This is a genomic window from Erythrobacter sp. WG (assembly GCF_026586795.1).
In the GTDB taxonomy this organism is placed as follows: Bacteria; Pseudomonadota; Alphaproteobacteria; order Sphingomonadales; family Sphingomonadaceae; genus Erythrobacter.
The window spans coordinates 109,990-157,516 of sequence record NZ_JAPFGY010000004.1; the positions used below are offsets into that span (position 1 = coordinate 109,990).

Below are 47,527 nucleotides of genomic sequence, written 5' to 3' on the forward strand. Positions count from 1 at the left end.
AGACGCGCAACCTGGGGCAGAAGCGCGTCTATCGCCTCGCGCAGCCGGCGCTGGCCGAATGGCTGATCGGCGGCATCGATTTCATCGCCCACCGCCTCAGCCGCGCGACCCCGGCCGACATCGCCCAGGCCAAGCGCCTGTGGGAGGCCGAAGGGGTCGATCCGCCCGCCGAAGCGGCCTGATCCGCAAACCTCTCGCCCCCGGGCGGGCCGTGTTCGCCGGCTGCGAGGCGGTTTGCTCCTCTTATCCGCCGCGTGCTCCTCATCCCGAGGGTGACAGGCCGCGTAATGTGTGGTGTCAGGGGCGCCGCACTCATCGCGGATGAACGGGGACGAGGACCTATGAATTTCGAGCTCGATCACGAACACGCCATGCTCAAGGAGCTGGTCGGCAAGTTCGTGCGCGACCAGTTGATGCCCTATGAAAGCGCCGTGATCGCCCGTGAGAATATCGGGCAGGGCACCTACCTCACGCCGGAAGAAACCGCGAAGGTCGATGCCGCCAGCCGCGAGCTCGGTCTGTGGGGCCTCGACGCGCCCGAGGAGGTGGGCGGCATGAACCTGCCGATGGTGGCGATGGTCGGCGTCTCCGAGGAGCTCGGCAAGACAGTGGTGCCCTATTACCTCCCGCCCGACAGCCCGAACCTCAGGATGCTGATGGTTGCCGCCGACGAGCGGCAGCGCGAAGCCTACCTCGAACCCTATGTGCGCGGCGAGACCATCTCCGCGATCGGCATCTCGGAACCCGGCGCGGGCGCGGACCCGCAGGGAATGCGCACCACTGCCGTGCAAGACGGCGACGACTGGATCATCAACGGCCGCAAGATCTGGATTACCAAGGGCGCCGAGGCCGACTTCACCATCCTTATGGCGGTGACCGACAAGAACCCCGGCGGGCGCAACGGGATGTCGGCTTTCCTTGTCGACAAGGGCACGCCCGGCTTCAACGTCACCCGCAAGATCCCGATGATCGACGGCACGGCCACCTACGAGATCGCTCTGGAGGATTGCCGGGTGCCGGGCTGGAAGCTTCTCGGCAAGCGCGGGCAGGGCTTTGCGCCGATGCAGGTGCGGCTCGGCACGCGGCGGATCGAGATGGCGTCGTGGTCGATCGGCATGGCGCAGCGCGCGATGGAGATGATGATCGACTACGCGCCCCAGCGCAGCACCTTCGGCAAGCCCCTGTCGGCGCGCCAGACGGTGCAGAACTGGATTTCCGACGCCGCCACCAAGATCCACGCCATGCGGCTGATGACCTACGACTGCGCGTGGAAGATCGACCAAGGCCGCGACACCCGCAGCGAAATCTCGATGATCAAGAGCTTCTGCACCGAAAGCGCCTACGAGATCGTCGACCACGCGATGCAGCTTTACGGCGGCATGGGCATGACCCGCGAGCTGCCGCTTTACCTGATGAGCAACAAGCTGCGCACCATGCGCATCTACGACGGCCCGAGCGAGATCCACAACTGGGTGGTCGCGCGCGGGCTCTTGGGGACCAGCGAGTAGGGCGACGCGCGCCCGCTCGGTCGAACGGGGGAGGGCACGAAAGCGAAGGCCCGGCCGCGCGCGTCGCGCGGCCGGGCCTTGCTCTTCCTGCCTCCCGGAAGGATCAGTACCTTGCGGTCACCCCGAGGAAGAACGCGCGCCCCATGCCCGAGACCGGATAGGCCGAGCTCGAGATGTAGGGGATCTCGTTCGTCAGGTTGTTGATCCCGCCGTAGAGCGAGAATTCGTCCGTCACGTCGAGGTTGAACGCGACGTTGTGGATCCAGTAATCGGGCGCGAAGCCCGCGGGGCCGAATTCGGTGTCGATGCGCTCGATCTCGATGGCCCCGGCGACGGCGGTGGATTCGATGTACTGCACGCCGTAGTTGAGGCTGAAGTCGCCGCGGTTCCAGGTCACATTGGCAAAGCCCGACCACTCCGGCGCGCCGAGTTCGCGCAGGCCCGGGTTGACGAAGTCGGTGCGCACCGGATCGAAGAAGCGGTCGAGCCGCTCGGTCCAGTTGCCGACCAGCGCGAGGTTGAAGTTGTTCTTGCCGAGGCTGAACGCATAGTTCGCCTGGAAGTCGATCCCGCGCGTTTCGAGCTTGGCGAAGTTGATTTGCGTCTGGGTCAGGAAGTTGAAGCCCCGGTTCCCCGGGTTGCGGGTGAACAGCGTGCAGAAGTTGTTGGGGAAGGTCGGCAGGTCATAGCAGGTGTTGACGATCGTCTGCGCATCGACCGCCTGGATCGCGTCGGTGATCTCGATCGCGTAGTAATCTGCCGAGACCGAGAAGCCGGGGATAAAGCGCGGCTGGATGACGCCGCCCACGCTCCAGGTGGTGGCGGTTTCCTCCCTGAGGTTGGGGTTGCCCCCCGAGGTGCCCGAGAAGCGCGCGGTGAGCGGGTCCTCGTAGCCGACCGGGATGTTGTCCGCCCGGCAATTGCGCAGGCGGGTCTGCGCGTTGGGCCGGTTCTCGCGGATCAGCTGGTCGATCAGCGACTGGTTGCACGGGTCGTTGGGACGGAAGGTCGCGCCCTGCTGCGGGTTGAACAGTTCCGCGATGTTCGGCGCGCGCACCGCGCGGGCATAGCTGCCGCGCAGGCGGATGTCGCGGATCGGCGCCCACACCCCGTTGGCGTTCCAGGTGAAGTTGCCGCCGACAGTCGAGTAGTCGGCATAGCGGCCCGCCGCGCCAAAGCTCAGTTCGTGGAAGAACGGCATATCGGCGAGCAGCGGCACGCGGATTTCGCCGAAGACCTCCTTCACGTCGAACGAGCCGCCGGCGTTGAACTGGCGGGTGGTGGGATCGAACACCAGCCGCTGGTTGCGCGACACGTTGCCGATGAAGGTGCCGGCCGGGCCGGCGGGCGAGCCGGCGGGCAGGAGGCCGAGGATCAGGTCGTCGAAGCGCGAACGCGAGGACTCGTCGCGATATTCGCCGCCGACGAGGAACGAGATCGGACCGCCCGGCAGGTTGAGGAACGCGCCGGTGTCGCCGTTCAGCATCCCGGTGATGACCGTCTGCTCGAGGCGGAAGCGGTTGGTGGTCGGCGTGGTGATCCAGTTGGCCGCTTCCGGGGTGACCGAATTCACGCCGCGGAACAGGTTGACCGGCACGCAGCCCGAATTGGCGCCGGGCGTGAAGGTGAAGAAGCCGGGCGCGATGACCGGGAAGAACTCCGAGCCCGGGTGCGGGGCGGCGGTGGGGTTGAGGGTCGAGCGGCAGGTCGGGCCGTTGGGCCCCTGGACGACATCGATCGCGGCGAACAGACGGTCGTAGCGCACCGAGTTGCTGGAGGTGTTGACGTTGTCCGTGCGGCCGTAGTTGCCGACCAGCTGGTACTTGAGGTGCGGGGTGATGTCGCCGTCGATCCCGCCAACGATCCGGTAGGTGTCGCGCTCGGCGGTCGAGATGCCCGGCCCGAGGTCGAGGAAGTCGCGGCTGATGCGCAGGCCGCGCGCGGCGGTGGCATCGGCGCGCAGCGCCTGCGGGATGAAAGGGTTTTCCGGGAAGATCAGCAGCGTGTCGTAGAAGCTGTTGTAGTTGTTGCGGCTGACCGTGTTGTTGCGGGTGTACTTGGCATCGATCCAGATCCGCGCCGCATCGGAAAACTCGTAGCTGGCGCGCAGGTTGGCATAGATGCGTTCCGAGCCCGGGATCAGCGAGGTCTGGTTGGTGCGCTCGACCGAGCCGTCGCCGCCGAACTGGTTGGTGCCGGTCGAGATCACCCCGTCGCGCACGATCCGCACGTTGCCCTGGGTATCGGTCACGTAGCACCCGCCGCCGCCGCCGGCGAGGCGGCCGGTGAAGGTTTCATTGCAGTCGCCCACCCCGTTGCCATTGATGTCGGCGGAAAAGAAGCCGAAGTCGCGGCGGTAGATCAGGCCGGCGTTGGACGAGATGGCGAAGCGCGGGTCGCCGCCGATGACGAACGTCGGGGCCGACGCCGCGCGCGCGATCAGCGCCTGTTCGGCCGCGGTCAGAGCGACGCCCGGGAACTGCGTTGCAGCCTGGGCGGCAGTCGGGATCACCGCGCCGTAGGGAAAGCGGGTCGCCGATGCGCCGGGGCCGCCGATGCGGTAGAAGTTCGCGAAGTTCGGCGTTGCCGCGGCGGTGATTTCGCCGACCTGGAAGCGCCGCAGCGGGTTGGCGTAGGTCGTCGAGTTGTTGCCGCGCCCGTTGTCGCGGGTGAAGGCCCGCGCGCCCATCAGGATCTCGTTGTCCTTGGTGTAGCCGGCCGCGAGGGTCACGTTGCCGCGCCCGCCGCCGAAGTTCTTGCCGACCAGACCCTCGATCCGCGCGGTGCGCCCGTCGCCGGCGGAGGAGATGCCCATCTGCGCATCGATCTGGACGCCCTCGAAATCGCGCTTGAGGATGTAGTTGACGACGCCCGTCACCGCGTCCGCGCCGTAGATCGCGGACGCGCCGCCGGTGAGCACGTCGACGCGTTCGATGAGGCCGCGCGGAATGGTCGAGACGTCGACCGACTGGGTGCCGGCCACGCCCGAGACGTGCCGCCAGCCGTCGACCAGCACGAGGGTGCGGTTCGCGCCGAGCTGGCGCAGGTTGATCGAGGCCTGGCCGACCGTGTTGGCGCCGCCCGGCACGGCGGGCCCGCGCTCGAGCGAGTCGGCGACGGTGCTCGAGGAGATCAGCGCCGGGATCAGCCGCAGCGCGGCGGTCGGATCGCTGGCGCCGAAGTTCCTGAGCGAGGTCGCATCGACGGTCGTCACGGGCACCGGCTCGGTGGAATTGGGATCGCGCTTGAGGCGCGAGCCGGTGACGACGATCGGCGTGGAATCTTCCGCCGTCGCGGTGTCCTCCTGCGCCGCGCTGTCTTGCGCGTGCAGCGGTGCGGCCGCGATCAGCGCCGCGGCGATCGCCGGCAGCGAGGCCATGGAGAAAGTCGAGTTCGTGAAACGCATGATGTCTACCTCGCGAGATACAAGCCGTAGGACCGGCCGAAACCGCGGCTGGCGCGGCGTCGATCCTGTCGTCGCCAGGCGCGCTGTGGCGGGGAGCCCGTCGCTCTCCCCTACCGCGTCCTGCCGGTCCTTCCTGCGCGAGATCGGATGGCCGGGCTTTACGCCCTGTGCCTGCCCGCCCCCTGAAGCGGCGCGCCCCGCGTGGGGTGGCGCCGGGGATGACTATCGCAAATGACGCGATCCGCCGTAAGCGCAAACATATGTTAGTCTTCCGATATAGCGGTTTTGGCAGGCAGGTGTGGCCGCCAGGACACATTGTCCTGAGCGAAGGATCGGCGCTGCGTGGATGCGAAGTCCGGGCGCGGCGCGCCTGCTGCACTCGATCGGCTACAGCACCCGGCGATAGGGCTCGCCCGGCAGCACCGCGCGATGGGGATCGCCGATCACGGCTTCCTTGATGTCGACATGGCGCGGCCGGTCGCCGCGCAGGGCCAGCTGGCGGTTGACGCGGCGCACCAGATCGAAGGGCTCGAAGGGCTTTGAGAGGAAGTCCTGCGCCCCGGCGAAGATCGCCTGCGCGCGGTCCTCGTCGCCGCGCATCGCGGTGAACATCATCACCGGCAGATCGTAGAGCTCGGCCGAGAGGCGCAGGCGCCTGAGGAACGTGAGGCCGGATTCGCCCGGCATCCCCTGGTCGAGCAGCAGCAGGTCGGGCCGCTTGCGCTGCACGCAGCGCCACGCATCCGCCGCGCTCGTCACCCAGCCGCAGGCGTGCCCTGCGTCGATCAGCACCTCGCTGGCGAGTTCGGCGATCAGCTCGTCGTCGTCGGCAATCAGGATGCGGGCCATGTGCGGGTCTGCCATGCTCGAAGGGGATGGGAAACGCAGGGTTAACCACGCACGCCTTGGGACGGGCCTGCCGCGCCCCCTCGCACAAGTGCCTAGGGGATTTGCCGGAGGCCTGCTTGCCCCTGCGGGACCCGGCTGTAAGGGTCCGCCCCCATGACCAGCGATTCTCCCGCGGCCGCCCGGATCGGCCCCTTCTATGTCACACAGGGCATTCACAACCTTCGCGACTATGGCGGCTATCGGGCCGGCGGCGGAGGTCGGGTGAAGACCGGGCTGCTGTTCCGGTCGGGCCAGCACTTCGAGGCGAGCGAGGCGGACCTCGCGCTTGTCCATGCGCTCGGTATCCGCACCGTGATCGACCTGCGCGGCACCAGCGAGCGCACCGGCTTTCCCTGCCGCCGCCACCCGGACTTCGGCGCCGAGGTGATCGCCTACGACGGGGAGACCACCAACTCGCCGCCGCACGAGGGCGGAGGCGGCCGGGTGGAGATGACCGCGCAGAAGGCGCGCGAGCGGATGCTGGCGGTCTATACGCGGATGCCCGTCAATCCGGCAATGATCTGGGTGTTCCGCGAATATTTCCGCGCGCTGGACGCGAATGAGGGCGGCAGCCTCGTCCACTGCTTTGCCGGCAAGGACCGCACCGGCATGGCGGCGAGCCTGCTGCTCCACGTGCTCGGCGTCCACCGCGACGATTACACGGCCGAGTTTTTGCTCACCAACGAGGCGCCGACCCGCGCAATCCTCGAGCGCCAGTCGCTCCCCCGGATGCAGGCGCATTTCGGCACCATCGATCCCGAGGCGCTGCACAACCTGATGGGGGTGCTGCCCGAATACATCGACACCTACATCGCCAAGGTCGAAGCGGATCACGGATCGCTCGACACCTATCTCGAGGCAATCCTGGGTGTGGACGGGGCAAGAAAAGAGCGCCTGAGGGCCAAGCTCGTGGCGTGACTTTTCGCACCGGCCGCCCCATATCGCTCGCTCGAGATTCCCACCGCAAGGCGCACCCATCATGGCCACCCACACCACCAAGCTGCTCATCATCGGCTCCGGCCCGGCCGGCTACTCCGCCGCGATCTACGCCGCGCGCGCGATGCTGGAACCGATCGTCGTTCAGGGCCTCCAGCCCGGCGGGCAGCTCACCATCACCACCGATGTCGAGAACTACCCCGGCTTCCGCGATGTGGTGCAGGGCCCGTGGCTGATGGAGGAAATGCGCGCCCAGGCCGAACACGTCGGCACGCGAATGATCTGGGACACGATCGTCACCGTCGATCTCGAACACGGCTCGCCGTTCCGCGCGATCGGCGACAGCGGGGACGAATACATCGCCGATTGCGTGGTGATCTGCACCGGTGCGCAGGCCAAGTGGCTGGGCGTTCCCGGCGAGATGGCGCTGGGCGGCAAGGGCGTCTCGGCCTGCGCGACCTGCGACGGGTTCTTCTACCGCGGCAAGAAGGTCGCGGTGATCGGCGGCGGCAACACCGCGGTGGAAGAGGCGCTCTACCTCACCAACCACTCCGACAACGTCATCCTGATCCACCGCCGCGATTCCCTGCGCGCCGAGAAGATCCTGCAGGAGCGGCTCTTCGCCAATCCCAAGATCACGGTGCTCTGGAACAAGGCGGTCGACAGCTTCGAGGCGGGGGAGAACGGGATGCTCCACCATCTCGCGCTGACCGACACGGTGACGGGCGAGGCGAGCACGCTGGAGGTCGACGGGGCCTTCGTCGCGATCGGCCATGCGCCGGCGACCTCGCTGTTCACCGGCAAGCTGCCGATGGACGAGGCGGGCTACCTCCTCACCGAACCCGGCACGCCCAAGACCGCGATCCCCGGGGTCTTCGCTGCCGGCGACGTGACCGATCACGTCTACCGCCAGGCGGTGACCGCGGCGGGGATGGGCTGCATGGCGGCCTTGGACGCCGAACGCTGGCTCGCCAGCCGTGCGCACGCCGAGCAGCAAGCCGAGGCGGCGGAGTAGGTAGGGAGGAAGCCCACCCCCGGCCCCTCCCGCAAGCGCGAGGGGAGCATCAGCGCGACATGGTCCCCCTCCCGCCTGCGGGAGGGGTCAGGGGTGGGCCTGACCGGCCTCACCCGTACGCGTGGAACACCGCGATCCCCGCGTGCAGGATCAGCGCCATCAGCGCAAGGCTCGACAGCGCGAAGAGAGCGAAGCGCACCACGACCTTGTTCCACGTCGCCTGCACGATGCTGTGCAGGACCCTGAAGGCGACATAGGCCCAGGCGATCGTCGCATTCAGCCCGTCGCCCTGACCGATGATCGCCAGCACGATGGCCACCGCGTAGAACAGCGTCGGCGCCTCGTGGAGGTGGTTGTAGTTGTCCGCCTTCCAGCTGACCCGGTCGGGCAGCTGCGCCCGCAGGCTTGCGCCGGTCGATCCGACCATCCCCTTGGCGTCGATCCCCGCCTTGAGCATCGCCGGGATGCGGGTCGCATACATCCACACCCACATCACCATCGTCCACGCCAGCAGCGCGACGACGGGCCGAAGAATGTCCATTCCGATCATCGGGTTCGTCTCCTCAAGCCGGCAGGGCGGACGGGTCGGCGAAGGCGGTCGCCATCACCGCGCGGATCGCCAGGGTCAGCAGCACCAGCGCGCTGGCGCAGAACAGCGCGAAGCGCACGGGGATGGTGTTGACGAAGATCTGCCACAACGAATGCAGCACCCGCAGCGCAAGGTAGCCCCACGCCAGCGCCACATCGAGCGCGCCCGGCCCGGTGATCGCGAGGATCACCGCCACGGCATAGAACAGCGTGGGCTGTTCGTGGAGGTGAGTGTGGTTGTGCGCCGGCCAGTTCGCCTTGTCCGGGATCACTCCCTCGAGATCGTTGCCGCGCACGCCGACCTTGCGGGGCAGGGTGGATTTGTCCGCGACCTTGGCGATGGCGCCGAAGCGCGCCGGGATGATCGCGAACATGACGATGATCGTCCACACCACCAGCAGGGCGGCGGGCGCGAGTATCTGCGCTTGCATTCGAAGGATCCCCTGGGCTGGGCCTCTTGTGACAGCCTTGCTGCAAGAGCGCGGACCGATTGTCAAATGCAACCGATCCGCTAGCCTGGCGCGCCATGCACCTCCTCCACGATCCCGCCGCCCCGGCTGCCGCACCGATCGCCTTCGACGACTTCCTGAAGGTCGACATCCGCGCCGGCCGCATCCTCGCCGCCGAGCCTTTCCCGCAGGCGCGCAAGCCCTCGCTGAAGCTCACCATCGACTTCGGCGCAGGGGTGGGGGTCAAACGCTCCTCGGCGCAGATCGCCGATCTCTACGCGCCCGAGGCGCTGGTGGGCCGGATGGTCGCAGCGGTGGTCAACTTCCCCCCGCGCCAGATCGGCAAGTTCATGTCCGAGGTGCTGACCCTCGGCTTTCCCGACGCGGAAGGCCGCGTGGTGCTGTTCCAGCCCGACGCCGAGGTGCCCCCCGGCGCGCGGCTGTTCTGAGAGGGTTGTCATGAAAGCCCGCCTCGTGAGAGCGGCTGCCGCCGGGGCCCGAAGCTGAAGCACGCGGGCGCACTGGGCAAACTTCCGCCGCGCAGCGGACGACTGGTTCTGGGATCGTCCGGTCGGGGTTTCAATGACCGCAAGTGGGTGGTTACTCACCTTTCCGCCGTAACGTCCTATCCGCCATCCAGACGTGGAACAGTTGAACCGCGACGAAGATCGCACCGAGAGCGATGAAAGCCGGCACCACCATCCCTTCCTGTCCCGGTCGAGGTCGGGAATAAGAGAGCAAAAGAGAAAATCCAAAAAGCGAAGCGATCGAGATTGCCGGAAAGAATGCTAGTGCAATTGGGCGCGGAGCAGACCAAGTCACCTCGCCATTGAGCCACCACTTCATAGGCAATCGCTTCTCATTGGCAAAATGAGCATTCGCCCAGATCGCCACGCAAACGATGACAAAGCTGAAAACTACTCCGACGAAAAAAGCGCTCATGGCAACCTCCCACGGGTAGATATTAGCATAACTACAGCAGTCAGCTATGGGGTCGCTAGCGGAATGGCAGGTTTTTTGCTGCGACTGTGAATAGCGGACAAGATCAACCGACCGGTTCGCAAATGCGCTGAGGATCGGCGCCAGGCGCCGTGCCCGCTGCCCGTTGCGGCGCTGTCAGGGGTGTCGGGGCCGGTCGGCAAGGGGGCTAAGCCTCCGGCTCCCACTCGGGCGGGACGGCGAAGGCGTCGGCCCATTCGGGGTGTTTGCGATACTGGGCGCGGACATAGGGGCAATAGGGCAGCACCCGGAAGCCGCGCGCGCGGGCGTCGGCGACGAGGTGTTCGACGAGCGCGAAGGCCGCGCCCGTGCCCCTGAGGCTGTCGGGGGCGATGGTGTGATCGGCGCTGATGATGCCCTCTTCCCGGTGGGTGAAGGCGATGTACGCCTCGCCCTCGCGACCTTCGACCGTGGCGATGTAGCGGCCCTTGCGCGCCCCGTCCTCGAGGCGGATGGTGATGTCGCTCATCGTCAGAAGCCCTTGAATTCGGGGAGCGGGGTGAACTCGGTGTTGTCGTTCGGCGGGAGGGTCCAGCGCCCCTCGCGCCAGTCCTCGGCGGCCTCAGCGATGCGGTCCTTGGAGGAATGGACGAAATTCCAGAACATGAAGCGCTCCCCCACCGGCTCGCCGCCGAGCACCATGACGGTCGCCTCGGTTGTGGCGACCAGCGGCACGTCGCCGCCGGGCGACAGCACCGCCATCTGCCCGGCCTCGAGCGTCTGCCCGGCGACTTGAGCCGTCCCGGCGGCGACGAACACCGCGCGCTCCGGATACTCCGCCGGAAGCAGGCGGCGGGTGCCCGCGGCCATCCGCCAGTGGGCATAGAACTGCGGGGAGTGGGTCGGGGTGGGCGCGGTCAGGCCCTCCATCGTCCCGGCGATCAGGCGCCCGGTCAGCCCCGGCTCGTCCCAGGCGGGCAGCTCGGCGTGGTGCGAGAAGGCAGGCTCGGCCTCCTCGGCCTCCTCCGGCAGTGCCACCCAGGCCTGGATGCCGTGCATCAGCGCGCCGTGGAGGCGGGCGTGCTCGAAGCGTTCCGAATGGGTGATGCCGCGCCCGGCGATCATCCAATTGACCTCGCCCGGGTGGATCTCCTGATGCATGCCAAGGCTGTCGCGGTGGGTGATCGCGCCGTCATAGAGGTAGGTGACGGTGGCAAGGCCGATATGCGGGTGGGGGCGCACGTCGAGCTCGCGCGGGATGCCGGGGGCGAGCTCGACGGGGCCGATGTGGTCGAAGAAGATGTAGGGACCGACCATGCGCCGCGCGTGGAAGGGCAGCACCCGCCCGACGGTGAAGCCGCCGCCGAGGTCGTGGATGCGCTTGGAAATGATGCGTTCGATCATGGCGGGGCTCCTGTCGGTGTGCCCGCCGAACCTAGGCGCGGTGGGGCCGGATTGCACCCCCTGCACCGCGCTCGCCCGATCGCGGCCTGCCACGAGGCACGGGCATGGGTGGGGCCAGACCCCGCCAGGGTGCCGCTCGCCCACCGCCAGACCACTGTCAGACCCTGCCCAGACCCTGCCCAGACCCCTCCCAGACCCCCGCCAGACCGCCGCAGCGGCGGTGTTTCACGTGAAACATCGGAATGGGTCAGGCCGCCGCCGGAATCGCGGGGACGGTGATCGTCCGCTCCCCGCCGAAATCCTCGCGCACCACGATCCGGCCCAGCCGTTCGAGATGGTCGAGCAGGCGCCGCACCCGGCTGGGCGAGGCGCTGCCATAGAGCCGCCCCAGCTCCTCCTCGCCGGGCATCGGGCGCCCGGTGTGCGCAGCGATGAGGATCGCGAGGTAGGGGGCGAGGCAGTCCTCGTCGCACCCCTCCGCCGCCGCCTCGATGGCGCTGCGAGCCGGTTCCGCGACCGCGTCCAAGCCGCTGACGGCAAAGGCAAAAAGCCGCCGGAAGCGGGCGAGATCGATATGCGCCGAGGCGATGCCCTGCTGGCGGCAGCGCACCGCGAAGTCGCGGAAGCAGGCGGCGGCCGGGCGGAAAGTCGCGCCCTCTTCTGCGGCAAGGGTGCGAATGACCTCCTCGGCGCCGCCGGCAGGAGAGGGGGCCGGGGCGGTCGCAGGCGGCGGAGCGGGGCGCGGTGGCTCCGCAGGCTCGGGCAGGGGCGCCGCTGTTGGGATCACCGCGGGCGGCACGGGGGCGTGGGCGATCTTCTCCTCCACGTCGGCCTTGGGAAGCGGCGGCGGGGGTGCGCGGCGCGCGGGCTGCGGCTGGGTGGCGGCCTCGGCGAGGCGGTCGGTGAGGAGCGCCTCCATCGCCCCTTCCTCGGCCTGCGGGAGCGGGATCAGCCCCTGGCCGCCGCCGCGCCCGGCGGTCCGCACCGCGCCAACCTGGACCGCCACCGGGCGCCGACTGATCGCCGGGCCGAGGCCGAGGAACTGCCCGCGCTGGAGGTCGCGGATGCGCTCGGCCTGCCGCCGGTCCATGCCGAGGAGGTCGGCGGCGCGCTGCATGTCGATGTCGAGAAAAGTGCGCCCCATCAGGAAGTTGCTGGCTTCGGCGGCGACGTTCTTGGCGAGCTTGGCGAGCCGCTGGGTGGCGACGATCCCGGCCAGACCGCGCTTCCTGCCCCGGCACATGAGGTTGGTCATGGCCGCAAGGGTCATGCGCCGCACCTCGTCGTTCATCTCGCCCGCCGCGGCCGGGGCGAACATCTGCGCCTCGTCGACCACCACCAGCGCCGGATACCAGTGCTCGCGCGGGGCGTCGAACAGGGCGGTGAGGAACAGCGCGGCGCAGCGGATCTGCTGCTCGACCTCGAGCTCGTCGAGCGCCAGCACCACCGAGGCGCGGTGCTGGCGGACGCGCGCCGCCAGGGCCTCGATCTCGCGCGGGGAATAGGCGGCGGCGTCGATCACCACGTGGTCGAAGGCGTCGGCGAGGGTGACGAAATCGCCCTCCGGGTCGATGACGATCTGTTGGACTTGGCCCGCGCATTCCTCCAGCAGGCGGCGCAAGAGGTGCGACTTGCCTGAGCCCGAATTGCCCTGGACGAGCAGCCGGGTCGCGAGGAGTTCGGCGAGATCGATGCCGATGGCCTCGCCCCCGGGCCCGCGTCCGATGTCGATCCTTGCCGTCATGGCTCAGGGGATTAGGCACGCGGGCGCGGTGCGCAAAGGCGGAGGCGCGAGTTTTCCAGCGATTTGCGTTCAGGCGCCGGAAGCGGGCGCGATCAGCAGCTTGGTCGCCGCCTCGGACGCCGTGCGCGATACGGCGAGGGCGGCTGTGACCTGCCCCGCCGCCTCGGCGCGGTAGGTGCCGAAGGCGAGGCCCTCGAACAGCGCGAAGCCGTCGAAATCGGTCACTGCGCGCGCCGCCTCCCGGCCCGCCGCGTCGCGCAGCACCACGGGGACGCCGGAGCGCGGGGAGCGCTGGTCGCCGGCGACGAGCACCACCTGCACCTCGATGCTGCCCGTCGGGCGCAGCGGCACGGCAAGGTGGCGGACCTCGCCGGGGCGCAGCATCAGGCGGTCGCCGGGGCGGGCGGGGCGCAAAGTGAAGTCGGCGAGCGAGGCCATCTGGGTCTCGATGTCGACCGACGGTCCCGGGGCGATGCCGCCGATCAGCACCCTGCCGTCCTTGCCCGTCGCCTCGCGCCGCAGCGAGGCGCCGACGATGAAGCGCCCCCCTTCGACCGGTTCCTCGCCCGCATCGCGCGCGCCGTCGCCGTCCTCGTCGACGAACATCTCGGCCATGATCGCGCCCGAGCGCGCCACCCCGGCCGGTGCCGTGCGCCAGCGCCCCGCGCCCCGGAACAGACCGAGGGTGACGCCGATCCCCGCACGCCAGCCCGCCTCGTCCCGGCCTGCGGAGGCGCTGAGGCCCAGCGGGCCGAAGCTACGCGCGAAGGTCAGCCCGCCGCCCAGCTTGCCGCTCGCCGCCTGCCAGTCGAGATCGAGCGCGAGGTTGCCCGAGCTGCCGATCCGGCGCGCGGCGGAGAGCGACGCGCCGTCGATCCGCCAGCCTGGCCCAGCCGAGGCGGTGATGCCGCTGCGCAGCCGCCAGGCGCCGGCTCTTGCGGTGAGGCCGAGCGCGGCGGTCGGCTGCCAGCTCTCCGTCCCCTGGCGCACGGCGCCCAGCGTGAGGTTGGCCTGCCAGTCGGGCATCGGCAGCACGATCCGCGCGGCGGCGGCGGAGCGGGTCTCGCCGCCGCGCAGGGTGCCGGTCTGGTAGCGGGCCTGCCACGGCAGGCTGAGGCGCCCCACGCCGATGCGGCCCTGACCGCTCACGGTCATGACCTCGGCAAATTCGCGCACCAGCGGCGGCAGGCCGGCGCCCGTGTCGCGGCCGTGGCGGGCAAGGTCGAAGGCAAGGTCCTGTGCGCCGATCCGCCGGGCGAGCTTGAGGCCTGCGGCGAAGCCGCCGAGCCGGTCGCGCGCGCCGGTCGCCGCCCAGAGCGTGCCCGCCAGCGATCCGTTGAACCCGAGCGCCACCGCCGGCGCCCCGCGCGTGCCCGCGCGCACGTCGAGCCGGGCGGTCACGTCGGGGACCAAGCCATAGTCGAGGCTGGCGAAGAGCGCGGGCCCCGCAGGCTCGCTGGCGAGGCTGGCGCCGATCAGCGGGCGACCGCCGTCGACGATGCCGAAGCTGTAGCCCACCTCGTTCTCGGCGTTCATCTCGGTGCCGACGAGGCGGGTGAAGATCTGGACGTCGCTCTCGCCGCCGGGCCCGTAGAGGCGCACCTCCCAGCGATTGGAGCCGATCCGCACCGGTACGTCGGGAAATCGCCACTGGCCTGCGGCATCGGCCTCGCGGGCCACTGCGACGAGGCGTTCCTCGTGCCACAGCTCGGCCTCCCACCCGGCGGCGAGCGGGCCGGAGAGGGTGACGGTGTCGACCAGATCGGCCCGCCATGGCGCGCGGCTGGAGACGACGAGGCCCCGCCCCGCGAGCGCGTCGGCGATCAGCGGCTGGGCGGGGGCGGCGATGTCGCCGAGCGCGAGGCTGCGCGCCTTCAGTGGGCCAAGCAGGTCCGGGGTATCGCGCGCTTCGGAAAGGGTGAACCCAGGGGTGAGGTTGCCCTCGGCCGAGACTGCAAGGCCGATCCGGCCGGCGAGGCCGAACAATGTCCCGCTCGCCAGCAGTCCGGCCGAAAGCTGCTGGCTCCCACCCGTGAGTGCGAGGCCTGCGCTGATGTCGGCGCTCCACAGTGCGGCAGGTGCCTCGGGGAAGGGGAGGAGCGGATAGGCGGGGCGCACGGTCTCGGGCGCGAGGCGCGCCCGGCGCTCTTCTCGCGCGAGCCGCATCAGCACCGGCAGCGCTGCGGTGGCGACCAGCGCGAGGCGCTGGCCGACCGCGTCGTGCGTGAGCGCGAAGGGGAGGTGGCGCGGCACTTCGGTGAGCGGCAGGCACGCGCCGCTCGGGCTCGGAAGCAGCGCGGCGGCGGGGATGGTGACCCGCCGGCGGGGTTCGGGGAGGGTCAGGGCGATCCCCTCGGGCGCCGCCGCATGGACGATCTCGAGCGCATCGAGCAGGGGCACGATGGCGACGCAGCTTCCCCCCGCGTCGCCGAGGTCGTGGAGGGGGATGGCCTCGGCGATGGTGCGCCGGTCGGCGACCAGCGAGGGCAGGGCAAGGCCGTCCGCCGCCGCGCCGGCGCGCTCGGCGGCGGGGCTAGAGCCGAACAACCGGTCGAAAACGCCCTCTTCGTCCTTGGCTTCCTGCGCCCACGCCGGGACGGACCCTGCCGCCGCCGCGAGGGCGCAGAGCAGGGTCAGCCAGCGGCGGGGCCGGGGAACGGGACGGGGCATGGCGGGCGGCCCGGCGCATCGCGTGCGTCAGAGCGTGGCGGTAAGGGTGGCGAGGCGCTTCCCGAGGCTCGCCGGATCGGCCGCGTCGGTCCCGGTGTAGTCGATCCGCACCCGCTTGCCGGCAAGGCCCGCGCGCACCTCCGGCGGCAGCGGGACGATCACGTCCCGGGAGGTATTGGGGGTGTAGATCGCGACCCCGCGCACCACCCAGGCGGGCGCCTTGGCTCCTTCGGGGGTAAGGCTGACATCGCCATAGGTCGACCGCGTGCCCGAGCGGGTGAGACGCACCACCAGCTGATCGGACGCGTCCTTGGCCATCGCGGCGCTGTCCATGGTGACGCTCACCTCGAGCGTGCCGACGCGCAGGATCACCGGGATGGTCAGCGAGCGGATCGCGACAAGCTCGATCGACAGGCTGTTGCCGGCGGGGGTGTCCCCCGCGACGGCCGCCCTCCCGGCACTGACCGGCGCCGACATCAGCCTGAGGTGCGAGCGGTATTCGCCCGGCGCGAGATCGCCCGGCGCGCTCGCCATGATCCGCACCACCTGGCGCGCGCCCGGTTCGAGCACCAGCTGGCGCGGGGAGTAGCGCAGCTTGTCGTCGGCAAAGGCCTCGCCCGGCTGCGCGGTGGGGGCGTCCTCGAGGCTCCCGTCCTCGCGCATCCGGCGGTTTTCGAGGCTGATGCGGAAGGCGGCGGTCTCGCTGCCCTTGTTGACGAGCACGAGTTCGGACGAGCGTGTCTGGGGGGTGAGGACGACGCGGGTCGGGGCGACCAGCAGCTCGGCGGCGGCAGGCACGGGAAGGGCGAGCGCCGCGGCGAGCGCGGCGAGCAAGGGAAGGCGGCGCATGGTGGAAGACCTCACATTGGCAGGGGTGGTCTTGATAAAAGAAGGAGGGCGGGCCTTCGCTGGGGGATGTGTGGTCGGCCCGCCCCCGAGCCTTGGCGTGGCAGGACACCGGATCGGGGAGCCGCGTGCGGATCGACACGCAGCTCCCTTCACCCCCTGCCACGGAGCGCTTACTGGTACTCCACCGCGACGGTGAAGCTGCCGGTGTACTTGCCCGCTTCCTGGCGCACGCCGACATCCAGCGTGCCGCCCACGGTGAAGCTGTCCTCGCCCTTGAGGAGCTGGCCCTTGGCCTTCGAGCCTTCGAAGTTCGAGACGAGCATGGCGTTGCCGTTCTCGTTGACGATCTTGATCTGGCCCGGGAGCGAGATGGTGTAGAAGGCGTCGGCTTCGCCGGTCACTTTGAACGCCGCCGCGGTGTGGTCGGCGGTCAGGCAGGTCAGCGCCGGGCCGCACTTGCGCTCGCCGCCCGAGCTGACGACGACCTGGTCGGCAACCGTGGTCGAGGGCGCGATAGTGCCGAAGTAAAGGTCGGCCGTGTTGCTGATTTCGAGCGGGGCGACGATCTTGGCGCCAGCGCCGGCATCGGCGGTCGGGATTTCGGCGGCCTGCACGGCCGAAGCGCCGGCGAGGGTGGCAACGAGGGTCACAGCGGCAAACATCTTGTTCATAGCATTGGTCCTTTTGGTCTGGTCTCAGTCCAGCGGCGGGAACTGCCGTGGCTGAGCCCCAATGGCCCGGGACCGGCGGGCCTGTCATCGTCGCGGGGGGATAGGCGACGCGGCGCAAGGATGGCCGGCTGCCGCTTCTGGTTAAAGCCGATGCATCGTCCGCCTAGCGGCTTCGCCGGGGGGAAGGGGTGACCTATACGAAAGGATAAGGTTTGCTCGCCATAAGGCCGGATTGCGCGAAGGCAGCGTGCATGGGACGGGCAGGACCCTCCTCACGCGCCCCGACCGAAAGCCTGCGACCAATGCCGACGAACGACAGCCCGAACTATCCTCTCGGCCCCGACGAGCCCGGGCGGCTGGCGGCGCTCGCGGCGCTGGGGGTGCTCGGCACGCCGGCCGACGCGGAACTCGACGTCATCACCCGCCTCGCCGCGGACCGCTTCAACACGCAGATCGCGCTGGTCAGCCTCGTGGATGCCGATCGCCAATGGTTCAAGTCGCGCTTCGGCCTTGCGGCCTCCGAGACCTGTCGCCGCCACAGCTTCTGCACGCATGCCATTGCCGGCAAGGGCGTGATGATGGTCGGCGATGCGACCCGCGACGAACGTTTCGCCGCCAACCCGCTGGTGCTCGGCCCGCCTTACATCCGCTTCTATGCCGGCGCGCCGCTGGTGCTGAAGAGCGGCCACGTGATCGGAACGCTGTGCGTCATCGATTCCGCCCCGCGCGAGGGCCTGTGCGCACATGACTGCGGGATCCTGAAGCTGATGGCGAGCCAGGTCGTCACCTTCCTCGAAGCCCGCGAGATCCGCCAGCAGCAGCGCATCTCGGACCTCATCGCCCGCACCACCACCGACGCCTTCGTCTGCACCGACGCGCACAGCCGCATCACCTTGTGGAACCGCGGAGCCGAGACAATGTTCGGCTGGAGCGGCAGGGAGGCGATCGGCCAGACGCTCGACCTGATTATTCCGGACCGCCACCGGCAAGGCCATCACGCCGGCATTGCTCGCCTGCGCGGGCGCGGCGAGGCGAGGCTGGTCGGCAGCACGGTGGAGGTTCCCGCGCTCACCAAGGACGGGCGCGAGATCCCGGTCGAGCTCTCGCTCGCGATGTGGCCGGGCGAGGGCGAGGCCTGCGATCAGCCGGCAGGCTTTGCCGCGATCATGCGCGATGTCTCCGCGCGCAAGGCCGCCGAGGACGAGCGCGCCGCCACCAAGGCGCGGCTCGCCCGGCAGCTTGCCGCCGTCGAGGCTTCTGACGACGGCATCGCCATGACCGATGCGGCAGGGCAGTTCATCTTCATGAACCGCGCCCACGCGGCGATGTTCGGCTACGAGGATCCCGCGCTGCTGTTCGGCCAGCCGTGGAGCGTGCTCTACGACGCGCACGAGGCGCAGCGCATCGCCGAGGAAGCCATGCCGATCCTCTTCGCGCAGGGACAGTGGCGCGGCGACACGCAGGGCCGCAAGCGCGACGGCACCCCGATCGAGCAGGAGATCGCCCTGTCGCTCTCGCCCGAAGGCGGGATCGTCTGCGTCACCCGCGATGTGGGCGAGCGGCGCGCCATGGAGCGCGAGAAGGCGCGCCTGCGCGAGCAGCTGATGCTCGCCCAGCGCCAGGAGGTGGTCGGCCAGCTCGCAAGCGGCATCGCCCACGATTTCAACAATTTCATCACCGCCATCTCGGGCACGGCGGAACTTCTGCGCAACCTGGGCGACGACCGGGTGCTGCACCATGCGACCCGCATTCAGTCGGCGGCGGTCACCGCCGCGCGGCTGGTCGAGCGGATGCTGACGCTCGGACGCCGAGTGCCGCATCCCAAGCTGGTCGATCTGTCGCGCATGGCCCGCGACGTGCGCGATCTCGTCGCGCCAAGCCTTACCGATCCGCTCCACCGCATCGAACTGGCTGTCCCGTCCACGCCGCTGATGGTGCTGACCGACGACACCGAATTGAACCAGGTGCTGCTGAACCTCGTCCTCAACGCCCGCGACGCGCTGCGGCTGGGCGAAACCGGGCGCATCCGGCTCGAGGTGCTGACGGGCGAGGGCCGCGCGCCCGAGGGCAAGCTGGTGATCGGCACGCTGCCGTCGGTCCCTTCGGCGCTGATCCGCATCAGCGACACCGGCTGCGGTATCGCGCCGGAAGAGCTCGGGAAGGTGTTCGAGCCGTTCTTCACCCGCAAGGGCGAGGCCGGTACGGGCCTCGGGCTTGCCGTCGTCGCCGGGATCATCGCCGGCGCGGGCGGTGCGCTCGCTATCCAGAGCTGGCCCGGTGTGGGCACGATCTTCGAGGTGTGGTGGCCGCTGCACGCCCAGACCGGCGAGCCCGGCGACGAGGATGGCGCGCTGGCCCCGCGCGCGGCGTTGCGCGGACGGACGGTGCTGGTGGTCGACGACAATCCGGCCGTGGTCGACACGCTGGTGGCGATGCTCGAGGAGGTCGGCGCCGAGGCGGGGCCGTGCCTCGACCCGCGCGATGCGGTCACGGCGATCCGCGACGATGCGGCGCTGTGGGATCTCGTTATCACCGATTACGATATGCCGGCGATGAATGGCGCAGACTTCGCGCGCCGGTTGCGCAAGCTGCGGCCCGATCTTCCGATCCTGCTGCTCACCGCTCTGCCCCGCGTGCACAAGCTGCACCAGAAGCAGGTCGGACTGTTCGACGGGGTTCTGGGAAAGCCCGCCAGCACCGCCCAACTCGCAGCCGCCGCTGCCGAGGCCATCACTGCTGCCAGGGAAAGAACCACCTCATGCGTATCCTGATCGCCGACGATCACGAACTGCTGCGCGACGTGCTGCGCTCCTATCTCGAGGCCGAAGGCGGCTTCGCTGTCGAAACCGCCGCCGACCTGCCGGCCGCGCTTGCCAGCATCGCGGCGGCGGCGGAACCGTTCGATCTGGTGGTGCTCGACTACGGGATGCCCGGCATGGCGGGCTACGATGGTCTCCAGAAGGCAATCGCCGCCACGTCCGGGCGTCCGGTCGCGCTGATGTCGGGGCTCGCCCCGCCGGGCGTGGCGGAGAAGGTGCTCAGCGTTGGCGCGGCGGGCTATCTTCCCAAGACCCTGCCGGCCCGCTCGCTGGTCAACGCGATCCGCTTCATGGCGGCGGGCGAAGTCTATATGCCCCTGGATCTCCATCGCCCTTCGCAAGCTGCGCTGCCGGCGCCCTCGGGCCTGTCCCCGCGCGAGGTCGAGGTGCTGGCGCGGCTGTGCTCGGGGCAGGCCAACAAGGAGATCGCGCGCGAATTGAACCTGCGTGAGCCGACCATCAAGCTCCACGTCAAGACGATCTGCCGCAAGCTCGACGCGAGGAACCGCACCCACGCCGCGATGATCGCGCGCGAGCGGGCGCTGTGCTGATCGCCTAGCCTTACGGCGCGTGGTGGAGCACCAGCACCGACATGGCGAGCCAGGTGGTGAACATCGCGAGATAGGGCCAGCGGCGCGGCCACAGCCGGGCGACCAGCAGCGTCGCCGCCGCCGTCCCGCCGAGCGCCAGCAGCGGCGCCCAGGCCGCAAGCGTGCCGCCATCACCGAGCGCGGAGCGGACTGCCATGCTCGCCCATTGCGCGGGTAGCAGCGCGAGCAGCCACGCCGGCAGACGTCCGGGAAGCGCTGCGGCCGTTGCCAGCATCGCCGCCTCGCCCGCAACGATCGCCAAAGCGATCCACCAGCCCCTCGGCCCCGCCGAGCGCGCGAACAGCGCACCGCGCGCGGCGAAGCTGAAGCTGGCGACCGCTATCGCGAAAGCCACCGCCGGCAGGTGGCCGGCAGCCGTCCGCCCGAGCGCAAGCGCGATCAGCACGAGCCCCGCGCCTACCAGCCCTGCGGCCACCATGCCGACGCGCAGCCGGCCCGTCGCCGCAGCCGCGGTCATGCCGCTCGCCATCAGCCCCACAGCGACCACAGGCGCGGCGCGCGGAGCAAAGGGGAAGGGGTCGGCAGCAACCGCAAGCAGTGCGAGGGCGGGTGCCGCCGCACCTGCCACGCCCGCCACGGCCCACGCCATTGGCGACCTTGCCTGCGCGGAAGTGTCGATGGGCGCATCCATGTAGGGATGCCTGCGCAAAGCCGCGCCACTTGTCGAGCGCCCGCGCGTCATCGCCTGTGGCAAAGACACGCGCCTTGCGAGGGATGATGCGGTATGATTGAGATCAAGGACTCTCGATCCGGGAGTTGACAAACATCCGGCCAGCGTCAATTTGTCCGGACAACTTCGAGGTGCTGCCATGGCCAAGGATCTGCCCCCGCCCTACACCGCGCTCACGCGCCACGAAATGATGCCGCGCGTGACTCATGACGAGGCGGCGAGGTTCAACTTCCTCACGCACTTCAACCGCTACCTATCCGGGACCATCGGCGCGGGCAACAAGCTCGCCTACGAGAAGCGCGTGCTCCCCGCTTTCCGCGCCGAGCACGGGCGCGATCCCGAGCACCGCTACGAGGTGCGCGATGCGATGAACCGCGACGCGTGGCACCGGATGTGGTCGGCGCTCAAGCGCAATTCGATGGAGATGCGCCAGCACTTCGGCCGCCAGGTGGTGCTGCGCCAATTGGACGAGCTCGACGCGATGGCGCGGCAGTACAACGAGCACTCGGGCCAGCTCGAGCTCGATCCTGCGATCGAGCAGCCGCATTACCAGACCGCGGTCGACATCCACTGCCAGCCGGGCGGCTACCACGGCGAGGAGCGGCCCGGGGACGTGACCGTGGGCGCCAATTACGACGTCGGCCTCTTCGCCACCACAGGCGGGGCGCTCGGCGGGCTGAACGACGGGGGCGGACAGGCGGTCGTGAACTGGGTCAAGGCCGAGCGGCCCGACTGGTCGCCCAAGCGCATCCTCGATATCGGCTGCACCATCGGCCACAATGCCGTGCCGATCGCGCAGGCCTTCCCGGATGCCGAGGTGATCGCCATCGACACCGCCGCCGCGTCGCTGCGCTACGGCGCCGCCCGCGCCGCGGCGATGGGCGTGCGCAACATCCGCTTCGTGCAGGCCTCGGGCGAGGACCTGGCGCGCTGGACGGATGGCCATTTCGACTGGGTGCAGACCACCATGTTCCTGCACGAGCTTTCGACCAAGGCGATGCCGCGAATCCTCGCCGAGGCGCACCGCGTGCTCGCGCCGGGCGGGCTGATCCTCCATATCGAGCAGCCGCAATATTCGGACGCGATGCCCCTGTTCGAGCAGTTCATGCGCGACTGGGATGCCTTCAACAACAACGAGCCCTTCTGGTCGGCGATGCACGGGCAGGACTTGAAGCAGGTGATGGCCGATGCCGGCTTCCCGCAGGACGCGCAGTTCGTCGCCGGGGTTCGCGCCGTCGTCGACCCGGCGATCTTCCCGCCCTCGCCGGACGAGGGCAAGGAGGACTACGGCCGCGCCGCGATCTGGAACGCCTACGGGGCGTGGAAGCCGCTTGCGGCCGAAACGCAGGTGGCGGCGTGAGCGCGCCCGATGCGCCGCTCGACTGGGTCGAGCTTTCCGGCCGCCGCGCCAAGGGCCGCCGCCCCGACTACTTCGACAACCCCGCGCTCGACCGGCTCTATTCGACCGTCTTCGCGCTCGCCGCGGAGGTTTCGGCGCTGCGCGAGCGACAGGACACGATCGAGCGCCTGCTTGATGCCAAGGGCACGCTGAGCCGCGCCGACATCGAGGCCTATGAGCCCGACCGCGCGGCGGGCGAGGAGCGCGGCCTTGCCACCCGTGCCTATGTCGCGCGGATCATGCGCGGCTTCCAGCAGGAGGTCGAGGCGCTGGAGGCGAGCGACCCGCCGATCATGGACGTGGTCGAGCGGCTCTCGCGCGAATAGCGGCTTCGGGCTGAGGGGGCTGCGCGAAGGGACGCGCGCTGCCTCCGAAGGGGCCAAAGGGGGGATCATGGAATTTCTGATCGACAATGAACTCGCCATCCTGCGCTGGGTGCACATCCTCGCGATGGTCTACTGGCTGGGCGGCGAATGGGGCGTGTTCCAGACGAGCTACAACGTCACCAACCCCGCGCTCGCGCTCGACGAGCGGCGGCGGCACATGGAGACCGCCTACCGTATCGACATCCTCGCGCGCACCGGCATCGTGCTGCTGCTCCCGCTGGGGCTGCACATGGGCAAGCTCTACGGCTTCGTGCCGGTGCTTGAAGGCGCGGGCGTGTGGTGGATGTGGCTGTTCTTCGCTGTCTGGCTGGCGATGACCTGGACGGCCTTCCTAAAGCGCGAGACCGATCTCGGCATCGCCGTCACCAAGGCCGAGGAGCTGCTGCGCTACCCGCTCATCGCCGGGCTGTTCCTGGTGGTGGGCCTCGCCCTCGCCGGCAAGGGGCCGGTGGAGGTGGGCGAGGGGAGCCACTGGTACCCGGCCAAGATGGGCCTCTACGCCTTCGCCCTGTGCATCGGCCTGTTCCTGAGGGTGGTGATGCGCCGCTGGACCGCGCGCTTCCGCATCCTCGCAGCCGGGCCCGACGCCGCGCAGGAGGCCGCGCTCGCCCGCGAGATCGCGCAGGCGCGGATCGCCGCCTACATCTACTGGGTGACGATCGCCTCGGTGTGTTTCCTGGGCTCGGTGAAGCCGTTCTGAGGTGAAGGGAGGCGCAGCGTGGCAGCCTACATGATCATCATCGCCAGGGTCCACGACCGCGAGGCCTTTGTCGCAGGCTACGGCGCGGCCGCAGCGGCGCTCATCCCCCGCTTCGGCGGCGAATACCTGCTGCGCGGCCCCGGCGCGGCACTGCTCGAGGGCGACTTTGGCGAGGGGGCCTCGGTGGTCATCTCCAAGTGGCCCGATCGCTCCGCGGCGCAGGCCTTCTGGGACAGCCCCGAATATGCCGAGGTCAAGCGCCTGCGCGAGGGCCTTGCCGACGTGCAGGTGATCCTCGTCGACGGGCCGGAGCTGGGTGCCGCGCCCTAGTCAGCGAGGATCTGGTTCAGCTCGACGAGGATCCCGTCGGGGTCGAAGAAGTTGCAGCCCATCACCCGGATGTCCTTGCCCCCGTTTCTTCCGGGGTAGACCTGGAGCCGCGCCTCGGCAGTGAAGGTCACGCCGGGCACGCCCTTGACCTTCTCGCAGCGCGCCTTCGCATCGTCGGTGTTGAGCACCAGCACCACGTCGCCCGGCCCCATCCGCTTGGGGTACTCGCCTGCCGGGATCGGCGGATCGGTCCACTGCATGAGGCCGAGCCAGCCGACCCACGGATCGTTGGCGTTGAGCAGCACCAACCGCGCCTTCGCGCCCGGTTCGCCTGCGGGAAGCGCGACGCCCGAGGTCTCGACCACGGTGTCGTAATTGGTCTGTAGCCCGATCACGTCGCGGTAGAGCGCCAGGGACTTCTCCATGTCGCGCACTATGATCGTCGCGCGGCGGATGTCGGTGGGAAGGCGCTGGGCCAGCTTCTCGACGCCTGCGGCCTTGGGGGCGGGCGCTTGCTGTGCATGGGCACAGCCCGCCAGCAACGCGGCGATCGCCGCTCCGAACAGGATGTTTCTCATGCGCTCTCCTCCACTGCGCCCGAACTGATCAGTTCCGCGATCCGCGCCTCGTCGTAGCCCAGCCCTGCCAGCACCGCGCGGGCATCGCGCCCCGGCTTCGGCAGTTTCTGCGGGGCGCCGATGCGCTTGCCGTCCATCTCCAGCGGGATGGTCGGCAGGCGCACAAGGGTGCCGTTGTCGAGCGTCACGTCCTCGAGCCCGCCGTGCTGCAAGTGGGGATCGTCGAACATGTCCTCGGGCCGCCCGATGGGGGCGAAGGGCAGGCCCGTGCCGTCGAGCTTCGCGATCACCTCGGCCCTGGTCATCCTGCCGATCATCTCGCGGATGACCGGCAGGATACGCTCGCGGGCTTTCACACGAGCGTTGTTGACCCGGAGGCCCTCGTCGGCCCACAAGTCGTCGAGCGCGAAAAGCTTGCAGAACTTCTCCCACAGCGCGTCCGTGACGACGCCGATGAACACCGGATCGTCGCGCGTCTCGAAGACGTCGTAGATCGCCCAAGCCGAGACGCGCGCGGGCATGGGGGCGGCAGGCGTGCCGGTGACCGCATATTGCGCCATGTGCTGCCCGACGAGGTAGATGGTGGTCTCGAACAGGCTGGCGGTGACCTTCTGGCCCCTGCCGGTGCGGTGGCGTTCCTCGAGCGCGGCGAGGATGCCGATCACGCCGAACATCCCGCCGGTCACGTCGATCACGCTCGCGCCGGCGCGCAAGGGGCGGCCCGGCGGGCCGGTCATGTAGGCGAGCCCGCCCATCATCTGCGCGACCTCGTCGAGCGCGGTGCGGTTCTCGTAGGGGCCGGGGAGGAAGCCCTTCTCGCTGCAATAGATGAGCTGCGGATTGGCCGCCGCGCAGGCCTCGTGGCCGAGGCCGAGGCGTTCGAGCGCGCCGGGACGGAAGTTCTCGACGAGGACGTCGGCGCCGGCGACGAGGTCCTTGGCGACGGCAAGCCCGGCCTCACTCTTCAGGTCGAGGCAGATCGACTGCTTGCCGCGGTTGTACATCGGGAAATAGCCCGCACCCGAGCCGATCAGGCGGCGCGTCTGGTCCCCGCCGATGGGTTCGACGCGCACCACCTCGGCGCCGAGCCCGGCGAGGATGTGGCCGACGGTCGGCCCCATCACCATGTGGGTGAACTCGACGACGCGGAGACCTGCGAGCGGGGTCGGCGCGCTCATGCGGCGACCCTCTGCGCATAGTCGAGCATCGGCCCCGCATCGGGGGTGAAGCCGTAGAGCGGCTCGCCGGGCAGCGCCTCGGCGAGGATCGCGCGCACTTCGAGCAGTTTTGCAAGGTCGATGCCGGTCCTCAGGCCCATCGCGTTGAGCATCAGCACGAGGTCCTCGGTGACGAGATTGCCCGATGCCCCCGGTGCGAAGGGGCAGCCGCCGAGCCCGCCGAGCGAGGCGTCGAAGGTGGTGATCCCCTCTTCCAGCCCCGCGACCACATTGGCGAGGCCCAGTCCGCGGGTGTTGTGGAGGTGGAGGGTGGTGAGCCTGTCGGCGCCCACCGCCGCGCGCACCTTCCTCACGAGCCTGCGCACCTGCGCCGGGTCGGCATAGCCGGTGGTGTCGGAGAGCGAGAGTTCCTGCGCCCCCGCCGCGACCGCCTTCTCGGCGAGGCGCACCACCTGGTCCTCGCTCACCGCGCCCTCCATCGTGCAGCCGAAGGCGGTGGAGAGCCCCACGGCGAAGTGCACGCCCCCGGCGCGCGCGATCTGCGCGGCCTCGGCGATCTCGGCGAGCATCGCGGGGTGGTCCTTGCGCACGTTCTTGAGACTGTGGGTCTCGCTCATCGAGAAGGGGATGCTCATGGCGTGCACCCCCGCCTCGACGGCGCGCGCGGCACCTTTCGCGTTGGGCACCAGCGCGACGACGTTGAGGCCTTCGATGGTGCGCGCGAAGGCGACCAGTTCGGCAGTGTCGGCCATCTGCGGGAGGAGGCTCGGGGGCACGAAGCTGCCGACCTCGATCTCGCGCACGCCCGCGGCGGCCTCGGCGACGATCCAGCGCTTCTTGGCCTCGAGCGGCATGATCCGCTTGATCGATTGCAGCCCGTCGCGCGGGCCGACTTCGGAGACGAGGATGTCGATCATGGGGTGACGGATTCCTGTGTGCGGGCGGGAAGGTCGTAGACCCAGGGACGGGCCGTGCGGTCGGCGGCGGTCCAGGCGTCGATATCGGCGCGGTGCTGCAAGGTGAGGTCGATCGCGTCGAGCCCGTGAAGCAGCATCTGCTGCGCCTCGTCCTCGATCGCGAAGGCATAGGCTATGCCCTCGCAAGCGATGCTCCGGGCGGCAAGATCGACCGTCACCTCGCGGCCCGCGATCGCCTCCACGGCGGTGCGCTCGAGGACCACGGGGAGGAGGAAATTCCTGATGCAGTTGTTGCGGAAGATGGGCGCAAAGCTTTCCGCGACGATCGCCTTCACCCCATATTCCGCGAGCGCCCAGACGGCGTGCTCGCGGCTCGATCCGCAGCCGAAATTGCGCCCCGCCGCGATGATTGCCGCGCCGCGATAGGCAGGGTCGTTGAGCACGAAATCCGGGTTTTCCCTGCGCGTGTCCGCGCCTACATAGCGCCACGGGGCGAACAGCCCATCGGCAAGGCCGGTGCGCCCGGTGCTCCGCATCTCGCGGCTGGGGATGATCGTGTCGGTGTCGACATTGTCGCGCAGCAGCGGCGCGGCGCGGGCGACGAGGGGCTGGGGAAAGGCGCTCATGCCGGGTAGTCCCGCGGATCGGCGATGGCGCCCGCGAGGGCACTCGCCGCGACGGTCTCCGGCGAGGCGATGTGGGTGCGGATACCCGGACCCTGACGACCTTCGAAATTGCGGTTGGTGCTGGAGATGACGCGGCTTCCTGCCGGAAAGCCCTCGCCGCCGGCGTAGAAGCACAGCGAGCAGCCGCTCATCCGCCACTCGAAGCCGGCCGCCTCGAACACCTTATCGAGCCCCTCGGCCTCGGCCTGCCGCCGCACCGCCATCGAGCCGGGGACGACCAGCGCCTTCCTGATCGCGGGCGCGATGCGGCGGCCCTTGAGGATTGCCGCCGCGCGCCTGAGGTCGGCGATGCGGCTGTTGGTGCACGAGCCGATGAAGGCGGCATCGAGCGGCGTCCCGGCGAGCGGGGTGCCCGGCGCGAGACCGATGTAGTCGTGCGCCCGCTGCGGGCCGTCGGGGACGCGTGCCGTGACGGGGATGGTGTGCTCGGGGCTCGTGCCCCAGCTCACCATCGGGGCGAGCCCGCTGGCGTCGATCACGATCTCACTGTCGAACACCGCGTCTGCATCGCTGGCGAGGGTCCGCCAATAGGGATCGGCGAAGTCGGCGGGGGCATGGGGCCGCCCCGCGAGGTAGGCGAAGGTCCTCTCGTCCGGCGCGATCAACCCGGTCACGGCGCTGAACTCGGTTGCCATGTTGCACAGGGTCATGCGCGCTTCCATGTCGAGGCCGCGCACCGCCTCACCGGCGAACTCGACCACGTGCCCCGCGCCGCCGCCCGCGCCTTGGGCGGCGATCAGCGCGAGGATCATGTCCTTGGCGGTGACCCCCGGCGGGAGCGCGCCCGCGAAGGTCACGCGCATCGCGCACGGCCGCTCCATCCGGAGCGTGCCCGTCACCATCGCGTGCTCGGCCTCGGAGGAGCCGATCCCCCAGGCGAGCGCCCCGAAGGCGCCCTGCGTGCAGGTGTGGCTGTCGGGCGCGACCAGCGTCACGCCGGGGAGCACGATGCCCTGCTCGGGCGAGATGACATGGACGATGCCCTGGTCGCGGTCGTTCACGTCGAACAGGGTGATCCCCGCGGCCCGGCACGCCGCGCGCGTTTCGGTGATGAAGCCCTCGCCGCCGGGCATCAGCGTGCCGTCACCCCTGCCGGGGCGGGTGTCGACGATGTGGTCCATGACCGCGAAGACCCGCGCCGGATCGCGCAAGGTACGGCCCGTCTCGGCCATGCGCGCGAGCGCGGCGGCGCCGGTGCGCTCGTGGAGGAACACCCGGTCGATCGCGATCAGGTCCGCACCCCCGGGCAGGCTCGCCACCCGGTGCGCGTCCCAGATCCTGTCGAAGAGGGTGCGGGGCATGGTCGTTCCGCGCGGCCTCAGGCCTTCGCCTGAATCTCGGCCTCGACGGCGCGCCAGTCCTTCGTCACGAAGCGCTCCTGGATCGCGGTGCGGGTCTCGAGCTGGCCGTTCCTGATCCAGTGCCAGGTGCGGCAGCGGTGCTGGCCGCAGTCGGAGATCTGAATCTGCTCGTAGAGGTAGAGCGAGGGATCGCCGGTGCGCTGCCAGTAGAGCATCATGGTGCGGCCCAATTCGTCGAGCGGCACCTCGGCGGCCCAACCCTGGATCAGCTCGTTGTCCCACCAGATGCGCCCGTCGCGATAGGTCGCGGGGAAATCGCGCACCTCGGTGCGGCCGTCGGGCCAGGTGTAGAAATTGGTCTGGTGGTAGGGGACCGCGGGATCGTCGGTGATGCGGCACAAGAGGCGGCTGGCGTGCTCGTCGACTTTCTCGTTCGCGGCGTTGAAATAGCTGTAGGTGCCGTCCCAGACGCCCTCGTGGCGGGCGAGCAGCGGCATGGCGGTCTTCATGTTGGTCATCGGGTCCCTCCGGGGTTGGATGCAAGGATATCATGCCAGGCGCGCGCCGCCGAGCCGGCGCGCAGCCGGGCTCGGGTGCGGGCGGCGATGGCGTGCGGTGCGAGCGCGCCTGCGGCGAGCGGGATCGCGGCGGCGGGGGAGGCGGCGTACCACGGCGCGAAGATCGCCTCGGCGCGCGCGGCGCTCCACGCCTTGAGGAGGTGCCCGCCGAAGCGATCGGGCGCGAGGTCGGGGTAGAGGAGGTCAGGGTCCCCCTGCGGGAGAGCGGGCCAGGCGATCGCGCGCGCGCCGAGCGCCTCGCGGGCGGCGTGGATCGCGGCGAGCACGTCCTCCGCATCCTCCGACAGGCCGTGACCCGGCACATCGATGGCGATCTTGTCCGGCCCCGGCTCGGCCAGTTCGGCACCGGGGGCATGGAGGACCATCCGCGCCGCGCCCCTCGCGCCGCGCCAGTGGAGCAGCGCGCCCGCTGCCTCGATCCAGCCCTCGTCCGGGTCCTCGGCGAGGGCGGGGGGCGCGATGCCGCCGGCGTGTTCGCGCAAGAACGCGAGGCTCGTCGCCTGGTGCTCGGCGGGGGTGGCGACCTTCAGCGCCTGCCAGTTGGCCGGCATCTCTCCGAGACGGTCGATATGGGCCTGCAAGGGGTCGCCGTCATAGGCGCTGATGAGCACGGGCGGGGTCCGGGCGTCCGGCGGCGGGATGTCGCGCGGCGCGCGCAGCACCGCCCCGTAGCCCGCACGGTAGGCATTCCCTGCGTCGAGCATTTCCATCACCGCCTGCTGGACGCGCGGTAGGTCCGAATGGGCGACCGAGAGGCGCGCGGCATCGCGGGTGTCGAACCACGGGAAGAACCAGCTCTGCTCGAGCATCCGGTTCCAGAGCCAGGCAAGGTGCTCGCCGTAGGGGGAAGGGCGGAAAGGGGGGAGGTAGCTCTCCCCGAAGATCCGCATCTCCTCCGCCGTCCAGATCGCATAGCCGCCGATCGCGAGGCAGGCGAAGCGCTCCGGCGCACGCTTGAGGGCCGTCACGAGGATGATGCCCCCCGAATGGAAGCCGTAGGCCGGGCAGGCGCCGAGCCCGAGCGCATCCATCGTCTCGAGCAGCGCATCGGCGAAGGCGTTGATGTCGGGTTCGCCAGGCAGCGGGTCGGACTGCCCGAAGCCCGGCGTATCCGGCGCGATGCAGGTGAAATGCTCAGCCCATGCCCGCATCAGCGGCTCGTACTCGGCCGAGGAGCGCGGGCTCTGGTGCACCATCAGCAGCGGCGGCCCGGAGCCGCCGCGCCGGTAGTGCACCTTGCGGCCGGTGCCCGGAATGGTCAGCATGTGCCGCGTGATCCGCATCGGCGGGCTCTACCCCAAAGTTGTCCGGACAAATTTCACTCGACAACCCCTTAACCGCCTTTATGACTGGCTGTCAAAGCGGAATCGGGCACGGGAGGCGCGAGGGTTTCGATGCTGGGGACACGCATGATCGCGGACGGCAAGACCGCCCGCCAGCTCTTCGAGGAGGTGATGGCGAACCCCGCCCGCCGCAAGTTCGGCTTCGGGGAGAAGCTTGCGATCGTGAATGTCGACCTCCAGCAGGCCTACACTCGCACCGACCTGTTCAGGACCGCCTACGAGACCGACCCGCGCCAGATCGAGCATATCAACACGATCAGCCGGATGGCCCGCGAGAGGGGCATGCCGGTGATCTGGAGCCGCGTCGCCTACAAGGCGGATGCGGGGGATGCCGGCGTGTGGGGCACGCGCACCGACACCGAGGATTCCCTCCAGAACATCAAGTACGACAGCGAACGCCACGCCTATGATCCGCGCTGCGAGGTGGGCGAGCATGACCTCGAATTCACCAAGCGGATGCCGAGCGCCTTCTTCGAGACGCCGCTCGCGAGCTATCTCACCTTCCACCGCGTCGACACCGTTGTGGTCACCGGCGGTTCGACCTCGGGCTGCGTGCGCGCGACGGCGGTCGATGCGCTCTCCCACGGCTACCGCACCATCGTTCCGATCGAGACCTGCGCCGACAAGCACGAAAGCTATCACTTCGCGAACCTCACCGACCTCCAGCTCAAATATGCCGATGTCGAGCCCGTGCAGGCGGTGATCGACTGGCTGGAGGCGCGCTGACCATGCAGGAGGGCGCGCCCGATCCGGGGCTCTACGACTACCATCCCTACAACGCCCGGCCCCCGCTGCGCTGGCCGGGCGGCAAGACGGTCGCCGTGTGGGTCGCGCCCAATCTCGAATATTACGAGATCGATCCGCCCGCGCACCCCAAGCGCAAGGCGTGGCCGACGCTGCACCCGAGCGTGGTCGGCTTCTCGCACCGCGACCACTCCAACCGGGTGAGCCACTGGCGCATGGCCGAGGTGATGACGAAGCACGGCTTCCCCGGCTCGGTCAGCCTCTCGGTGGCGCTCTGCCAGCACCATCCCGAGGTGGTCGAGGACGCCCGGCAGCGCGGCTGGGAGTTCTTCAGTCACGGCATCTACAACACCCGCTATGCCTATGAAATGTCCGAGGAGCAGGAGCGCGCGATCATCGAGGACTCGATCCGCACCGTCCGCGAGGCGACCGGCCAGCGCATCCGCGGCTGGCTCGCGCCTGCGCTGACCCACACGCCGCGCACGCTTGACCTGCTTGCCGAATACGACTTCACCTACACCTGCGACCTCTATCACGACGACCAGGTGCAGGAGGTGAAGGTCGCGAGGGGCCGGCTCGCCTCGATCCCCTACAGCCTCGAGGTCAACGACCACTACGGCTTCTTCGTCTACAACATGAGCGGGCGCGAATATGCCGATGCGCTGATCTGCCAGTTCGAGCGGCTTGCGGCCGAGGGCGAGCGGTCGGGGACGGTGATGTGCATTCCCTTGCACGCCTACCTCATCGGCCAGCCGCACCGGATCGGGCCCTTCGCCGAGGCGCTGCGGCACATCGCCGCCGACGGGCGGGCATGGATCGCGCGCGCCGGGGAGATCGTCGACTACTGGCGCGCGGAAACGGGAGGGCAGGGCTGATGGCGCTCGATTCCGCCTATCTCGAATACCCCCGCCGCGGGCGCGGCTACGACCACGACCTCTACGAATGGTCCGCCCTGCACGAACGCCCGCCGGTGCGCTGGCCCGGGGGCCTGAGCGTCGCGGTGTGGCTCTGCGTCAGCCTTGAATGGTTCCCGATCGTGCCGGGCGGCCCCTTCGCCGCACCCGGCCACATGCAGACCGCCTATCCCGATTTCCGCCACTACACCGCGCGCGACTACGGCAACCGGGTGGGCGCGTGGCGCTTCCTCGATGCCTTTGCGGCCGCCGGCGTCAAGGCGAGCTTCGCCACCAACGCCGCCATTGCCGAGCGCTACCCCGAACTGGTCGCCGCCGTGATCGCGGGCGGGCACGAGCTCGTCGCCCATTCGACCGACATGAACGGCACGATCGATTCCTCCCTCATCCGCGAGGCGGAAGGCGCGCTGATCGGCGAGGCGATGGCGCGCATCGAGGCGGCGTCCGGCGTGCGCCCGACCGGCTGGCTCTCGATCGCGCGGCAGCAGAGCTGGCACACCGCCGATCTCCTCAAGGAGCACGGCCTCACCTTTTGCTGCGACTGGGTGAACGACGAACTGCCCTATCGCTTTGGCAACGGCCTCATCAACCTGCCGCTGAACCACGAATTGTCGGACCGCCAGATCATAGCCACCCAGCAGAAGTCGGCGGAAAGCTGGGCGGAATCGATGCGCGACGCCTTCCACTGGCTGGCGGGCGAGGGGAAGGCGCAGGGCGGGGCGGGGCGGATGCTGCCTATTCACCTCACGCCCTACATCATGGGCCTGCCCTACCGCATCGGCGCGCTCGAGGGCTTGCTGGCCGACCTCGCCGCGCGGCCCGAGGCGTGGTTCGCCACCGGCGCCGAGATCGTCGCGGCATGGCAGGCGCAGGAGCAGGCGCGTGGCTGAAATGACCGCGCTCGACCCGCGCACCGGCGCAGTGGACTACCGCTTCACCGCCGCGACGCGCGAGGACATCGCCGCCGAGGCGCAGCGCCTGAGAGCTATGCAGCCGGCATGGGAGGCGCTGGAACCCGAGGGTCGCGCGCGCATTCTGCTCGCCTTCGCGGAGGCGGTCGACGCGAGGGCGGAGGCGATCACCGCCGCGCTCGCCATCGATACCGGGCGCAGCACCATCGCCGCGATCGAGGTCCAAGGCTTCCTCGGCAACATCCGCCGCTGGGCGAAGCGCGGGCCGGAGCTTTTCGCGGCGCTCGACAAGGGGCCGCGCCCCTCCGCCTTCCCCGGCATCGAGATCGCGACGCACCATAGCGCCTACCCGCTGTTCGGCGCGATCGCGCCGTGGAACTTCCCGGTGATCCTCAGCCACATCGACGCCATCCCTGCGCTGATCGCGGGCTGCGCGGCGCTGGTGAAGCCCTCCGAGGTCACGCCCCGATTCGTCGAGCCGATGCGCGCCGCGCTCGCCGCCGTGCCCGACTTGCCGCTAGCCTATGTGCTGGGCGGGCCGGAGACGGGCGAGGCGCTGGTCGGCGCGGTCGACTATGTCTGCTTCACCGGCTCGACCGCGACTGGGCGCAAGGTGGCCGAGAGCGCCGCGCGCCACCTCATCCCCGCCAATCTCGAACTCGGCGGCAAGGACCCGATGATCGTCACTGCCAGCGCCGATCCCGTTTGGGCCGCGCAAGTGGCATTGCGGGCGAGCGTGGTCGCGACCGGACAGGCCTGCCAGTCGATCGAGCGGGTCTATGTCGCCCGCACCATCGCCGAGCCCTTCCTCGCCGCGCTCGTCACCGCGGCCCAAGCGGTGCGTCCCGCCTACCCGCCGGGCGAGGGCGGGGAGCTCGGGCCTTTCATCTTCCCGCCCCAGGCCGCCAAGGTGCAGGCCCAGATCGACGATGCGCTCGCCAAGGGCGCGCGGCTGCTCGCGGGCGGACGGGTGGAGACCCTCGGCGGCGGGCAGTATCTGCGTCCCACGGTCCTCGCCGATGTCACGCCAGAGATGGCGGTGATGCGCGAGGAGACCTTCGGCCCAGTCATCCCGGTGACGATGTTTGACGACATCGCGGAAGGCGTGCGCCTTGCCAATGGCAGTGACTACGGCCTCGGCGCCGCCGTGCTGGCGGGAAGTCTCGAGGAAGCCGCCGCCATCGCCCCGCTGCTCGATGCGGGCGCGATCTCGCTGCAGGACGGCGCGCTCACCAGCATCGTCGGGGATGCCACAAACCATTCGCGGAAAGGTTCGGGGCTGGGGCCGAGCCGCATGGGCGATTCCGGGATGCTGCGCTTCCTGCGCCAGCAGGCGTTGATCCGCCAGACCGGTACGCCGCTCCCGCTCGCCGCCTATGCCGAGAAGCCTGCTCCATGAGCAACCGCGCCGCGCTCGCCGCCGTCATGCCCGCGATGCTGCGGCACGAGGGCTGGTGGGACGGATGGTATCGCCACTATGACCGCGATGGCGCGCTGCTTGATGTGCACCGGGTGAAGACCCATTGCGAGTTTCCCGATGCGGGCGAGTGGCACTACGTCCAGCACAACTGGCTGACCTGGGAGGACGGCCGCAGCGCGCTCTACGAATTCGGCGGGAGGCTCGACGGCGAGCGGCTGGTATGGCGGACCGACCGTTTCAGCGGCTACGGCTGGCAGACCGACGAGGACACGCTGATGCTCAAGCTCGACCGGCTCGACGTGCCCGATGCCTGGTATGTCGAGATGATCAACATCGCGTCCGACGGGCAGGCCCGCGCGCGCACCTGGCAGTGGTTCCAGACCGGGCGCCCGTGGAAGCGCACGTGCTGCGACGAATGGAGGATCGACCCGTGAGCCTGATGATCGCGCTGATGGCGCAGGCCGCCGCAGCCCCGACCGAGACTAAGGCTGAGGCCTGCGACAAGCCCGTCTACATGGTCGTCGAGGGCCGCACGCTCGATCGCGAGCGGATGCTCGCCTACGGCAAGGCCATCGCCGAGAGCGAGATCTACCAGCGGCTCGGCGGCTACTACGTCAACGTGCCGCGCCCGGTCGCGGTGTTCGAGGGCGAGGTGCCGCCCGATTACGTCAACCTCACGGTGCGCTTCCCCTGCCTCGCCAACGCGCGGGCCTTCTGGAACAGCAAGGTCTACCGCGAGAAGATTCTGCCGCTGCGCCAGAACCCGGCTGCGGGCGACTACACGGTGACGGTCTATGCCGAGATGCCGCTGCGCCCCGACATGGTCGGACGGGTCGAGGCGGGGCGCTATCTCGCCGACTTCCCGAGCGCGAACGAGCCGCAGGTCGAAGAGGGCCGGCGATGAGGGCCTGGCAACTCGGGCCGCGTCCTGCCGCCCCGCGCGAGGCGGGCGAGGCCATCGATTTCCTCACCCTGACCGAGCGCCACGATCCGGCTGCCGGGCCGGGCGAGCTGGTGGTGCGGGTGACCGCTGCCGGGCTCAATTACCGCGACCTGATGGTCCTTCGCGGCGTCTATGGCCGCGACCTGCCGGAGCACCGCATCCCGCTCACTGACGGGGTCGGCGTGATCGAGCAGGTCGGCGAGGGGGTGACCGGCTTCGCGGTCGGCGAGCGGGTGATCGCCGCCAACTTCACCGACTGGCTCGGAGACGGTGGCTATGGCTATCACGTCTTCGCGAGCGATCTCGGCGTCACGCGCGACGGGTGGCTGGCCGAGCGCATCGTGCTTCCCGCTGCCGCCGCGATTCGCGTGCCCGATGCGGTGAGCGATGATACCGCTGCCGCCACCGCCGTCGTCGCGGGCACGGTGTGGCACGCGATGGTTGCCTTCGGCCAGGTGCAACCGGGCGACCTCGTGCTCACGCAGGGCACCGGCGGCGTCGCGCTCTACTCGCTGCAACTCGCCAAGGCGCTAGGCGCGACAGTCGCGATCACCTCGTCGAGCGAGGCGAAGCTCGCCCGGGTGCGGGACATGGGCGCGGACTACACGGTGAACTACCGCGAGCGCCCCGACTGGGCGGCGGCGCTGCTCGAGGCGACGGGCGGGCGCGGGGCGGACGTGGTGGTCGACACCATCGGCTTTGCTCAGTTCGGCCAGACCCTCGCCGCGACCGGCGTCGAGGGCCGCATCGGCACGCTCGGCGCGCTCTCGGGAAGCCCGCAGGACCGACCCGATTTCGACCAGGGCGCGCTGATCGGGAAGAACGTGACGGTGAAGGGCATCGCCTCGGGGCACCGCGGGATGATCGAAGCGGCGCTCGGCGTCATGGCCGAGCACGGCATCGCCATGGTGATCGACCGCAGCTTCGCCTTCGAGGAGGCGCCTGCCGCCTACCGCCACCTCCTCAGCGGCGCGCACCTGGGCAAGGTGCTGGTGCGCGTCAGCGGCTGAGTTCGACCAGCTCGTAACGGTTCATCATGTAGCCGTCGATCGAGCCGTAGACGAGGATCGAGTCCTCGTCCGCCGTTACCCACATGTCATAGTCCGGGTGCCGCTCGCCGCCCATGCCGCCCTCGCTGTCGTCGACATAGCGGAAGTGGCGGCAGGCGAAGGTGCCGGCGGGGACGGTCTTCTCCTCCTCGCCGACATACTCCATCGTCATCGTCACTTCCGAAATCTGCGGCGCGGTCGCCCCGCGGTGATCGGGCGAGGGGAGAAAGAAGCGCAGCCTTCGGCGGTGGGGACCTTGGCTCACATCCATCATCCGCGTCGAGAAGCCGTCGCCCACCACCGGGTGGGTGCCGAAGGCGTCGAAGGTGCCCGCCTCGCGCACCTCAGAATGGCGGCCCAATGCCGGGCTGTCGCTCTCGCAGGAGATGGTGCCCTCGGCGGGATCGTAGTTCATCCAGCCCGAGCCGAGGAATTCGTCGCCCACGGTGAGGTGCACCAGCAGGTTGCGCGGCATCCGGTCCGGCCCGACGTGGAGCACGAGATCGCGCATCACCGTGGGATCGGGTTCCTCGATCTCGCAATGGGCGCTCATCACCACCGAGCCGTCAGAGTGATGGGTGAAGATAAAGCTCTCGCGCCCGCGCTCGGTGCCCTCGCGGCCCGGCTTCATCGAGACATAGCGGATCTTTCCGCTGATGGTGCGGTGCTTCATCAGATGATTCCTGCCTTGTCGAGCCGCGCGATCACCTCTTCCTGCGCGCGCAGGAAGTGATCGCGGTCGGGGATGGTGGGCTTGCCGCCCTGCATCATGCCGTCGGGCCCGCGGAAGGGTTCTGCGGCGGCGGCATAGGCGGCGGCGAAGAGCTGCGGGCGCTGGCGGGCGAGGTAGTTGGTCATCGCCGGTGTGCGCCGCGCCTTCCGAAGGCTGGCAAGGTCGATGCCGGCGAAGGCGGTGAAGGTCTCCCCGTCGCCCGATTGCGCAAGGATACGCCCCTTCCAGTCGATCACCTGGCTGTTGCCGTCAGCGCTCGCCAGCGGCATCGCGGTGCCTGAAATCCCGGCGGTGTTGGCCGAGACGACATAGGCGAGGTTCTCGAAGGCGCGGGCCTGCTTGGCGATATCCTTGTTGGTCGCAAGCGGCGAGCCGATCTCCGAGGAGGAATGGCAGAACACCTCGGCCCCGCGCAGCGCCAGCGCGCGGGCGATCTCGGGGTAGAGGATCTCCTCGCTGGCAATGGCGGCGAGGTTGCCGATCTCGGTTCGGGCGACGGGGAAGACGCCCTCGATCCCGTATTTGTCGAGATAGGCCTCCCACACATCGTGCGGGGAGGGTGCGAACATCGAGAGGAGGCGGCGGTAGCGCAGCACCACCTTGCTATCGGGGGCGACGATGAAGCTCGTCTGGAAGTAAAAGCCGGGAAAGGCGGCGTCGGTCTCGTAGGCGTTGCCGGCGAGATGGACGCCCAGTTTTTCCGCCAGCTTCCCGAGCGCCGCGTATTCCGGCCCGTCGGCGGCGAAGCCGACCCGCGCGGCGAAATCGGGAATGGAAATGCGCCCCGGGTAGGACGTGAAGAGATATTCGGGGAGCACCACCAGCTTGACCGGGCTCCCGGCATATTGCTGCACGAAGATGGAGCTCGTCCGGATCGCCCCCTCGAGTTCGGCGATGTGGGCGAGGATCGCGGCGCGGGCGGCGGCGGTGTCGGGCAGCTTCTCGAGCGAGCGTGCGGTGAGTTGCATCGCCATTGCGCAGAAGGGTGCAGGGTCGGTCACGTTGTCGTCCTTCGCTTGGGCGGCCACGGCGGCAAGCGGCGCGAGGCCTGCCGTTCCGGCCAGCATACCCGCTGTGAAGCCGGCCGCCAAAGTGCGCCTGCGGTCACAGGTCCAGTCCACGCCGCCTACAGACCGAGCGCGCCGGGGTTCATAAGCCCTTGCGGGTCCACCTGTCGCTTGAGCGCACACAGGACATTCCAAGCGGCCGGATCATGGCCGTCACGCAAGGGGTAGGTGCGGGCGATCTGGAGATGCGCCGCTCCAAGCCGCTGGAACACCCCGATCACTTCCGAGCGCAGCTGCTCCACCAGCGCATCGGCGTCGGCGTCCTCGGCAAGGCAAGGGAGGCGGGCAAGGTGATCGGACTCGATTGCATTGCGGTGGAGGGGATTCTGTGCGCCCGGCCAGTAGAACACCGGCTCGATCAGGCAGGCATTGCGGCCCACGGCGGCGATCAGCGCCCCGGTCTCGACCTTGAGACGGGCCATCTCCGCAGCGTTGGCGTCCCACAGTGCCTGAAGCGCCTGCCAGCCCTCCGCGAGGCGTGAATGCGGCAGGAAGCCGTGCACCGGAACCCACCGTTCGCCCCCGGGGCCGAGCATCGAATTGGGCGGCGGGAAGGGATTGGCGCGCAGGATCTTGGGGATCGTGTGTTCGACCTCAGACCCGCCATGCGCGCGCACGATGCGGGCGATCTCCGCCATGTCGGCATCCACGCCGGCCTGATGGCGGCCTTCGGCGATGCAATGCAGGCTGAACGGCACGTCATCGAGGAAGCTGCGGCCGGCCAGAGCGACCTTCGCCCCGGCCTTGAGCGCGCTCAGCACCCCCTTCGACCGGGCTTCGGAGACCATCATGTTGCCCAGCTGGCGCGCATCGCCCGCCAGGCTGTCGCGCTTCATGCGCTGGGCCTGGAGGAAGGGATCGAAGGCGAAGCTTTCGGACGCCAGTTCCTCGCGCGCGATCGCACTCATCGCGGCGAGCAGGCTCTCGCCGTCCATGAAGCTGAACGAGCCATAGGCCTGCGCACGGCCGGCACGCACCAGCTTGAGCCGGACCCGCGCCTTGACGCCGAAGGCGCCGCAGTCGGCCGCGAACAGCCCGGTGAGGTCGGGACCGTAGGGGCGGAAGAAATCCGAGCCCGTCGAGACCACGCTGCCGTCAGCCAGCACCACGTCGAAGCTGATCGCCGCGTCGACCACCGTCCCCCCGCGCGCGCCCCAGAACACGCCGTTCTGGCTCATGCCGCCGCCGACCGTCGCCCTGATGCCCGACAGCGTTCCCCACGCGAGTGCGCGCAGGCCGCGGGGTGCGAGCTCGCGGTGGAGCGCTTCCCAGGTGCAGCCGACCTCGACGGTGGCGACCATATCGGTCTCGTTCACTGCGACGATCCGGTCCATGCCGCCCGTGTCGACGCAGATGAAGGGCCCGCCCGAGTAGATATAGCCGCCGGTGTAGCTCATCCCCCCGCCGCGCGGCACCACGGCGAGGCCGGCGCGGGTTGCGGCGCTGATCCCGGCGGCCAGTTCCTCGACGCTTGCGGGACGGAACACCGCGAGCGGCTCTTCGCCGCGCGAATAGACGTCGTGGCTGAACAGCGCGAGGCTGTCGGCGTCGGTCAAGAGGGCCGCGCCGCCCGCAGCTGCGCGCAGCATGGCCAGAGGATTGTCGTTCACAAGGGTCGCCATCACGCCGGCTCCATCGCAGGCAGGGCCGCCTCATCCGCGTCCGCCTCGGGCAGGCTCGCCGGATAGCGCCCGAGCAGCAGCAACACCGCGCCGCCTGCCATGAACATCACCATCGCAGCCTGCAGCATCGCATCGTAGCTCCCGGTGCGATCATAGACCTGCGCATAGACGATCGGCGACGCCGCCGAGAACAGACCGAACGGCATATAGAGCATCCCGTAGATCTTGCCGTAATGCGCCATCCCGAAATAGCGTCCGGCGAGGTAAGCGATAAGGTCGCTCTCCGCCCCTGCGGCGAAGCCGAGCAGGAACCCGGCGGTCGCAGCGAGCGGGAAGGTGAGGCTATCGCCGAGCAGGATCCAGGCCGAGATCGCCGGCAGGCACAGGAGCGGGAAGGCGACGACGCCCTGCCACAGCCGGTCGAGCAGCGCACCGGTCAGGATGCGGCCGGCGAAGATGCCGATCCCGAGGATGCCCATGACGCTCGCCGCCGTCTCGGCATCGACGCCGCTCAATTGCAGCATCGTGGGCATGTTGATGAAGGCTCCGCCGAAAGCCATCGCGATCAGGGCGATCGACAGCCAGATCAACCAGAAGCGGTGATCTCTCAGTGCCTGCGACAGGGTGACTCCGGTGAGCCGCCCCGAGGCGCTTTCGATCGCCTTCGGCCGCTCCTCGGGCCTCGGCTCGCGGAACAGGAAGAAGGCGATCACCAGCGCGGCCGCCGGGAGCAGGGCGACCAGCATGAACATCGCGCGCCAGCCAGAGGCCTCGATCGCGCGCACCGCGATTTGCGGGACGACCATGGCGGCAAGGCTCGTTCCCAGCAGGAGGATGCCGAGCGCGAGGCCTCTCTGGCGGAAGAACCACAGGTTGATCGCCCGGCTCCAGGTGACAGGGGTCGATCCGATTCCGACGAGGCCGACCGCGACCCACAAGCCATAGTAGATCGTGAGCGTGGAAGGGCCTTGGCTGCGGGGTGTAAGGCCGATGGCGGCGAAGGTGACAGCGAAAGCGAACAGCGACCACAGCGCCACCTTGCGAACGCCGTGGCGGTCGGCCATCCAGCCGAACACCGGGGCAAGCAGCGCCGCAATCACCCCGAAGAGGGTGATGGGGAGGAGCACCTGCGTCTGCGACCAGCCGAATTCTGCGCGCAAGGGAGCGGCGGTGAAGCCGATGATGTTATAGGGGATCGGCGAGGCCCCGCACATCACCCCGAGCACCCCGGCCAGAAGGACGCGCCAGCCCTTCTTGAACTCCCCCTGTTCGGGCTCCGGAAGCGCGGCGTCTGTGTTCACTCGGTCTCTCCCCGTCGCGCCGGTCGGGACCGGCGGGCCCGTGTCACGATAACCCGCTCGCCCGCCGGGTGCCAGTGGGCTCGCCGCCGCACCGGACGGCGCGGCGGCGCGGAGCGCATCAGAAGTTGTACCGCGCCCGGATCAGGAAGGTGCGCGGCGGATTGAGGTAGCTGGCGTTGGCGAGCGCGGATTCGATCGCCTCCTCATCGAGGCAGTTGCGGCACTCGGCCGACAGCGACCAACCCGACACCGAGGCCAGCGCCAGCGAGGCATTGACGATCCAGCGCGCCTCGCTGAACGAGCCGAGGTTGGGGACCAGCCGGTTGCCCTGGCCGATGGTATTCGACGGATAGAGCGTGCCCGAGGGGCCGCGCACGGCTGCGTCGAAGAAGGAGACGTTGCTCGTGCCCACCTCGCTATCGCTGCGCCAGCTGCCGTTGATCGACGGGGTGAGCGTCAGGCCCCCGCCGAGCTGCGCGTCGTAGCTCGCGCCGAGGGAGATGGTCCAGTCGGGCGTGCGGACGGGGGTGGAAATGTCGCCGGTGGGCGTGATGATCCCCACCCCGCAGGCGACCGCGTTGTCGGTGCCAGCGGTGTTCGGGATGCGCCCGGCGGCTAGCTGCGCACGGCACGTCGCCTGCTGCGCGGCGACCGACTGCACGCCGAAGCGGTTGAAGGCCGGCGCACTGCGGTCCACCCGGTACTCGTCGTCCTGATAGCCGAGCGTCGCGAAAAGATTGAGCCCCGGCGTCGGCACCGCCGAGATTTCCACCTCGACGCCCTTGTTGCGGTAGCCCGCGAAATTGCCGGTCAGGAAGCCGATCGACCCGTCGGCCCGAACGAAGCCGCCGAGCACCTGGAGATCGGTGATATCGAGCCAGTAGCCGGTGACGTTGAAGCGCAGGCGGCGGTCGAAGAGGTCGGTCTTGGCGCCGATCTCATAGCTCCACGCGGACTCGGGACCGAAGGGGAGCAGTTCGCCCACCGCGGTGGCGCGGGCGTTCCAGCCTCCCGACTTGAAGCCTTGGGTCGCCGAGGCATAGAGCAGCACCTGATCGTTGGCGCGGTAGTTGATCGCGAAGCGCGGGTTCCAGCGTCGCACGGTCTGTTCACGCGGGATCGCCGTGCCATTGGGGGCGAAGAGATTGGCGTTATCGATGCAGGTCGAGGGGCCAAGGTTGTTTGCGGCACGGCACAGCACCCCGCCGACGCGCGGGCGGTTGTCGGTGATGTCGATGCTCTTGGTCTCGTCGGTGTAGCGGATACCTGCGGTGAAAGTCAGGCGCTCGGTCGGGTGGATGTCGGCCTGCAGGTAGCCGGCTATCGCCTCGGCGGTGTTCTTGAGGCGGCGGTCGGCGAGCAGCAGCGGAAAGCCGGTGCCGAGGGTGAACAGGTCGCCGAAGTCGGTGTTGTTCTTCTCGTGAAAGTAGAAGACGCCGCCGACCAGATCGACAAGGCCATTGGCCAGCGAACCGTTGATCTTCACTTCCTGGGTGAACTGCGTGTGGCTGCCTTCGTTGGCGATGGTGAAGCCGCCGAACGGGAAGCCGCGCACCGGCGGGCGCGGCGCTGCGGCGGCGGGCAGGGCGCGGCCGTCGGCGAAATCGAGCACATAGTCCTGCGAGATATCGACGAAGCCGGTGATGACGTTGAGCGTCCAGTCAGGCCCGAGGTCGAACTCCAGATTGGAGGAAACGAAATCCATCGCGGTGCGGCTGCCGTTGCCGAAATTGGCCTTGTTGCCCGCAACCAGCCGCCCGAGTGTCGGGCTGATGAGGTTGCCCCTCGCGGTGAGGCCGGTGGTCGAGAAGCGCCCGTCGCACTGGGTGGGCTGAGCCGGGTTGCAGTCGAAGTTGAGGACGTTATCGGATTCGGCGAAGGTGTGGATGTAGGAGGCGTTCCAGCGCGCCCAGGAGGCCAGCTCGCCGCGTGCGGCAAGGCGCACGCCCCAGTTGTTGTTGGGGTTGTAGCGCTCGTTTGTGACCGTGTTCCTGACGTAGCCGTCGTCCTCCATCCAGAAGCCGGAAACGCTCACCGCGAAGCTGTCGGCGAGCGGCAGGTTGACCGAGGCGCGGGCGAGGTACTGGTTGTAGCTGCCGTAGCCGACCTCGGCATAGCCGCCGATCCCGGATGTGCTCGGCTGCTTGAGGTGGATGCTGACCGCGCCGCCGGTGGTGTTTCGCCCGAACAAGGTGCCCTGCGGCCCGCGCAGCACCTCGATGCGGTCCACATCGAACAGCATGAGGTTGTTGGCGTTCTGACGCGAGAGGTAGATGTCGTCGATATAGGTGCCGATCGGCGGATCGAAGGTCGCCACCGTCTCGGTGCTGCCGATCCCGCGCAGGTAGTAGGCATTGGCGGTGCCAAGGCCGGTGTTGTTGAGACCGACCATGTTGGGCACGAACAGGGCGACGTCGAGCGCATTGATCGCGGCGCGGCGGGCGAGGGCGGTCTCGTCGAAGGCGGTGATCGCGATCGGCACGTTCTGCGCGCTTTCGGCACGGCGCTGGGCGGTGACGATGATGTCGGCGACGCCGCCTTCGGTTTCGGCTGCCGGCTCGGCGGACCTGTCCTGCGTCTGCTGCGCGAACACCGCCGAGGGAAGGGCGGTCAGCGCGACGATCGACGTCATGCAGGCAAGGGCGCGGAGGCGTGCGGACCTGGAGACCGGTGAGACTGCGGCTTTCCTCATTGTGCTTTACCCCTTCGACTGGTGATCGGTGGCTATGCCCGGCCGTTGCCGTGGCAAAGGGTGCTCCTCCTGCGTCGCCTGCGAAGTTGTCCGGACAAAGTCTTGCTTGTCAAGCTCGGAAATGCAATTTGTCCGGACAAGCGCAGCACAATGCGTGCGCGTTGCGCCCAAGGCGCAACAAATGATCGGAAGCGGAGCATCGCGCCCATGCAGGATTACGCTTACCCGCTGCTCGTCTACGCGCACCTGCTGCTCTTCGTGCTGTGGCTGGGCGCAGACGTCGGGGTGTTCATTCTCGGGCAGCACTTCCGCCGCCGCTCGGCCTACACCCTCGACCAGCGGATCGCGCTCCTCAAGCTGCTGGTCGAGGTGGACATGATCCCGCGCAGCGCCTGGGCACTAATGGTGCCGCTGTCGCTAAGCGTCGCAGCGGCGGGCCGATGGTGGGCGGTGCCTTCGTTGGTGCTCTGGCCGGCCTGGGTGGTGGGTCTCGGCTGGCTGTGGCTGGTGTGGGATTCCCACCATCACGACCAGACCCCGCGCGCCGCGCGCAACCGTCGCATCGAAGGCTGGCTGCGCTGGCTGATCGGCGGCTTCTACCTGTTGCTCGGCAGTCACAGTCTCCTCACTGGAGCCCCGCTCGCACCGACGTGGCTGGCGCTGAAGGCACTGCTCTTCGGGCTCATCTTCGTCGCAGCGATCATGATCGACGTGACCTTCAAGCCGGTCGGCGCGCAGCTTGCCGCTGTCCTCACGCAAGGATCTGACGATACGACGGAAATTCCGCTCCGCAGGACCATGGACCGGACCCGCATCTGGGTCTGGGCGGTGTATTGCCTGCTGCTTGCCACCGCCTTCCTCGGGAACGTCAAGCCGCAGTGAAGGCACGGCACGAGGCCACCTTTTGCGTGTGCCTTCTTGGCCGAAAATTTGTCTGGACAAATTTGTCGGTGCTGCGAATTATACAACACAAGGGACAGCAACGCGGTCGCTTGGCCGCGCTCAGGGAGGGGTCAGAAATGAAGCACATCATCCGCAGCGTTTTGCTCACCGCGACGGCGCTGACGCCCGGCATGCTCGCGGCGCAGGACAACGCCGCCCAGTCAGACGCTGGCGCTAGCCAAAACTCCAGCGCGGCGATCGCGCCCGACGAGATCATCGTCACCGCACGCAAGACCGAGGAGCGCCTCCAGGACGCCCCGCTCGCGGTCTCGGTGGTGACGGCAGCGGCCATCGACCGGCTCGGCTTCAACAGCATCACCGACCTCACTCGGGCCACCGCCGGCCTCGTATTCGACGACAGCTTTGGGCGCGACGCCAACCGTCCGGTGATCCGCGGCCAGGCCAACATCCTCGGGGATTCGGGCGTCGCCTTCTTCATCGACGGCATCTACTTCAATGGCTCGATTGCCGATTACGACATCGATTCCATCGCCCGCATCGAGGTGGTCAAGGGCCCGCAAAGCGCGCTCTACGGCCGCAACACCTATTCGGGCGCGATCAACATCATCACCCGGCAGCCCGGCGACCAATGGCGCGGGCGCGTGCAGGCCGATGTGTCGGAAGGCGCGACCTACGACATCAGCGCCAATGTCAGCGGGCCGATCGCGCGGGGCCTCGGCTTCATCGCCGGCGGTCGCTACTTCAAGAACGAGGGCCTCTTCACCAACCAGTTCGACGGCACCCCGATCGGCGTCCAGGACACGCGATCGGGCTTTGCGATGCTGAAGTACGACGACGGCGGCGCGGTGCGCGTGGGCCTGCGCGCGAACTACACCCGCACCCGTGACGGCCAGCCCGCGATCTTCGCCACCGACGCGAACGACAACAACTGCCTGCCCGATCGCGGTGCGCTGTTCGCCGGGCGTGGGCGCTACTTCTGCGGCACGATCCGGCCGCGTCCGATCAGCACCGATTACAGCCGCCAGTTCGCGGGCGAGTTCGTGGGCAACAAGATCGCCACCTGGAACACCGGCCTCAGCGTCGAGATCGACCTCACCGACAAGCTGACCCTCACTTCGCTGACTGGCTACAACCGCCGCACCTCCACGCAGCGTACCGATGGCGACTATTCGCCGACCCGTTATCAGGGCGTCATCTTTTCGACGATCCCGGTGGGGTCGCCGGTCGCTCCGTCGATCCCCTTCGGTTTCGCCAGTTCGCAGACCGACTTCTCCTTCTCCAACGCTTCCAAGCGCGAGGACTGGTCGCAGGAGCTGCGCCTGCAATACACCAGCGACCGCGCCCGCATCCTGCTCGGCGGCTACTACTGGGATCAGGATACCGACAGCCGCGACAACCGCGTGCTGCCCCCGGGGGCCCAGGCCGAGGCCAACGCCAACATGCTCGCCGCGCGACAGGCACGCTGCGCAATCACGCCGCGCTGCGGCTCGCTCAGCCCCGCCTTCCCGCTCGGCTCGCTGACCGAGAGCCGCAACAATTCGCAAGACAACATCCGCAACGTGGCGGTGTTCGGCTCGGTCTCCTTCGACATCACCGACAAGCTCTCGATCAGCGCGGAAGGGCGCTATCAGGAAGAGCGCATCCGCACCGTCGCCAACAGCGCGACCGTGCAGGCCGGCCTCATCAGCACCGTGCGCGCCGAGCGGACCTTCAAGGAGTTCCTGCCGCGCATCACCGTCGATTATCAGGTCACCCCTGATAACCTGCTCTATGCCGTATACTCGGAAGGGCAGAAGCCCGGCGGCTTCAACGGTCCGGCGGCGATTTCGGTGGGCCGCGATGCCTTCGGCGCCGAGGACGTGAAGTCCTGGGAGATCGGTTCGAAAAACACTTTCATGAACGGCGCGCTCGTCGCCAACCTCGCGCTGTTCCACAACGAGATTACCGGCTATCAACTGACCCAGCCTGTCGAAGTCCTGCGTCCGCCGCTGGCCCCGCAGCAGGTTACCGCGATCAACAATGCGGGCGATGTGCGGATCCAAGGTTTCGAGTTCGAACTGGTCGCCAAGCCTTCGCGCGAGCTGACCCTCACGGCCAACTACGCTTTCGCGACGAGCCGCTTCAAGCGCGGGACCGACGAAAACCAGGGTGTGCTCAACGACGTCGCCGACAATGGCCTTGTCGACTGCTCGACCGGCGATCAGCTGCCCAACATTGCCGGGTGCCAGTCGCTGTTCGGCGACATCACCGGCAAGAGCCTGCCGCGCGCGCCCCGGCACACGGTGTTCGTCGACCTCGACTATCGCCGCGACATCGGAAGCTCGGGCTGGCAGGCCTTCGCCGGGATCAACGCCTACCTCACCTCAAGCAACTTCGCGCAGGTCCACAACCTCGCCAAGACCGGGGATGCGGTGGTCTCGGACATCCGCCTCGGCGCGCAGAACGATAACTTCCGGCTTCAGTTCTATGTGCGCAACCTGTTTGACGAGGACGCGATCAACCAGATCATCCGCTACGCCGATGCCAACCGCGACTTGCGCCGCAACTTCATCGCCGGCCTGCGCCCGCCGCGCCGCTTCGGGGTGATTGCCGAAGTGCGCTTCTGATCGCGCGCATCGTCTGGGTAGACGAAGGGGGGGGGGGGGGGGGGGGGGGGGGGGGGGGG

The 47,527-nt window shown here is 69.1% G+C and carries 44 protein-coding genes (1 of these 44 cut by a window edge); 20 read left to right on the forward strand and 24 right to left on the reverse strand.

The features are described 5' to 3' along the window. Together OPU67_RS03440 and OPU67_RS03445 are read left to right on the forward strand one after the other, a co-directional pair. Positions 1-182, forward strand: partial view of an ArsR/SmtB family transcription factor gene (locus tag OPU67_RS03440; RefSeq protein WP_267617583.1) — the final stretch only. It extends 193 nt beyond the left edge of the window; 182 of the gene's 375 nt are visible here — the last part of the coding sequence; the start codon falls outside the window, past its left edge; the stop codon is at positions 180-182. 159 nt (positions 183-341) lie between these two features. After that, complete coding sequence (locus tag OPU67_RS03445) at positions 342-1,508, forward strand: acyl-CoA dehydrogenase family protein (protein ID WP_267617584.1); 1,167 nt, start codon at positions 342-344, stop codon at positions 1,506-1,508. A gap of 103 nt (positions 1,509-1,611) precedes the next feature. On the opposite strand, the gene OPU67_RS03450 is transcribed toward OPU67_RS03445, so the two are convergent. Together OPU67_RS03450 and OPU67_RS03455 are read right to left on the reverse strand one after the other, a co-directional pair. After that, on the reverse strand, positions 1,612-4,914 hold the full coding sequence (locus tag OPU67_RS03450; RefSeq protein WP_267617585.1) for a TonB-dependent receptor domain-containing protein: 3,303 nt from the start codon (positions 4,912-4,914) through the stop codon (positions 1,612-1,614). A gap of 387 nt (positions 4,915-5,301) precedes the next feature. Then, positions 5,302-5,778, reverse strand: a complete 477-nt coding sequence (locus OPU67_RS03455; RefSeq protein WP_267617587.1) for a response regulator — start codon at positions 5,776-5,778, stop codon at positions 5,302-5,304. Positions 5,779-5,916: 138 nt separating this feature from the next. On the opposite strand from OPU67_RS03455, the gene OPU67_RS03460 reads away from it, so the two are divergent. After that, the gene (locus tag OPU67_RS03460) at positions 5,917-6,720 is read left to right on the forward strand and encodes a tyrosine-protein phosphatase (RefSeq protein ID WP_267617589.1); all 804 of its coding nucleotides are present in this window, start codon (positions 5,917-5,919) and stop codon (positions 6,718-6,720) included. A gap of 61 nt (positions 6,721-6,781) precedes the next feature. Next, positions 6,782-7,753, forward strand: a complete 972-nt coding sequence (gene trxB / locus OPU67_RS03465; RefSeq protein WP_267617591.1) for a thioredoxin-disulfide reductase — start codon at positions 6,782-6,784, stop codon at positions 7,751-7,753. Positions 7,754-7,862: 109 nt separating this feature from the next. On the opposite strand, the gene OPU67_RS03470 is transcribed toward trxB, so the two are convergent. Both OPU67_RS03470 and OPU67_RS03475 read right to left on the reverse strand, forming a co-directional pair. Continuing rightward, a complete protein-coding gene (locus OPU67_RS03470) occupies positions 7,863-8,303 on the reverse strand; it encodes an MAPEG family protein (RefSeq protein ID WP_267617592.1) in 441 nt (146 codons plus the stop codon). Positions 8,304-8,316: 13 nt separating this feature from the next. After that, a complete protein-coding gene (locus tag OPU67_RS03475; RefSeq protein WP_267617594.1) occupies positions 8,317-8,772 on the reverse strand; it encodes an MAPEG family protein in 456 nt (151 codons plus the stop codon). A 95-nt stretch (positions 8,773-8,867) separates the two neighbouring features. On the opposite strand from OPU67_RS03475, the gene OPU67_RS03480 reads away from it, so the two are divergent. Beyond that, positions 8,868-9,239 carry a tRNA-binding protein gene (locus tag OPU67_RS03480; RefSeq protein WP_267617595.1) on the forward strand — a complete coding sequence of 124 codons (372 nt, stop codon included), beginning with the start codon at positions 8,868-8,870 and terminating at the stop codon, positions 9,237-9,239. A gap of 151 nt (positions 9,240-9,390) precedes the next feature. Here OPU67_RS03480 and OPU67_RS03485 read toward each other — a convergent pair whose 3' ends face one another. The 7 genes from OPU67_RS03485 to OPU67_RS03515 all read right to left on the reverse strand — a co-directional run bounded on the left by OPU67_RS03485 (position 9,391) and on the right by OPU67_RS03515 (position 17,067). Continuing rightward, positions 9,391-9,732 (reverse strand): hypothetical protein, encoded by a 342-nt coding sequence (locus tag OPU67_RS03485; RefSeq protein WP_267617597.1) that lies wholly within the window; start codon positions 9,730-9,732, stop codon positions 9,391-9,393. Between the two features lie 205 nt (positions 9,733-9,937). Beyond that, a complete protein-coding gene (locus OPU67_RS03490; protein WP_267617599.1) occupies positions 9,938-10,258 on the reverse strand; it encodes a GNAT family N-acetyltransferase in 321 nt (106 codons plus the stop codon). 2 nt (positions 10,259-10,260) lie between these two features. Further along, entirely contained in the window at positions 10,261-11,133 is an 873-nt protein-coding gene (locus OPU67_RS03495; protein ID WP_267617600.1) for a pirin family protein, read from the reverse strand. 247 nt (positions 11,134-11,380) lie between these two features. Continuing rightward, complete coding sequence (locus OPU67_RS03500) at positions 11,381-12,877, reverse strand: ATP-binding protein (RefSeq protein WP_267617602.1); 1,497 nt, start codon at positions 12,875-12,877, stop codon at positions 11,381-11,383. 69 nt (positions 12,878-12,946) lie between these two features. After that, entirely contained in the window at positions 12,947-15,547 is a 2,601-nt protein-coding gene (locus OPU67_RS03505; protein WP_267617604.1) for a hypothetical protein, read from the reverse strand. Positions 15,548-15,574: 27 nt separating this feature from the next. Then, complete coding sequence (locus OPU67_RS03510) at positions 15,575-16,396, reverse strand: molecular chaperone (RefSeq protein ID WP_267617606.1); 822 nt, start codon at positions 16,394-16,396, stop codon at positions 15,575-15,577. 170 nt (positions 16,397-16,566) lie between these two features. Next, positions 16,567-17,067, reverse strand: a complete 501-nt coding sequence (locus tag OPU67_RS03515; RefSeq protein ID WP_267617607.1) for a DUF4402 domain-containing protein — start codon at positions 17,065-17,067, stop codon at positions 16,567-16,569. A 302-nt stretch (positions 17,068-17,369) separates the two neighbouring features. Here OPU67_RS03515 and OPU67_RS03520 point away from each other — a divergent pair, with 302 nt between their 5' ends. Together OPU67_RS03520 and OPU67_RS03525 are read left to right on the forward strand one after the other, a co-directional pair. Beyond that, entirely contained in the window at positions 17,370-19,838 is a 2,469-nt protein-coding gene (locus OPU67_RS03520) for a PAS domain S-box protein (RefSeq protein ID WP_267617609.1), read from the forward strand. Further along, on the forward strand, positions 19,826-20,437 hold the full coding sequence (locus OPU67_RS03525) for a response regulator transcription factor (RefSeq protein WP_267617611.1): 612 nt from the start codon (positions 19,826-19,828) through the stop codon (positions 20,435-20,437). The genes OPU67_RS03520 and OPU67_RS03525 overlap by 13 nt, the downstream gene beginning before the upstream one ends. A gap of 10 nt (positions 20,438-20,447) precedes the next feature. On the opposite strand, the gene OPU67_RS03530 is transcribed toward OPU67_RS03525, so the two are convergent. Next, positions 20,448-21,086 (reverse strand): hypothetical protein, encoded by a 639-nt coding sequence (locus tag OPU67_RS03530; protein ID WP_267617612.1) that lies wholly within the window; start codon positions 21,084-21,086, stop codon positions 20,448-20,450. Positions 21,087-21,306: 220 nt separating this feature from the next. On the opposite strand from OPU67_RS03530, the gene OPU67_RS03535 reads away from it, so the two are divergent. The 4 genes from OPU67_RS03535 (at position 21,307) to OPU67_RS03550 (ending at position 23,982) form a co-directional block, all read left to right on the forward strand. Beyond that, positions 21,307-22,527, forward strand: coding sequence for a class I SAM-dependent methyltransferase (locus OPU67_RS03535; RefSeq protein ID WP_267617614.1), 1,221 nt, complete (start codon positions 21,307-21,309; stop codon positions 22,525-22,527). Beyond that, positions 22,524-22,892: a hypothetical protein gene (locus OPU67_RS03540; protein WP_267617616.1), complete on the forward strand. Its 369-nt coding sequence runs from the start codon at positions 22,524-22,526 to the stop codon at positions 22,890-22,892. Before OPU67_RS03535 ends, OPU67_RS03540 begins: the two co-directional genes overlap by 4 nt. A 67-nt stretch (positions 22,893-22,959) precedes the next feature. Further along, complete coding sequence (locus OPU67_RS03545; RefSeq protein ID WP_267617618.1) at positions 22,960-23,652, forward strand: hypothetical protein; 693 nt, start codon at positions 22,960-22,962, stop codon at positions 23,650-23,652. An 18-nt stretch (positions 23,653-23,670) separates the two neighbouring features. Next, positions 23,671-23,982, forward strand: a complete 312-nt coding sequence (locus tag OPU67_RS03550; protein WP_267617620.1) for a DUF1330 domain-containing protein — start codon at positions 23,671-23,673, stop codon at positions 23,980-23,982. On the opposite strand, the gene OPU67_RS03555 is transcribed toward OPU67_RS03550, so the two are convergent. From OPU67_RS03555 to OPU67_RS03585, 7 genes are read right to left on the reverse strand one after another with little or no spacing between them, the layout of a single operon-like run. Next, on the reverse strand, positions 23,979-24,560 hold the full coding sequence (locus OPU67_RS03555; protein WP_267617621.1) for a VOC family protein: 582 nt from the start codon (positions 24,558-24,560) through the stop codon (positions 23,979-23,981). The two genes, OPU67_RS03550 and OPU67_RS03555, sit on opposite strands and share 4 nt — an antisense overlap. Further along, positions 24,557-25,738 (reverse strand): CaiB/BaiF CoA transferase family protein, encoded by a 1,182-nt coding sequence (locus tag OPU67_RS03560; protein ID WP_267617623.1) that lies wholly within the window; start codon positions 25,736-25,738, stop codon positions 24,557-24,559. Before OPU67_RS03560 ends, OPU67_RS03555 begins: the two co-directional genes overlap by 4 nt. Then, complete coding sequence (locus OPU67_RS03565) at positions 25,735-26,655, reverse strand: hydroxymethylglutaryl-CoA lyase (RefSeq protein ID WP_267617624.1); 921 nt, start codon at positions 26,653-26,655, stop codon at positions 25,735-25,737. The genes OPU67_RS03560 and OPU67_RS03565 overlap by 4 nt, the downstream gene beginning before the upstream one ends. Next, a complete protein-coding gene (leuD, locus tag OPU67_RS03570) occupies positions 26,652-27,281 on the reverse strand; it encodes a 3-isopropylmalate dehydratase small subunit (RefSeq protein ID WP_267617626.1) in 630 nt (209 codons plus the stop codon). The genes OPU67_RS03565 and leuD overlap by 4 nt, the downstream gene beginning before the upstream one ends. Then, on the reverse strand, positions 27,278-28,642 hold the full coding sequence (locus OPU67_RS03575) for a 3-isopropylmalate dehydratase large subunit (protein ID WP_267617628.1): 1,365 nt from the start codon (positions 28,640-28,642) through the stop codon (positions 27,278-27,280). The genes leuD and OPU67_RS03575 overlap by 4 nt, the downstream gene beginning before the upstream one ends. A 17-nt stretch (positions 28,643-28,659) precedes the next feature. Continuing rightward, positions 28,660-29,160, reverse strand: a complete 501-nt coding sequence (locus OPU67_RS03580; RefSeq protein ID WP_267617630.1) for a DUF3598 domain-containing protein — start codon at positions 29,158-29,160, stop codon at positions 28,660-28,662. Next, positions 29,157-30,485: an alpha/beta fold hydrolase gene (locus OPU67_RS03585; protein ID WP_267617631.1), complete on the reverse strand. Its 1,329-nt coding sequence runs from the start codon at positions 30,483-30,485 to the stop codon at positions 29,157-29,159. Before OPU67_RS03585 ends, OPU67_RS03580 begins: the two co-directional genes overlap by 4 nt. Before the next feature lie 129 nt (positions 30,486-30,614). On the opposite strand from OPU67_RS03585, the gene OPU67_RS03590 reads away from it, so the two are divergent. Genes OPU67_RS03590 through OPU67_RS03620 form a run of 7 tightly spaced genes read left to right on the forward strand, consistent with a single transcriptional unit; the run spans position 30,615 to position 36,505 of the window. Continuing rightward, a complete protein-coding gene (locus OPU67_RS03590; RefSeq protein ID WP_267617632.1) occupies positions 30,615-31,289 on the forward strand; it encodes an isochorismatase family protein in 675 nt (224 codons plus the stop codon). 2 nt (positions 31,290-31,291) lie between these two features. Then, positions 31,292-32,182, forward strand: coding sequence for a polysaccharide deacetylase family protein (locus OPU67_RS03595; protein WP_267617633.1), 891 nt, complete (start codon positions 31,292-31,294; stop codon positions 32,180-32,182). Then, positions 32,182-33,111 carry a polysaccharide deacetylase family protein gene (locus OPU67_RS03600; protein ID WP_267617634.1) on the forward strand — a complete coding sequence of 310 codons (930 nt, stop codon included), beginning with the start codon at positions 32,182-32,184 and terminating at the stop codon, positions 33,109-33,111. Before OPU67_RS03595 ends, OPU67_RS03600 begins: the two co-directional genes overlap by 1 nt. Before the next feature lies 1 nt (position 33,112). Next, positions 33,113-34,531: an aldehyde dehydrogenase family protein gene (locus OPU67_RS03605; RefSeq protein ID WP_267617652.1), complete on the forward strand. Its 1,419-nt coding sequence runs from the start codon at positions 33,113-33,115 to the stop codon at positions 34,529-34,531. Beyond that, positions 34,528-34,986, forward strand: coding sequence for a hypothetical protein (locus tag OPU67_RS03610; RefSeq protein WP_267617635.1), 459 nt, complete (start codon positions 34,528-34,530; stop codon positions 34,984-34,986). Before OPU67_RS03605 ends, OPU67_RS03610 begins: the two co-directional genes overlap by 4 nt. 5 nt (positions 34,987-34,991) lie before the next feature. Further along, positions 34,992-35,456 (forward strand): DUF1330 domain-containing protein, encoded by a 465-nt coding sequence (locus OPU67_RS03615; protein WP_267617653.1) that lies wholly within the window; start codon positions 34,992-34,994, stop codon positions 35,454-35,456. Next, positions 35,453-36,505, forward strand: coding sequence for a zinc-dependent alcohol dehydrogenase family protein (locus tag OPU67_RS03620; protein ID WP_267617636.1), 1,053 nt, complete (start codon positions 35,453-35,455; stop codon positions 36,503-36,505). Before OPU67_RS03615 ends, OPU67_RS03620 begins: the two co-directional genes overlap by 4 nt. Here the strand turns inward: OPU67_RS03620 and OPU67_RS03625 are convergent. The 5 genes from OPU67_RS03625 to OPU67_RS03645 form a co-directional block, all read right to left on the reverse strand. Further along, a complete protein-coding gene (locus OPU67_RS03625) occupies positions 36,495-37,217 on the reverse strand; it encodes a hypothetical protein (RefSeq protein ID WP_267617637.1) in 723 nt (240 codons plus the stop codon). The two genes, OPU67_RS03620 and OPU67_RS03625, sit on opposite strands and share 11 nt — an antisense overlap. After that, on the reverse strand, positions 37,217-38,305 hold the full coding sequence (locus OPU67_RS03630) for a nitrilase-related carbon-nitrogen hydrolase (protein WP_267617638.1): 1,089 nt from the start codon (positions 38,303-38,305) through the stop codon (positions 37,217-37,219). The genes OPU67_RS03625 and OPU67_RS03630 overlap by 1 nt, the downstream gene beginning before the upstream one ends. Positions 38,306-38,403: 98 nt before the next feature. Then, positions 38,404-39,966, reverse strand: coding sequence for an FAD-binding oxidoreductase (locus OPU67_RS03635; protein ID WP_267617639.1), 1,563 nt, complete (start codon positions 39,964-39,966; stop codon positions 38,404-38,406). Then, positions 39,966-41,267 (reverse strand): MFS transporter, encoded by a 1,302-nt coding sequence (locus OPU67_RS03640; RefSeq protein WP_267617641.1) that lies wholly within the window; start codon positions 41,265-41,267, stop codon positions 39,966-39,968. Before OPU67_RS03640 ends, OPU67_RS03635 begins: the two co-directional genes overlap by 1 nt. A 118-nt stretch (positions 41,268-41,385) precedes the next feature. Beyond that, a complete protein-coding gene (locus tag OPU67_RS03645) occupies positions 41,386-43,899 on the reverse strand; it encodes a TonB-dependent receptor (RefSeq protein ID WP_267617643.1) in 2,514 nt (837 codons plus the stop codon). A gap of 267 nt (positions 43,900-44,166) precedes the next feature. Between OPU67_RS03645 and OPU67_RS03650 the strand changes: the two genes are divergently transcribed. Together OPU67_RS03650 and OPU67_RS03655 are read left to right on the forward strand one after the other, a co-directional pair. Next, positions 44,167-44,841 (forward strand): hypothetical protein, encoded by a 675-nt coding sequence (locus OPU67_RS03650; RefSeq protein WP_267617645.1) that lies wholly within the window; start codon positions 44,167-44,169, stop codon positions 44,839-44,841. Between the two features lie 137 nt (positions 44,842-44,978). Continuing rightward, positions 44,979-47,468 (forward strand): TonB-dependent receptor, encoded by a 2,490-nt coding sequence (locus OPU67_RS03655; RefSeq protein WP_267617646.1) that lies wholly within the window; start codon positions 44,979-44,981, stop codon positions 47,466-47,468. Positions 47,469-47,527: the final 59 nt, after the last annotated feature.

Coding starts and splice junctions, on each gene's coding strand:
- OPU67_RS03445 (WP_267617584.1), top strand. CDS start 342: ATGAATTTCGAGCTCGATCACGAACACGCCATGCTCAAGGAGCTGGTC.
- OPU67_RS03450 (WP_267617585.1), bottom strand. CDS start 4,914: ATGCGTTTCACGAACTCGACTTTCTCCATGGCCTCGCTGCCGGCGATC.
- OPU67_RS03455 (WP_267617587.1), bottom strand. CDS start 5,778: ATGGCAGACCCGCACATGGCCCGCATCCTGATTGCCGACGACGACGAG.
- OPU67_RS03460 (WP_267617589.1), top strand. CDS start 5,917: ATGACCAGCGATTCTCCCGCGGCCGCCCGGATCGGCCCCTTCTATGTC.
- trxB (WP_267617591.1), top strand. CDS start 6,782: ATGGCCACCCACACCACCAAGCTGCTCATCATCGGCTCCGGCCCGGCC.
- OPU67_RS03470 (WP_267617592.1), bottom strand. CDS start 8,303: ATGATCGGAATGGACATTCTTCGGCCCGTCGTCGCGCTGCTGGCGTGG.
- OPU67_RS03475 (WP_267617594.1), bottom strand. CDS start 8,772: ATGCAAGCGCAGATACTCGCGCCCGCCGCCCTGCTGGTGGTGTGGACG.
- OPU67_RS03480 (WP_267617595.1), top strand. CDS start 8,868: ATGCACCTCCTCCACGATCCCGCCGCCCCGGCTGCCGCACCGATCGCC.
- OPU67_RS03485 (WP_267617597.1), bottom strand. CDS start 9,732: ATGAGCGCTTTTTTCGTCGGAGTAGTTTTCAGCTTTGTCATCGTTTGC.
- OPU67_RS03490 (WP_267617599.1), bottom strand. CDS start 10,258: ATGAGCGACATCACCATCCGCCTCGAGGACGGGGCGCGCAAGGGCCGC.
- OPU67_RS03495 (WP_267617600.1), bottom strand. CDS start 11,133: ATGATCGAACGCATCATTTCCAAGCGCATCCACGACCTCGGCGGCGGC.
- OPU67_RS03500 (WP_267617602.1), bottom strand. CDS start 12,877: ATGACGGCAAGGATCGACATCGGACGCGGGCCCGGGGGCGAGGCCATC.
- OPU67_RS03505 (WP_267617604.1), bottom strand. CDS start 15,547: ATGCCCCGTCCCGTTCCCCGGCCCCGCCGCTGGCTGACCCTGCTCTGC.
- OPU67_RS03510 (WP_267617606.1), bottom strand. CDS start 16,396: ATGCGCCGCCTTCCCTTGCTCGCCGCGCTCGCCGCGGCGCTCGCCCTT.
- OPU67_RS03515 (WP_267617607.1), bottom strand. CDS start 17,067: ATGAACAAGATGTTTGCCGCTGTGACCCTCGTTGCCACCCTCGCCGGC.
- OPU67_RS03520 (WP_267617609.1), top strand. CDS start 17,370: ATGCCGACGAACGACAGCCCGAACTATCCTCTCGGCCCCGACGAGCCC.
- OPU67_RS03525 (WP_267617611.1), top strand. CDS start 19,826: ATGCGTATCCTGATCGCCGACGATCACGAACTGCTGCGCGACGTGCTG.
- OPU67_RS03530 (WP_267617612.1), bottom strand. CDS start 21,086: ATGGCGTGGGCCGTGGCGGGCGTGGCAGGTGCGGCGGCACCCGCCCTC.
- OPU67_RS03535 (WP_267617614.1), top strand. CDS start 21,307: ATGGCCAAGGATCTGCCCCCGCCCTACACCGCGCTCACGCGCCACGAA.
- OPU67_RS03545 (WP_267617618.1), top strand. CDS start 22,960: ATGGAATTTCTGATCGACAATGAACTCGCCATCCTGCGCTGGGTGCAC.
- OPU67_RS03555 (WP_267617621.1), bottom strand. CDS start 24,560: ATGAGAAACATCCTGTTCGGAGCGGCGATCGCCGCGTTGCTGGCGGGC.
- OPU67_RS03560 (WP_267617623.1), bottom strand. CDS start 25,738: ATGAGCGCGCCGACCCCGCTCGCAGGTCTCCGCGTCGTCGAGTTCACC.
- OPU67_RS03565 (WP_267617624.1), bottom strand. CDS start 26,655: ATGATCGACATCCTCGTCTCCGAAGTCGGCCCGCGCGACGGGCTGCAA.
- leuD (WP_267617626.1), bottom strand. CDS start 27,281: ATGAGCGCCTTTCCCCAGCCCCTCGTCGCCCGCGCCGCGCCGCTGCTG.
- OPU67_RS03575 (WP_267617628.1), bottom strand. CDS start 28,642: ATGCCCCGCACCCTCTTCGACAGGATCTGGGACGCGCACCGGGTGGCG.
- OPU67_RS03580 (WP_267617630.1), bottom strand. CDS start 29,160: ATGACCAACATGAAGACCGCCATGCCGCTGCTCGCCCGCCACGAGGGC.
- OPU67_RS03585 (WP_267617631.1), bottom strand. CDS start 30,485: ATGCTGACCATTCCGGGCACCGGCCGCAAGGTGCACTACCGGCGCGGC.
- OPU67_RS03590 (WP_267617632.1), top strand. CDS start 30,615: ATGCTGGGGACACGCATGATCGCGGACGGCAAGACCGCCCGCCAGCTC.
- OPU67_RS03595 (WP_267617633.1), top strand. CDS start 31,292: ATGCAGGAGGGCGCGCCCGATCCGGGGCTCTACGACTACCATCCCTAC.
- OPU67_RS03600 (WP_267617634.1), top strand. CDS start 32,182: ATGGCGCTCGATTCCGCCTATCTCGAATACCCCCGCCGCGGGCGCGGC.
- OPU67_RS03605 (WP_267617652.1), top strand. CDS start 33,113: ATGACCGCGCTCGACCCGCGCACCGGCGCAGTGGACTACCGCTTCACC.
- OPU67_RS03610 (WP_267617635.1), top strand. CDS start 34,528: ATGAGCAACCGCGCCGCGCTCGCCGCCGTCATGCCCGCGATGCTGCGG.
- OPU67_RS03615 (WP_267617653.1), top strand. CDS start 34,992: ATGATCGCGCTGATGGCGCAGGCCGCCGCAGCCCCGACCGAGACTAAG.
- OPU67_RS03620 (WP_267617636.1), top strand. CDS start 35,453: ATGAGGGCCTGGCAACTCGGGCCGCGTCCTGCCGCCCCGCGCGAGGCG.
- OPU67_RS03625 (WP_267617637.1), bottom strand. CDS start 37,217: ATGAAGCACCGCACCATCAGCGGAAAGATCCGCTATGTCTCGATGAAG.
- OPU67_RS03635 (WP_267617639.1), bottom strand. CDS start 39,966: ATGGCGACCCTTGTGAACGACAATCCTCTGGCCATGCTGCGCGCAGCT.
- OPU67_RS03645 (WP_267617643.1), bottom strand. CDS start 43,899: ATGACGTCGATCGTCGCGCTGACCGCCCTTCCCTCGGCGGTGTTCGCG.
- OPU67_RS03650 (WP_267617645.1), top strand. CDS start 44,167: ATGCAGGATTACGCTTACCCGCTGCTCGTCTACGCGCACCTGCTGCTC.
- OPU67_RS03655 (WP_267617646.1), top strand. CDS start 44,979: ATGAAGCACATCATCCGCAGCGTTTTGCTCACCGCGACGGCGCTGACG.